At 67.6% G+C, this 55,346-nt stretch carries 54 protein-coding genes and 3 tRNA genes (2 of these 57 running past the window's edge); 28 read left to right on the top strand and 29 right to left on the bottom strand.

All coding sequences use genetic code 11. The features are described from left to right. Window positions 1–381, top strand: partial view of a UDP-glucose dehydrogenase family protein gene (locus tag J2852_RS02690; RefSeq protein WP_209870485.1) — the 3' end only. It extends 945 nt beyond the left edge of the window; only the last 381 of its 1,326 coding nucleotides appear in the window; its start codon lies beyond the left edge, outside the window; it ends in the stop codon at window positions 379–381. 16 nt (window positions 382–397) lie between these two features. Further along, window positions 398–1,798, top strand: coding sequence for a phosphoglucomutase/phosphomannomutase PgmG (gene pgmG / locus J2852_RS02685; protein WP_209870482.1), 1,401 nt, complete (start codon window positions 398–400; stop codon window positions 1,796–1,798). A 73-nt stretch (window positions 1,799–1,871) separates the two neighbouring features. Here the strand turns inward: pgmG and J2852_RS02680 are convergent, their stop codons facing one another. Further along, entirely contained in the window at window positions 1,872–2,489 is a 618-nt protein-coding gene (locus tag J2852_RS02680; RefSeq protein WP_209870479.1) for a hypothetical protein, read from the bottom strand. After that, window positions 2,486–3,058 (bottom strand): hypothetical protein, encoded by a 573-nt coding sequence (locus tag J2852_RS02675; protein WP_209870477.1) that lies wholly within the window; start codon window positions 3,056–3,058, stop codon window positions 2,486–2,488. Before J2852_RS02675 ends, J2852_RS02680 begins: the two co-directional genes overlap by 4 nt. A gap of 300 nt (window positions 3,059–3,358) precedes the next feature. Between J2852_RS02675 and J2852_RS02670 the strand changes: the two genes are divergently transcribed. From J2852_RS02670 to J2852_RS02660, 3 genes are all read left to right on the top strand, one after another. Beyond that, window positions 3,359–4,093, top strand: a complete 735-nt coding sequence (locus J2852_RS02670; RefSeq protein WP_209870474.1) for an isochorismatase family protein — start codon at window positions 3,359–3,361, stop codon at window positions 4,091–4,093. A 123-nt stretch (window positions 4,094–4,216) separates the two neighbouring features. After that, a complete protein-coding gene (locus tag J2852_RS02665; RefSeq protein WP_209870471.1) occupies window positions 4,217–5,404 on the top strand; it encodes a pentapeptide repeat-containing protein in 1,188 nt (395 codons plus the stop codon). A gap of 111 nt (window positions 5,405–5,515) precedes the next feature. After that, complete coding sequence (locus tag J2852_RS02660; protein ID WP_209870459.1) at window positions 5,516–6,076, top strand: DUF2726 domain-containing protein; 561 nt, start codon at window positions 5,516–5,518, stop codon at window positions 6,074–6,076. Between the two features lie 83 nt (window positions 6,077–6,159). On the opposite strand, the gene J2852_RS02655 is transcribed toward J2852_RS02660, so the two are convergent. Together J2852_RS02655 and J2852_RS02650 are read right to left on the bottom strand one after the other, a co-directional pair. After that, window positions 6,160–7,158, bottom strand: a complete 999-nt coding sequence (locus J2852_RS02655) for a BMP family lipoprotein (protein WP_209870457.1) — start codon at window positions 7,156–7,158, stop codon at window positions 6,160–6,162. Beyond that, a complete protein-coding gene (locus J2852_RS02650) occupies window positions 7,155–7,910 on the bottom strand; it encodes a hypothetical protein (RefSeq protein WP_343206667.1) in 756 nt (251 codons plus the stop codon). The genes J2852_RS02655 and J2852_RS02650 overlap by 4 nt, the downstream gene beginning before the upstream one ends. Before the next feature lie 178 nt (window positions 7,911–8,088). Here J2852_RS02650 and J2852_RS02645 point away from each other — a divergent pair, with 178 nt between their 5' ends. Next, window positions 8,089–8,916 (top strand): SDR family oxidoreductase, encoded by an 828-nt coding sequence (locus J2852_RS02645; protein WP_209870454.1) that lies wholly within the window; start codon window positions 8,089–8,091, stop codon window positions 8,914–8,916. A 34-nt stretch (window positions 8,917–8,950) separates the two neighbouring features. Here the strand turns inward: J2852_RS02645 and polA are convergent, their stop codons facing one another. From polA to J2852_RS02630, 3 genes are all read right to left on the bottom strand, one after another. After that, on the bottom strand, window positions 8,951–11,869 hold the full coding sequence (polA, locus tag J2852_RS02640) for a DNA polymerase I (RefSeq protein ID WP_209870451.1): 2,919 nt from the start codon (window positions 11,867–11,869) through the stop codon (window positions 8,951–8,953). 142 nt (window positions 11,870–12,011) lie between these two features. Next, window positions 12,012–14,072: an EAL domain-containing protein gene (locus J2852_RS02635; RefSeq protein WP_209870449.1), complete on the bottom strand. Its 2,061-nt coding sequence runs from the start codon at window positions 14,070–14,072 to the stop codon at window positions 12,012–12,014. A gap of 303 nt (window positions 14,073–14,375) precedes the next feature. After that, on the bottom strand, window positions 14,376–14,564 hold the full coding sequence (locus J2852_RS02630) for a zinc-finger domain-containing protein (RefSeq protein WP_343206666.1): 189 nt from the start codon (window positions 14,562–14,564) through the stop codon (window positions 14,376–14,378). Window positions 14,565–14,699: 135 nt separating this feature from the next. Between J2852_RS02630 and J2852_RS02625 the strand changes: the two genes are divergently transcribed. Together J2852_RS02625 and J2852_RS02620 are read left to right on the top strand one after the other, a co-directional pair. Then, entirely contained in the window at window positions 14,700–15,695 is a 996-nt protein-coding gene (locus J2852_RS02625; RefSeq protein ID WP_209870435.1) for an ABC transporter ATP-binding protein, read from the top strand. 58 nt (window positions 15,696–15,753) lie between these two features. After that, a complete protein-coding gene (locus J2852_RS02620) occupies window positions 15,754–16,707 on the top strand; it encodes an alpha/beta hydrolase (RefSeq protein ID WP_246499248.1) in 954 nt (317 codons plus the stop codon). Window positions 16,708–16,779: 72 nt separating this feature from the next. Here J2852_RS02620 and J2852_RS02615 read toward each other — a convergent pair whose 3' ends face one another. Continuing rightward, complete coding sequence (locus tag J2852_RS02615; protein ID WP_209870430.1) at window positions 16,780–18,018, bottom strand: YeeE/YedE family protein; 1,239 nt, start codon at window positions 18,016–18,018, stop codon at window positions 16,780–16,782. A 251-nt stretch (window positions 18,019–18,269) separates the two neighbouring features. On the opposite strand from J2852_RS02615, the gene J2852_RS02610 reads away from it, so the two are divergent. The 5 genes from J2852_RS02610 to J2852_RS02590 all read left to right on the top strand — a co-directional run bounded on the left by J2852_RS02610 (window position 18,270) and on the right by J2852_RS02590 (window position 20,659). Beyond that, a tRNA-Arg gene (locus tag J2852_RS02610) sits at window positions 18,270–18,346 on the top strand. Between the two features lie 171 nt (window positions 18,347–18,517). Beyond that, window positions 18,518–18,604, top strand: a tRNA-Leu gene (locus tag J2852_RS02605). A gap of 38 nt (window positions 18,605–18,642) precedes the next feature. Then, window positions 18,643–18,718, top strand: a tRNA-Ala gene (locus J2852_RS02600). A gap of 166 nt (window positions 18,719–18,884) precedes the next feature. Continuing rightward, window positions 18,885–19,289 (top strand): hypothetical protein, encoded by a 405-nt coding sequence (locus J2852_RS02595; protein ID WP_209870427.1) that lies wholly within the window; start codon window positions 18,885–18,887, stop codon window positions 19,287–19,289. 188 nt (window positions 19,290–19,477) lie between these two features. Continuing rightward, window positions 19,478–20,659 (top strand): glutathionylspermidine synthase family protein, encoded by a 1,182-nt coding sequence (locus J2852_RS02590; RefSeq protein WP_209870424.1) that lies wholly within the window; start codon window positions 19,478–19,480, stop codon window positions 20,657–20,659. A gap of 112 nt (window positions 20,660–20,771) precedes the next feature. On the opposite strand, the gene J2852_RS02585 is transcribed toward J2852_RS02590, so the two are convergent. Both J2852_RS02585 and phaR read right to left on the bottom strand, forming a co-directional pair. After that, window positions 20,772–20,993, bottom strand: coding sequence for a hypothetical protein (locus J2852_RS02585; protein WP_209870421.1), 222 nt, complete (start codon window positions 20,991–20,993; stop codon window positions 20,772–20,774). Between the two features lie 133 nt (window positions 20,994–21,126). Next, window positions 21,127–21,756, bottom strand: coding sequence for a polyhydroxyalkanoate synthesis repressor PhaR (phaR, locus tag J2852_RS02580; protein ID WP_209870418.1), 630 nt, complete (start codon window positions 21,754–21,756; stop codon window positions 21,127–21,129). Window positions 21,757–22,326: 570 nt separating this feature from the next. On the opposite strand from phaR, the gene J2852_RS02575 reads away from it, so the two are divergent. The 3 genes from J2852_RS02575 to phbB all read left to right on the top strand — a co-directional run bounded on the left by J2852_RS02575 (window position 22,327) and on the right by phbB (window position 25,685). Continuing rightward, complete coding sequence (locus J2852_RS02575) at window positions 22,327–23,577, top strand: alpha/beta fold hydrolase (RefSeq protein ID WP_209870416.1); 1,251 nt, start codon at window positions 22,327–22,329, stop codon at window positions 23,575–23,577. A 111-nt stretch (window positions 23,578–23,688) separates the two neighbouring features. After that, complete coding sequence (locus tag J2852_RS02570) at window positions 23,689–24,864, top strand: acetyl-CoA C-acetyltransferase (RefSeq protein WP_209870414.1); 1,176 nt, start codon at window positions 23,689–23,691, stop codon at window positions 24,862–24,864. Window positions 24,865–24,962: 98 nt separating this feature from the next. Beyond that, a complete protein-coding gene (gene phbB / locus J2852_RS02565; protein ID WP_209870411.1) occupies window positions 24,963–25,685 on the top strand; it encodes an acetoacetyl-CoA reductase in 723 nt (240 codons plus the stop codon). A 498-nt stretch (window positions 25,686–26,183) separates the two neighbouring features. Here the strand turns inward: phbB and J2852_RS02560 are convergent, their stop codons facing one another. From J2852_RS02560 to J2852_RS02550, 3 genes are all read right to left on the bottom strand, one after another. Further along, window positions 26,184–26,582 carry a hypothetical protein gene (locus J2852_RS02560; protein ID WP_209870408.1) on the bottom strand — a complete coding sequence of 133 codons (399 nt, stop codon included), beginning with the start codon at window positions 26,580–26,582 and terminating at the stop codon, window positions 26,184–26,186. A gap of 18 nt (window positions 26,583–26,600) precedes the next feature. Further along, the gene (locus tag J2852_RS02555) at window positions 26,601–27,857 is read right to left on the bottom strand and encodes an MFS transporter (RefSeq protein ID WP_209870405.1); all 1,257 of its coding nucleotides are present in this window, start codon (window positions 27,855–27,857) and stop codon (window positions 26,601–26,603) included. A gap of 114 nt (window positions 27,858–27,971) precedes the next feature. Next, window positions 27,972–28,901, bottom strand: a complete 930-nt coding sequence (locus J2852_RS02550; RefSeq protein WP_209870395.1) for a LysR family transcriptional regulator — start codon at window positions 28,899–28,901, stop codon at window positions 27,972–27,974. A 97-nt stretch (window positions 28,902–28,998) separates the two neighbouring features. On the opposite strand from J2852_RS02550, the gene J2852_RS02545 reads away from it, so the two are divergent. Further along, window positions 28,999–29,472 (top strand): NUDIX hydrolase, encoded by a 474-nt coding sequence (locus tag J2852_RS02545; protein ID WP_209870391.1) that lies wholly within the window; start codon window positions 28,999–29,001, stop codon window positions 29,470–29,472. Here J2852_RS02545 and J2852_RS02540 read toward each other — a convergent pair. Further along, complete coding sequence (locus J2852_RS02540; RefSeq protein ID WP_209870388.1) at window positions 29,435–30,286, bottom strand: EAL domain-containing protein; 852 nt, start codon at window positions 30,284–30,286, stop codon at window positions 29,435–29,437. The genes J2852_RS02545 and J2852_RS02540 overlap by 38 nt on opposite strands. A gap of 189 nt (window positions 30,287–30,475) precedes the next feature. Beyond that, window positions 30,476–31,576 (bottom strand): redox-regulated ATPase YchF, encoded by a 1,101-nt coding sequence (gene ychF / locus J2852_RS02535; RefSeq protein WP_209870385.1) that lies wholly within the window; start codon window positions 31,574–31,576, stop codon window positions 30,476–30,478. A gap of 284 nt (window positions 31,577–31,860) precedes the next feature. Here ychF and J2852_RS02530 point away from each other — a divergent pair, with 284 nt between their 5' ends. Beyond that, entirely contained in the window at window positions 31,861–32,487 is a 627-nt protein-coding gene (locus tag J2852_RS02530) for a class I SAM-dependent methyltransferase (protein WP_209870374.1), read from the top strand. Between the two features lie 102 nt (window positions 32,488–32,589). Here the strand turns inward: J2852_RS02530 and pth are convergent, their stop codons facing one another. The 12 genes from pth to J2852_RS02470 form a co-directional block, all read right to left on the bottom strand. Further along, entirely contained in the window at window positions 32,590–33,165 is a 576-nt protein-coding gene (gene pth, locus J2852_RS02525; RefSeq protein ID WP_209870371.1) for an aminoacyl-tRNA hydrolase, read from the bottom strand. Between the two features lie 69 nt (window positions 33,166–33,234). Then, entirely contained in the window at window positions 33,235–33,840 is a 606-nt protein-coding gene (locus J2852_RS02520; RefSeq protein WP_209870369.1) for a 50S ribosomal protein L25/general stress protein Ctc, read from the bottom strand. 157 nt (window positions 33,841–33,997) lie between these two features. After that, window positions 33,998–34,933 carry a ribose-phosphate pyrophosphokinase gene (locus J2852_RS02515; protein ID WP_209870366.1) on the bottom strand — a complete coding sequence of 312 codons (936 nt, stop codon included), beginning with the start codon at window positions 34,931–34,933 and terminating at the stop codon, window positions 33,998–34,000. A gap of 193 nt (window positions 34,934–35,126) precedes the next feature. Next, entirely contained in the window at window positions 35,127–35,546 is a 420-nt protein-coding gene (locus tag J2852_RS02510; protein WP_209870363.1) for a bacteriohemerythrin, read from the bottom strand. Between the two features lie 145 nt (window positions 35,547–35,691). Further along, on the bottom strand, window positions 35,692–36,462 hold the full coding sequence (pgeF, locus tag J2852_RS02505; RefSeq protein ID WP_209870360.1) for a peptidoglycan editing factor PgeF: 771 nt from the start codon (window positions 36,460–36,462) through the stop codon (window positions 35,692–35,694). 146 nt (window positions 36,463–36,608) lie between these two features. Beyond that, a complete protein-coding gene (locus J2852_RS02500; RefSeq protein WP_209870357.1) occupies window positions 36,609–37,724 on the bottom strand; it encodes a class I SAM-dependent methyltransferase in 1,116 nt (371 codons plus the stop codon). Continuing rightward, window positions 37,721–38,524 carry a prolipoprotein diacylglyceryl transferase gene (lgt, locus tag J2852_RS02495; RefSeq protein WP_209870355.1) on the bottom strand — a complete coding sequence of 268 codons (804 nt, stop codon included), beginning with the start codon at window positions 38,522–38,524 and terminating at the stop codon, window positions 37,721–37,723. Before lgt ends, J2852_RS02500 begins: the two co-directional genes overlap by 4 nt. Window positions 38,525–38,556: 32 nt before the next feature. Then, entirely contained in the window at window positions 38,557–39,543 is a 987-nt protein-coding gene (gene rfaD, locus J2852_RS02490) for an ADP-glyceromanno-heptose 6-epimerase (protein WP_209870352.1), read from the bottom strand. A 270-nt stretch (window positions 39,544–39,813) separates the two neighbouring features. Next, complete coding sequence (gene leuA / locus J2852_RS02485) at window positions 39,814–41,517, bottom strand: 2-isopropylmalate synthase (RefSeq protein WP_209870349.1); 1,704 nt, start codon at window positions 41,515–41,517, stop codon at window positions 39,814–39,816. 322 nt (window positions 41,518–41,839) lie between these two features. Then, complete coding sequence (locus J2852_RS02480; RefSeq protein ID WP_209870346.1) at window positions 41,840–42,562, bottom strand: LrgB family protein; 723 nt, start codon at window positions 42,560–42,562, stop codon at window positions 41,840–41,842. Continuing rightward, window positions 42,559–42,921 carry a CidA/LrgA family protein gene (locus J2852_RS02475; protein ID WP_209870343.1) on the bottom strand — a complete coding sequence of 121 codons (363 nt, stop codon included), beginning with the start codon at window positions 42,919–42,921 and terminating at the stop codon, window positions 42,559–42,561. Before J2852_RS02475 ends, J2852_RS02480 begins: the two co-directional genes overlap by 4 nt. Before the next feature lie 80 nt (window positions 42,922–43,001). After that, window positions 43,002–43,646 carry an alpha/beta hydrolase gene (locus J2852_RS02470; RefSeq protein WP_209870341.1) on the bottom strand — a complete coding sequence of 215 codons (645 nt, stop codon included), beginning with the start codon at window positions 43,644–43,646 and terminating at the stop codon, window positions 43,002–43,004. Window positions 43,647–43,838: 192 nt separating this feature from the next. Here J2852_RS02470 and J2852_RS02465 point away from each other — a divergent pair, with 192 nt between their 5' ends. From J2852_RS02465 to J2852_RS02445, 5 genes are all read left to right on the top strand, one after another. Continuing rightward, on the top strand, window positions 43,839–44,045 hold the full coding sequence (locus J2852_RS02465; protein WP_209870338.1) for a hypothetical protein: 207 nt from the start codon (window positions 43,839–43,841) through the stop codon (window positions 44,043–44,045). A gap of 103 nt (window positions 44,046–44,148) precedes the next feature. Further along, the gene (locus J2852_RS02460; RefSeq protein ID WP_209870336.1) at window positions 44,149–44,577 is read left to right on the top strand and encodes a DUF3775 domain-containing protein; all 429 of its coding nucleotides are present in this window, start codon (window positions 44,149–44,151) and stop codon (window positions 44,575–44,577) included. Continuing rightward, window positions 44,577–45,332: an SRPBCC family protein gene (locus J2852_RS02455; RefSeq protein WP_209870334.1), complete on the top strand. Its 756-nt coding sequence runs from the start codon at window positions 44,577–44,579 to the stop codon at window positions 45,330–45,332. The genes J2852_RS02460 and J2852_RS02455 overlap by 1 nt, the downstream gene beginning before the upstream one ends. Then, complete coding sequence (locus J2852_RS02450; RefSeq protein WP_209870331.1) at window positions 45,329–46,504, top strand: zinc-dependent alcohol dehydrogenase; 1,176 nt, start codon at window positions 45,329–45,331, stop codon at window positions 46,502–46,504. Before J2852_RS02455 ends, J2852_RS02450 begins: the two co-directional genes overlap by 4 nt. Before the next feature lie 27 nt (window positions 46,505–46,531). After that, window positions 46,532–46,786: a hypothetical protein gene (locus J2852_RS02445; protein WP_209870327.1), complete on the top strand. Its 255-nt coding sequence runs from the start codon at window positions 46,532–46,534 to the stop codon at window positions 46,784–46,786. A gap of 42 nt (window positions 46,787–46,828) precedes the next feature. Here J2852_RS02445 and J2852_RS02440 read toward each other — a convergent pair whose 3' ends face one another. Beyond that, the gene (locus J2852_RS02440) at window positions 46,829–47,566 is read right to left on the bottom strand and encodes a ThuA domain-containing protein (RefSeq protein ID WP_209870324.1); all 738 of its coding nucleotides are present in this window, start codon (window positions 47,564–47,566) and stop codon (window positions 46,829–46,831) included. A gap of 126 nt (window positions 47,567–47,692) precedes the next feature. Here J2852_RS02440 and treZ point away from each other — a divergent pair, with 126 nt between their 5' ends. The 5 genes from treZ to J2852_RS02415 all read left to right on the top strand — a co-directional run bounded on the left by treZ (window position 47,693) and on the right by J2852_RS02415 (window position 54,672). Next, window positions 47,693–49,630, top strand: a complete 1,938-nt coding sequence (gene treZ / locus J2852_RS02435; protein ID WP_209870322.1) for a malto-oligosyltrehalose trehalohydrolase — start codon at window positions 47,693–47,695, stop codon at window positions 49,628–49,630. 8 nt (window positions 49,631–49,638) lie between these two features. Beyond that, window positions 49,639–51,696: an amylo-alpha-1,6-glucosidase gene (locus J2852_RS02430; RefSeq protein ID WP_209870319.1), complete on the top strand. Its 2,058-nt coding sequence runs from the start codon at window positions 49,639–49,641 to the stop codon at window positions 51,694–51,696. Window positions 51,697–52,036: 340 nt separating this feature from the next. After that, a complete protein-coding gene (locus J2852_RS02425; RefSeq protein ID WP_209870316.1) occupies window positions 52,037–53,164 on the top strand; it encodes a PAS domain-containing sensor histidine kinase in 1,128 nt (375 codons plus the stop codon). A gap of 725 nt (window positions 53,165–53,889) precedes the next feature. Further along, window positions 53,890–54,207, top strand: coding sequence for a hypothetical protein (locus J2852_RS02420; RefSeq protein ID WP_209870313.1), 318 nt, complete (start codon window positions 53,890–53,892; stop codon window positions 54,205–54,207). A 102-nt stretch (window positions 54,208–54,309) separates the two neighbouring features. Continuing rightward, window positions 54,310–54,672, top strand: a complete 363-nt coding sequence (locus J2852_RS02415) for a hypothetical protein (protein WP_209870311.1) — start codon at window positions 54,310–54,312, stop codon at window positions 54,670–54,672. 31 nt (window positions 54,673–54,703) lie between these two features. On the opposite strand, the gene J2852_RS02410 is transcribed toward J2852_RS02415, so the two are convergent. Beyond that, window positions 54,704–55,346: the 3' portion of a polysaccharide deacetylase family protein gene (locus J2852_RS02410; RefSeq protein WP_246499247.1), read on the bottom strand. Its footprint extends 578 nt past the window's final position; 643 of the gene's 1,221 nt are visible here — the last part of the coding sequence; the start codon falls outside the window, past its right edge; its stop codon occupies window positions 54,704–54,706.

Raw genomic sequence — 55,346 nt, 5'->3', positions numbered from 1 at the left:
ATCGGCGTGCTGGGCGTGACGTTCAAGCCGAACACCGACGACATGCGCGACAGCCCCTCGCTCGACATCATCCCGGCGTTGCAGAAGGCGGGCGCCACGGTGCGCGCCTTCGACCCGGCGGGCATGCACGAGGCGCAAAAGCTGCTGCCCGGCGTGGAGTGGGCCGACGACGCCTACGGCGCGCTGGACGGGGCCGATTGCGTGGCGATCCTGACGGAGTGGAACGAGTTCCGGGCGCTGGATCTGAAGCGGGTCAAGTCGCTGCTGAAGCGGCCGGTCATGATCGACCTGCGCAACATCTACAATCCCGAGGACATGGCCCAGGCCGGCTTCACCTACAGCTCCATCGGCCGGCCGGTGGCGCCGGTCGCCGCGGTTTGAGGAGGAAAACAAGAACATGAGCGAAGCCCATAATTTCCACCCGACCGTGCTGCGCGAGTACGACATCCGCGGCATCGTCGGCAAGACGCTGAACCCCGCCGACGCCCGCGCCGTCGGACGCGCCTTCGGCACCGTGGTCGTGCGTGGCGGCGGCAAGACGGTCTGCGTCGGCTACGACGGCCGCCTGTCCTCGCCGGAGCTGGAAGCCGCCCTGGTCGAAGGTCTGGTCGCCTGCGGCCTGCACGTTCTGCGCATCGGCCTCGGCCCGACGCCGATGCTGTATTTCGCCACCCGCGACCGCGAGGCGGCGGCCGGCATCATGATCACCGGCTCGCACAACCCGCCGGACTACAACGGCATCAAGATGATGCTGGGCAAGGGCCCGGTGTACGGCCAGCAGATCCTCGACCTCGGCACCATCGCGGCCAAGGCCGACTACGTGTCGGGCCAGGGCTCCAGCGAGCAGGTCGACGTGAAGGACGAGTATGTCGCGCGCCTGCTGAAGGATTACGACGGCGTGCGCGACCTGAAGGTGGCCTGGGACGCCGGCAACGGCGCGTCGGGCGAGATCCTGCGCCGCCTGACCGCCAAGCTGCCGGGCGAGCACATCCTTCTGTTCGATGAGATCGACGGCAATTTCCCGAACCACCACCCCGATCCGACGGTCGAGAAGAACCTCGTCGATCTGAAGAAGGCGGTCGCCGACAACGGCTGCGACCTCGGCATCGGCTTCGACGGCGACGGCGACCGCATCGGCGCCATCGACCACAAGGGGCGCGTGGTGTGGGGCGACCAGCTGGTCGCGATCTACGCCGCCGACGTGCTGAAGAGCCATCCGGGCGCGACCATCATCGCCGACGTGAAGGCCAGCCAGACGCTGTTCGACGAGATCGCCAAGAACGGCGGCAAGCCGTTGATGTGGAAGACCGGCCATTCGCTGCTGAAGGCGAAGATGGCGGAGACGGGCTCGCCGCTGGCCGGCGAGATGTCGGGCCACATCTTCTTCGCCGACAAGTGGTACGGCTTCGACGACGCGCTGTATTGCGCCGTGCGCCTGATCGGGCTGGTCAGCAAGCTCGGCGTGTCGCTGGCCGACCTGCGCGACCGTCTGCCGGACGTGGTCAACACCCCGGAGACCCGCTTCCAGATCGACGAGGAGCGCAAGTTCAAGGTCGTGGACGAGGTGAAGGAGCGCCTGAAGGCCGAGGGTGCCAACGTCAACGACATCGACGGCGTTCGCGTCACGACTCCGGACGGCTGGTGGCTGCTGCGCGCGTCCAACACCCAGGACGTGCTGGTTGCCCGCGCCGAGGCCTTCAGCCCCGAGGGTCTGGAGCGCCTGAAGGCCGCGCTGATCGAGCAGCTGGAGAAGTCGGGCATGAACGCCCCGTCCTTCGACGGCAGCGGCGGTCACTGAGAGCACTGGGTTCCAAGGGCCGACCGGCCCTTGGCGGAGAGCGCGAGAGGCAGGGCCTCTCGCGTTTTTCGTTTCAGCCTCCCGCCCTTGCCGCGCGCCGCGCCGGCTTGGCGTCCTCCTCCGCCGCGCCCGGCTTGCGGAAGGTGCTGAATTCGGCGATGCGGTTCACGGCAAGGCCGTTCAGGCGGCAGGGCGCCACCTCCACCAGTTCGAACCCCGCTTTGCGGGGAAAGCGCGCGGCGATGCGTTCGCGGACGTCGCGTTCGGCCTCCGCGATCATCACGTAGCGGCGGATGCCGGTCCAGGTGCGCTGGCCCTGGCGGTCGGTGGCGAGCGTGTTGGCGGGGTTGTAGCGGACCGCGGCCTCCCAGAAGCGGCCCTGGCGCGGTTCCTGCCGGTCGAGGACGTAGTAGCGGTTGACCGGCGCTTCCTTCTTGGCGTCCAGCTCGATCAGGGCGGCTTGCAGATCCTGTTCGGCCTTGGCGACTCGCTTTTCGGCTTCGCTCTGCTGGTTGGTGAGTTGGGCGTAGGCGGCGGCCACGTCGGCGACCTCCTTGGTCAACTCCTCCATCTTCTCCCTGGTCTTGGCCTGGGATTCCCGGACCGAGACCAGCTGCCGGCGCCAGTAGCGGCTGGACAGCACCGTCAGGATCATCAGCCCGAGGCTGAAATAGAGCATCATCCCGGTCATGCGGAGAGGGCCTTTGAACCGATCCCGGCGCCGATGTCCGGGGCCATGGACAGCGGCACGATCTGCGACGGCAGCACGCCGTTCTTGGCGGTGAAGGCGGTGCGCAGGAGAGCGGTCGCCTGGTCGGGCGCCGGCGCGAAGACGTGGGCCACGTTGCGGTATTCCCAGATCTGGCGGGAAAAGATGACGTCGCGCCGCTCGATGGTGGCGACGTTGTCCTGAACGTTCAGCTGCGCCCAGAAGCCGGTCGTTTCGTCACTGTCGCCCAGTTCATGGACCAGCTCGACCTTGGCGAACTCCAGGGCCTTGATCTCGGTCAGCGCCTTGTGGCGGCGCCCGGTAAATTCCGTGTGGCGGGCCTGGAGCCCGGTCAACTCGCCGCGCGTCTGTTCTGTCTTGCGCTTCCATTCGGTCAGCGCGGCCTTCTTCTTCTCGTGCTGGCGCTGCATCATCGTTTCGCGCGCCTTTTCGGCGCTGACCCGCCCGACATCCATGACGATCGACAGGCCGAGCGCGGCGGCGCTGGTCACCAGCAGCAGCAAGCCCAGAAACTCGGCCGATATGACCATTCGTGCACCTTCGGTTGCGGCGGCAGCGCCCTCGTTATCATCAGGGCCAACTTAAAGGCGCTTGGCACCGCGACATCGCGTCGCAATCCCACGCTCCGATGGTTCAAAACCGCCTTCGCGGTTGCAACAATCGTTCGAAACGCTGGACGAATCATGCCGACGCCCGATCCCGGCGCCGGTGGTAATGCCAATTTGTCGCAGTCCTATGCATGCAACGCCGGGCGGGGCAGGGGAAGCTGGACATGACGCCGGGTTGCCTGTTGGGTATGGTGGGTGATCCGCTGCCTGACCGGAGGAACCATGCTCGATCTGCTGGTCCGCGATGACGCGCTGGACACGCTCCGCCGCACCTTTCCGGTGGCCGTGGGCGCCTACGAGATGCCGGCCGGGCTGACCGGGCTGGTGATCATCGACGAGGTGAACGGCTTCGCTGGCGTCGGCTGCGGCCCGCTCGCCCCGCCGGCCCCGAACGCGCAGATCGCCCGCATGATCGACGAGACCGACCGGCTCGCCCGCCGTTTCGTGGAGGCCGGCTGGCCGATTTGCGCTTCGCTGGACAGCCACGATCCGGGCAAGCCGGAGCCGCCGTACCCGCCGCACTGCATCGCCGGCACGGGCCACGACGAACTGGTGCCGGAGCTGAAATGGCTGGAGACCGCGCCCAACACGACCCTGATCGCCAAGGACTGCATCAACTTCTTTGTCGGCGCGACCGGGAAGGACGGTAAGAACCGGCTGGTGGACTGGATCAACAGGCACCGGCTGGAATCGGTGGTGACGGTCGGCATCTGCACGGACATCTGCGTCATGGATTTCGTGCTGACGCTGCTGTCGGCGCGCAACCACGGCATGGTGCCGACGCTGAAGGACGTGGTGGTGCACGAGCCGGGCTGCGCCACCTACGACCTTCCGATGGAGGCGGTGCGGGAGCTTGGTCTGCCGGAGACGGCGGCGCACCCGCAGGGGCCGGCCCACCATATGGGACTGTACATGATGGCCTCGCGGGGGGCGCTACTTTCCGACGCAGTTCGGTGAGGCGTTCGCCCCTGTCGTTTTAGGTTGCTTCCCTGTAACATCCCTGCGTGGCGCGAACCCGAACCTTTCAATCGGGGGGCGTGCGGGAGAGGGGCCGGGTCGAAACCGGCGCGGAAACGTCGCATGACCGAAGAGCGATACCTGCGGGCGATCCGCAACGCGCTGGTCAAGCACCAGCAATGGCTGACCCGCGATCCCAGCGGGCAGGGGCGCTGCGCCGACCTCAGCTTCCACAACCTGTCCCGTCTGGGGCTGAACCGCATCAACCTGAGCAACGCCAAGCTGGCCGGGGCGAACCTGAACTCCGCGCGGATGGTGGGCGCCGTCCTGACCAAGACGGACCTGTTCGGCGCCGACCTGTCCAAGGCCGACCTGACCGGGGCGACGCTGGAATCCGCCGACCTGCGCGGCGCGCGGGTGGAAGGGGCCAAGCTGCACGAGGCGAACCTGCGCGGCGCCGACCTGCGCAAGGGCATGATGATGGGCGCCGACGACCGGCGTCCGGCCGGTAACGCGGACGGCAGCACGACCTTCGTGGGATCGAAGCTGACCAGGGCGGTTCTGGCCGAGGCGCGCATGGCGCAGTGCGACTTTTCCGGCTGCGACATGGCCGGGGCGGACTTCACGGGCGGCGATCTGTCGGGCGCCATCCTGATCGGGGCCAATCTGGTCGATGCGGTGATGCGCACCGCCACGCTGGAAGGCGCCCTGATGTGCGGTGCCCGGCTGGATGAGGAGTTGCGCCGGACGCTGGAGCGGCGCGGCATCGACGTGGACGGCACCGGCCTGACGAGCCTCGCCGAACGGATCGCCGACGCCATCTCCGCGCACCAGCTGTGGGTGGACCACGGCGGCAAGGCGGGCACGCGGCTGGAACTGCAACGGGCGGATTTGCGCGGCTACGGCTTTGCCAACCAGCTGCTGGCCGGCTGCGCGATGCGTTTCTGCGGCTTGCGCGGGGCGGATTTCTCGGGCGCCAAGCTGGTCATGGCGGACCTGTCCTATTGCGACCTGCGCGAGGCGGACTTCACCAGCGCCGACCTGTCGGGCTGCAACCTGCGCGGCGCCAATCTGGCCGGGGCGAAGCTGTGGCGGGCGCGGATGCGCTCGGTGGATCTGGCAGGGGACGGCAGCCGCATGTGGCCGACCAACCTCGCGGAGGCCAGCCTGACCGGTGCGGACCTGCGGGACGTTAGTCTGGCGGGAACGATCCTGCACGGCGCGGATCTGTCGTTGATTAAGGCGACCTCGGCGACGCTGCGGGGGGCGGACGTGTCGTTCGCGGTCGGGATGGAAGCAGCGTCGGCGTGAGATAACGCTCCTGGTTTTCTCTTCTGGGTGGTGATTGGCGCCTTGACAGGTGCGGCTGGTGGTGTCACTGACGCGCGCCACCCTTGCCATTTCTGATGTCCGGAGAATGCGTTGGAAACGTTTGTGATCGGCGTGCTGGTCGGCATGGCCATCTTTCATATTGTCACCCGTGGCGAGGCCCAGCGCAGGCGCGCGGATGAGGCCAAGTTCAGCACGAAGTTTTCGGACAACCAGATCCGTTTCGTGACACAGGCCGATTTCCGAAAGAAGAACCTCATGAATAAGGCGGAATACCGTGTGTTTCGCGTGATTGAAGACCTTATCAAGACCTCCAACAGAGGAGTTCGCCTTTTCGCCCAAACCAGCCTTGGCGAAGTCATCGGGTCGGATGACCAGAAGGCGTTCGAGTGCGTCAACAGCAAGCGCGTGGATTTCCTGATCATCGACCCGTACGGCCAGCCGTTGGTCGCCATCGAATATCAGGGCAGCGGTCATTACCGGGGCAACGCGGTGACGCGCGATGCGGTCAAGAAGGAAGCCCTGAGGCGGGCCAGCGTCGCCTATCTCGAAATTCCGGACGGTGACGACGACGAGAGCATACGGCGCAAGGTGCGCGACGCGCTTCGGTGGAACGACGTCGCCGAGCGCGCCGCCAAGGTCGGCAACGGGTAGAGGCTATGCCATCTCCATGGCCGGAATACGCCGCGTCAGGTCGTCGACGACTGTGCGCGGCACTTCCGGCGCTACGGTGGCGGTCAGGGCGCCCCTGTCCCATCGAAGACGCGGATGCGGCCTGCGACGATGTCGCGGCGAGCCGCCTCCACCCGCTCCAGCATGGCGGGGGTGAGGAGGGGGCGGTTGTTGTCGTCCAGGGCGTAGTCGACCCCGCCCTCGGCCAAGCCCAGCGCGCGGAGGCCGGGTGTCCAGGTGCTGGCGCGTCCGGCCTGGAAGGCGGTTTCCACGGCCAGATCGACGCGCTTCAGCATCGAGGTCAAAATGGTGCCGGGGTAGAGGTGGTTCTGGTTGCTGTCCACCCCGATGGCGAGGCGGCCGACGTCCTTCGCCGCCGCGAAGATCCCGAAGTTGGACACGCCGGCCCCGGCGAAGACCACGTCGGCGCCGCGCTGGAACTGGGCCTTTGCCACCTCCGCCCCGGTGGTCGGGTCGTTGAAGGCGGCCGGCGTGGTGCCGACGAAGTTGACGACGGTGGTGCAGTCGGGGCGGGCGTGTCTGGCGCCTTGCTCGAAACCGGTAATGAACTTGCGGATCAGGGGGATGTCGAGCGCGCCGATGAAACCGACCGTCCCCGTTTTCGACGCCATCGCCGCCAGCATGCCGACGAGGAAGGAGCCTTCCTGTTCCTTGAAGGTCACGGACTGGACGTTGGCGGCCTCGACCACCGCATCGACGATGGTGAAGCGCACGCCCGGATGCTTCGGCGCCAGCGCGGCGAGCGGAGCGGCGTAGTAGAAGCCGATGGTCGCGAGGTCGGTCACGCCACGGCGCAGCAGGGCGGCCACGGCCTGCTCGAACTGCGCGGCGCTGGCGGGGAGGTATTCGAGGTAGGGGACGCCGGTGGCGGCCTTGAATCGTTCGGCCCCGGCCAGGGCGCCCTCGTTGAAGCTCTTGTCGAACTTCTGGCCCACCGCGTAGACGAGGCCCGGCGCGAAGCCCTGCGCGCGCGCCGGAAAGGTCAGCGCGGCGAGTCCGGCGGTGCCCAGCGTCAGGAATTTGCGGCGGCGGATCGGGGTCATCGTGCGGGCTCGGGTGTGAAGGTTTCGGCGATGAGGGCGGCGTGGCGCGCCCGCAGGGGGATCAGGGCCGGATTGTCGTTGGCCGGAGGCGGGGTGACAAGCCGCGCGTCGGCCAAGCCGGTTTCGGTCAGGGTGGTGGTGGGGAACCCCGCGACGGCTATGCGGAGCGCGCTTGTAAAGTCGGCGTCGGAAAGGCCGCTGTAGGGTTGCCCGTCAGGCCCGCGCAGGTTGAGGAACAGCAGCGTGTCGCCGAAGGCGGTGTAGCCGCCGCCGAGGCCGTCATGGATCGTCGTGGCGGCTTCGAAGAATCGTTGCGCCGTGGCCGGCGTCAGTGTGCCCTCGGGGAAGCGGACCAGGGCGTAGCCGGTGGTGCCGTCGCCGCCCCCGAAATCGGCTACGAGGACGCTGTCCTGGCTGAAGGTCCAGGCGATGGCGGCGGCCAGCCGGTCGGCGGGTGCGTCGGCCAGCGGCGCGGCGGTGTGCAGCGACGGGTTGGTGTGCAGGCGGTAGCCGCCCATGCGCAGTTCGGTCGCCGCCGATTGCTGGTCAAGGCCCATGACGCTCAGAATGGCCGGGACCAGTTCGTCGCGGGCGCGTTCGGTCAGGCGCTGGCGCGCTTCGTAGGACGCGTCGGCGGGAACGTCGGCGGACACGACCTCGTAGAAGAGATGCTGCGCCGTGCCTTGGGCGAGGGCGGGAATGGCGGTCCCGAGTGCTGCAAGCGCCACCAGCAGGCGGACCAGTCTGGTCACGGGACGTTCTCTCCGAAGGGCGGGTGATCGACGTTTTAAACGCAGGGGCGGTGTTGACGCATAGGTTATTCGCATGACGCATGCGTCTGGACGCCGTGCCGGGTATCTGTGATAGGATGCCGATCAACAGGCCGGCTCGGCGAACGGGCGCGGCACCACGGGGTAGGGAGGAAGGGCCATGACCGAGACCCGGTCGCTGAAGGGAAAGACTCTGTTCATCACCGGCGCCAGCCGGGGCATCGGCAAGGCGATCGCCCTGCGCGCGGCCCGCGACGGCGCCAACGTTGCCGTCGCCGCTAAGACCACCGAGCCGCACCCGAAGCTGCCCGGCACCATCTATTCCGCCGCCGAGGAGATCGAGGCGGCGGGCGGCAAGGCTCTGCCGATCCTCTGCGACATCCGGGACGACGCGCAGGTGGCCGACGCAGTGGCGAAGACGGCCGAGGCGTTCGGTGGCATCGACATTCTGGTCAACAACGCCAGCGCCATCAGCCTGACCGGCACGCTGGAAACCCCGCTGAAGCGCTGGGACCTGATGATGGGGGTCAACGGGCGGGGGACCTTCGCCTGCTCGCAGGCCTGCCTGCCGCATCTGCTGAAGGCGGAAAACCCGCACATCCTGACCCTGTCGCCGCCGCTGAACCTGAACCCGCGCTGGTTCCAGCACCACACCGCCTACACCATCGCCAAGTACGCGATGAGCCTGTGCACGCTGGGCATGGCCGAGGAGTTCCGGGGCAAGGTGGCCGTCAACTCCCTGTGGCCGCGCACGATCATCGGCACGGCGGCCATCGCCATGCTGAAGGGTGCCGCCGAGTTCGACAACTGCCGCAAGCCGGAGATCCTGGCCGACGCGGCGCACGCCATCCTGACGCGGGACGCGAAGATGGTGACCGGCAATTTCTTCATCGACGACGAGGTGCTGGCGGAGGAGGGCGTGACCGACCTCGACCAGTATGCGGTGAAGCCGGGGGCGCCGCTGGCGCCGGACATTTTCCTGGATTGAGGAGAGGGGGCGCCGCCCCCTCAACGCTCGCCCCTCAATGCGCCTCTTCCCAGTTGTCGCCGATGCCGGCTTCGGCAACGAGGGGGACGCCGAGTTGGGCGGCACCCTCCATCACTTCCTTGATCAGCTTGGCGGCGGAGTCGGCCTCCGCCTCCGGGACCTCGAACAGAAGTTCGTCGTGCACCTGCAACAGCATGCGGGCCTGGGAGCCGGCGGCCTCCAGGGCGGCGGGGACGCGGGCCATGGCCCGCTTCATGATGTCGGCGGCGGTGCCCTGGATGGGGGCGTTGATGGCCTGACGCTCGGCAAAGGCGCGGCGGGCGGCGTTCTTGTCGTGGATGCCCGGCATGTAGCAGCGCCGGCCGAACAGGGTCACCACATAGCCGTGCTGGCGGGCAAAGGCCTTGGTTTCCTCCATCCAGGCCTTCAGCTCGTGGAAGCGCTCGAAATAGGCCTTGATGAAGGCGTTGGCTTCACCCGGCATGATGCCGAGCTGCCGGCCCAGGCCGAAGCCCGAGATGCCGTAGATGATGCCGAAGTTGATGGCCTTGGCCTTGCGCCGGATCTCCGACGTCATCTGGTCGAGCGGCACGCCGAAGACCTGGGACGCCGTCGCGGCGTGAATGTCGATGCCTTGGCGGAAGGCCTCCTTCAGGGCGCCGATGTTGGCCATTTCGGCGACCAGCCGCAGCTCGATCTGCGAATAGTCCACGGACAGCAGCTTGTGGCCGGGCATCGCCACGAAGGCGCGGCGGATCTTGCGGCCTTCCTCGGTGCGGACGGGGATGTTCTGCAGGTTCGGGTCGGTCGAGGACAGGCGGCCCGTGTTGGTCACCGCCATGGCGAAGGCGGTGTGCACGCGGCCCGTGGACTCGGCGATCTGGGCTTGGAGCGCGTCGGTGTACGTGCTCTTCAGCTTCGCCAACTGGCGCCAGTCGAGCACGCGCTGGGCGATGGTGTGCCCCTGCTCCGACAGTTCCTCAAGGACGCTTGAGTCGGTGGAGTAGGCGCCGGTCTTGCCCTTCTTGCCGGTGCCGAGCTTCAGCTCATCGAACAGGATTTCGCCGAGCTGCTTGGGCGAACCGATGTTGAAGCTGCGGTTGGCGAGGATGTGGACTTCCTTTTCGATCTCCGTCAGACGGACGGCGAGGTCCTGGGACAGGCGGGCCAGCGCCGCGCGGTCCACGCGCACGCCGCAGGTTTCCATGCCGGCGATGATGGGGACCAGCGGGCGCTCCAGTGTTTCGTAGACGGTGACCATGCGGTCGTCCACGAGGCGCGGCTTCAGCAGCGTCCACAGGCGCAGCGTGATGTCGGCGTCTTCGGCGGCGTAGTCGAGCGCCTTGTCCAGGGGCACGCGGTCGAAGGTGATCTTGGCCTTGCCGGTGCCGCAGACCTCCGCATAGGAGATCGGGGTGTAGGCGAGGTGCAGTTCGGCCAGCTCGTCCATGCCGTGGCCGTGGCCGCCGCCCTCCAGCACGTATGAGATCAGCATGCTGTCATCGACGGGGCCGACATGGACCCCGTGGCGGGCGAACAGCTGGTAATCGAACTTGAAGTTGTGGCCGACCTTGAGGATCGCCGGGTCTTCCAGCACGCCCTTCAGCGTTTCGATCACGTCGGCGGTGGGGATCTGCTTCGGGGCCTCCGGCGCGTCGAAGGCCAGTTCGCCGTTGGCCGCCGTGCCCGGCGCCTTGTGCGCCAGCGGGATGTAGCAGGCCAGACCCGGTTCCGTGGCGAGGGAAATGCCGACCAGCGTCGCGGTGGAGGGCGTCAGCGAATCCGTTTCCGTGTCCACGGCCAGGACGCCGGTGGTCCGGGCGCGCTCGACCCAGACGGCCAGGGCGTCGAGATCCTGGATCAGTTCGTAGCGCTTGGCGATGTCGGTCGCCGGGGCGGGGCGGCTGCGCGGGGTGGCCGGGGCTTCGGCGGCGGCTGGGGAGGGGGCCGGGCTGCCGGCGCTGGCTGCTGCCGGAGCGGGCGCGCTGGTGGCGCCGTCGGCGATGGTGCCGTCCTTGCGCATCTCCGCCTCGACGCGGGCGACGATGGTGCGGAAACCTTGGGCGCGCAGGAAGTCGATCAGCTTCTGGTGGTCGGGCTCGCGGACGCGCAACTCCTCCAGCGGCTTCGGCACCGGGGCGTGGTCGTCCAGCAGGACGAGGCGGCGGGAGACGCGTGCCTGCTCCGCGAACTCGGTCAGCTTCTGGCGGCGGGCCGGCTGCTTGATCTCGCCCGCGCGGGCCAGCAGGGATTCGAGGTCGCCGTATTCCGTGATGAGCTGCGCCGCCGTCTTCACGCCGATGCCCGGCACGCCCGGCACGTTGTCCACGCTGTCGCCGGCCAGAGCCTGCACGTCCACCACCTTGTCCGGGGGAACGCCGAACTTCTCGAACACCTCGTCGGGGCCGATGGGCTTGTTCTTCAGCGGGTCGAGCATCCGCACGCCGGGGCGGACCAGTTGCATCATGTCCTTGTCGGACGACACGATGGTCACCTCGCGCCCAGCCTCGTTCGCGAGGCGCGCGTAGGTGGCGATCAGGTCGTCGGCCTCGTAGCCCTCCAGCTCCAGGCAGGGCAGGCAGAAGGCCTCCGTCGCCTCGCGGATCAGGGCGAACTGGGGCTTCAGTTCCTCCGGCGGTTCGGGGCGGTGGGCCTTGTAGTCGGGGTAGAAGTCGTTGCGGAAGTTCAGCCGCTTCGAATCGAAGACCACCGCCACGGCCGACGCCTTCAGGTCGGCCAGCAGCTTCAGCAGCATGTTCGAGAAGCCCAGCACCGCGTTGACCGGCGTGCCGTCCGGCCGGTTCAGCATCGGCAGCGCGTGGAAGGCCCGGAAGATGAACCCCGACCCGTCCACGAGATACAGCCCGCTGCCGTCCCCGGCGGGGGCGGGGGCCTTGGTTTCGGTGCCCTGGGCGTCGGCGATCTTCTGGTCTTCGGCGGTCTTATCGGACATGGCGCGGTCTCAATCCCTTTGGGGGCGCTACCATGGCCGAACCGGGCCGGAGAGTCGAGGGGCGGCCACACTTGCCCCCACCCTCCCCACGGCTACGCCGCGGGTCCCCTCCCTCCCGGAGGGGAGAGGGAATTAAGGGCGCTCACACCCCCACGTTGCTCTCCGCCACGAACCTCTCGAACGCCACCACGTCCAGGGGGCGGCTGATGAGGAAGCCCTGGATTCTTGTGCAGCGCTGCTGGCGGAGCATTTCGGCTTGTTCCTCGGTTTCCACGCCTTCGGCGATGGTGTCGAAGCCCAGGCTATCGGCGAGGTTCACGATGGTGCCGACGATGGCCGGGTCGGTCGCGGACTTTACGATGTCGCGGACGAAGCTGCGGTCGATTTTCAGCGTGTCGATGGGGAAACGCTTCAGGTAGGCCAGCGACGAATAGCCGGTGCCGAAGTCGTCGATGGACAGGCGCACGCCGATGTCCTTCAGTTCGTTCAGGATCGTCACGGCCTTTTCGATGTCGCCGATCATGGCGCCCTCGGTCAGCTCCAGCTCCAGCCGGCCGGGGGGGATGTTGGTGGACTCGACCACGTTGCGCACGAAGCTGACGAGGCGGGCGTCCTGGAACTGGCGGGGCGACAGGTTCACCGACACCGACGCCAGATCCAGGCCGGAGGCCAGCCAGCCGGACAGGCGGCCGCAGGCCTCGCGCAGGGTCCAGGCGCCGATCTCCCAGATCAGGCCGGTTTCCTCGGCCAGCGGGATGAACTCCGCCGGGCTGACGAGGCCGCGCGCGGGGTGGCGCCAGCGGATCAGGGCCTCGGCGCCGATCACGCGGCGCGGATTCGTGTCCACCTTGGGCTGGAAATGAAGCTCGAACTCCTCGCCGTTCGAGGCGGCGCGGCGCAGGTCGCTTTCCAGCCCCAAGGTGAAGCCGGACCGCTCGCGCATGCCGGTCTCGTAGAAGACGTACTTCTGCTCCGGGTTCCGCTTGGCGTGGTACATGGCCAGGTCGGCGTTGCGGAGAAGCTGGTCGGCCGTCTCGCCGTCGTCGGGGTAGAAGGCGAGGCCGATGGAGGCGCCGCAGAAAAGCTCCTGATTGTGGACGGCGAAGGGCTCGCCCATCGAATAGAGGACCTTCTCGACGAGGCGGGCGCCGGAGGCGCGGTCGGCGGCATCGGGGGCAACGATCAGGAACTCGTCGCCGCCAAGACGGCCCACCGTGTCCGCCACCCGCGTGCAGTTGCGCAGGCGCTTGGCGACCAGCTTCAGCAGGTCGTCGCCGGCGTGGTGGCCCAGCGTGTCGTTCACCTGCTTGAAGCGGTTCAGGTCCAGGAAGGCCACCGCCACCTTGGTGCGGGTGCGCTGGGCTCGCAGGATGGCTTCCTCCAAGCGCTCGCAGACCAGCCAGCGGTTGGGCAGGTCGGTCAGCCGGTCGAAGCTGGCCTGATAACGGATCTGGTGTTCCTGGTACTTGCGCTGGCTGATGTCGGCGAGCGTCAGGACGTAATGTTCCAGCGTCCCGCCGGGGGAGCGCACGGCGTTGACCGACAGGGAGGCCGCGAAGGCGTCGCCGGAATGGCGGAAGCTGGTCACCTCGCCCTGCCAGCGGCCGTCGCTGCGGGCGGTGCGCCAGATGTCCTCGATGAAGATGCGCTCGTGCGAGCCGGGGGCGAAGAGGACCAGCGGGCGGTTCAGCAGCTCGTCCCGGCGGAAGTTGGTCATCACCTCGTAGGCCGGGTTGACCGCCTGCACGGTCAGGTCCGGGTCCACGATCAGGATGCCGTCGGCCACGCTTTCGAACACGGTGGCGAGAAGGCGGATCTTCTCCTCGTGCCGCTTGCGCTCGGTGATGTCCTGGACGGTGCCTTCGTAATAGCGGATGCGGCCACCGGCGTCGCGGACGCAGCGCGCGTTCTCGGTGATCCAGATGATGGAGCCGTCGCGGCGGAAAACGCGCGCCTCGAAATTCTGCACCACGTCCCGTTCGGCCATGGCGCGGGCGAAGGCCTCGCGCTTGCCGGGATCGACGTAGAGCTGGCCGGCGATGTCCGTCAGGTTGTCGGTCAGGTCGGCTGGCGAATCGTAACCATAGATCCGCGCCAGCGCCGGATTGACGCGAAGATAACGGCCATCGACCGTGGTCTGGTAAATACCTTCGACCGCGTTCTCAAAAATACTCCGGTACTGCTCTTCCGTTTCCTGGCTCATCGAGCGCGCCTCTTCCGACGCAAGGGCCGCACCGTTGGGGAAAAGCATGTTTGGAACTCGACGTGATGTCTCTGTCTTTAGCCCTTTTGCGTCGCACAAAAGTAGATGCCAGGAAGGCGGCGCACGTCAAGGCAGATCACTTTATGTTTTTCTCAATTGTAATGAAAGGGGGGTTATAGAACGTGCGTCATAGGAGCGCGGAATGGCGGGCGCGCGGGCAAAAAGAAAGGGCCGGACGATTCCGGCCCCTGCTTTTTGGGAATAACCCTTGTCTTTTAAAGGGGTTGGCCCGGTCTGAGAGACTCAGTGGCCGTGGCCGACCTTGGCGCCTTCCTTCAGGACGTAACGGCGTGAGCAGTAGGGGCACTCGGTGCGGCCCTCGGCGCTCAGCGTCAGATAGACCAGCGGGTGGCCCAGCGCACCGCCGCCGCCGTCACACCCGACGGTCAGGGTTTCCACTTCAATCGTCTCGGTCGGCTGCATGGCAGACATCCTCCTCTTTGACACACTCGCGCGACAGCGTCATGGTTAAGATGCCCACCGAATGAGGCACGCGCGCGCGGCCGGATGATACCCAACGCGCCGCGCGGATCAAGGTGATACCGGAAAGGCCAAGCTTCGAAGCCCATGGTTGCGCACACCTCACTCAATCCCGTCAACCTGCCGGCGCACGCCGTCGAGGTCCGCGACCTCACCAAGATTTACCGCTCCGCCGGGAAGGCCGGGCCGAAACACGCGCTGAAGGGGATCGATCTGGCGATTCCCCGCGGCTCGCTGTTCGGGCTGCTGGGTCCCAACGGCGCGGGGAAATCGACCCTCATCAACATCCTCGCCGGGCTGGTCAACAAGACCGACGGCGCCGTGGCGATCTGGGGCACCGACATCGACGACCACCCGCGCCAGGCGCGGGCGTCCATCGGCGTGGTGCCGCAGGAACTGAACATGGACCCCTTCTTCACGCCCCGCGAGATGCTGGAGCTTCAGGCGGGGCTCTATGGGGTTCCGAAGAAGGAACGCCGGACGGAGGAACTGCTGGAGGCCGTGGGCCTGCGCGACAAGGCCGACGCCTACGCGCGGTCGCTGTCCGGCGGCATGAAGCGCCGCCTGATGGTCGCCAAGGCGATGGTGCACACGCCGCCCGTGCTGGTGCTGGACGAGCCCACGGCGGGCGTCGATGTCGAGCTGCGCATCCAGCTGTGGGAGCATGTGCGCAAGCTCAACCGTGAAGGGACGACGGTCCTGCTTACCACGCATTACCTCCAGGAAGCGGAGGAGTTGTGCGATACCATCGCGATCATCAACCATGGGGCGGTGGTCGCCTGCGAGCCGACCGCGCAGCTGCTGCGCCGGGTGGACGCCAAGGCGCTGACCGTGGTGGTCGATCGGGATTTGGACGGCGTGCCGGCGGAGCTGGGCGGCTTCAAGGCGGAACTGGTCGAGCCGCGCCGGCTGGTCGTGCGCTACGAGCCCAGCCGCCAGCGGGTCGACGCCATCCTGGCCGCGCTGGCGGGCGGGGGGCTTGGGGTTGTGGATCTGAGCACGGAGGAATCAGACTTGGAGGACATCTTCCTCCAGCTGACCGCCGGGGCGCATGCGCGAGGGAACGTCAACGATGCTGCGTGATGCGGTCCGGCGCCGCCCTTTGAAGGTTGTTGCTGGATTGGTTTTGGGGGTGGGTCTGATGCTGTCGGGCTGCACCGCCACGTTTCAGCCCATGGGCGCGCCGGTCGCGCAGCCGAGGCTGACCGACAATGCCCTCTACGCCGCCGACGGGTTCGAGCTGCCGTTGCGCCGCTGGCTGCCGGAAAACGGCGCCCCGGTGCGGGCGGTGGTGGTGGCTCTGCACGGCTACAACGACTATTCGAATGCTTTCGACGGGGCCGGGCGCAGCTTCGCCACGCGCGGCATCGCGACCTACGCCTACGATCAGAGGGGCTTCGGCGCGACGCGCGACCGGGGCATCTGGCCGGGCACGCCGACGCTGGTCGCCGACCTGAACACGGCGGTCGAACAGGTGCGCGCCCGCCACCCCGGCGTGCCGGTCTACCTGATGGGCGAGAGCATGGGTGGGGCCGTGGTGCTGACCGCCATGACGCAGCGGAACGCGCCGACCGTGGACGGCACCATCCTGGTCGCCCCGGCCGTTTGGGGGCGGGAGGTCATGGGCTTCTTCCCACGAGCAATGCTGTGGCTCAGCTACAACCTCGTGCCCGGGATCGTGGTGCACCCGCCGAAGGATTTGAAGATCCAGGCCTCCGACAACATCGAGATGCTGCGCGCGCTGGGCCGCGACCCGATGGTCATCAAGGGCTCGCGCGTCGACGCGCTGGACGGGCTGACCGACCTGATGGGCTCGGCGCTGGCCGCCTGCGGACGGCTGGAGGTGCCGTCGCTGGTGCTGTACGGCGCGCACGAGCAGGTGCTGCCGCCGAAGCCCGTGAAGCGGGCTTTACAGGACTTCGGCGCCGGCGGGCGGCATGTGGTCGCCGTCTATCCGGACGGCTGGCACATGCTGCTGCGCGATCTGAAAGGGCAGGTGGTGATGGACGACATCGTCGCCTGGATCCAAGACCCCAAGAACCCGCTGGCGAGCGGGGCGGACAAGGGACCGCGCGAGCTGGTCGCCGCGAAGTAAGGTCCGGGAAGGTCTGGAAAAGGAAAGAGCCCCGCGGGATCGCGGGGCTCTTTTCACGTCAGCAGCCGGAGGTCAGCAGCCGGAGAGGCGCGGGGTGCGCTCGACCGCCAGCCCGAAGGCCGGTCGCAGGGCGGTGCCGACCCAGTTGCCGGCCAGCGCCGCGACGATCCACACCCAGCCGTGCAGGCTGCCCGAGGCGATGCCGCTGAAATAGGCGCCGATGTTGCAGCCGAAGGCCAGACGCGAGCCGTAGCCCAGCAGCAACCCGCCGACCACCGCCGCGACGAAGGACTTCAGCGGCAGCTTCCAACCCGGCGCGAAGCGGCCCGCCAGACCGGCGGCGAACAGCGCCCCCAGGATGATGCCGAAATCCATCACCGAGGTGACGTCGGCGGCGACGCTGCCGCGCAGCATGGCGGCGTTGGCCGGCGTCTGCCAGAAGGGCCAGGAGGCCACGTCCACCCCGGCAGCCGCCAGCCCCTTCGACCCCCACAGCGCGAAGGCTGAGGTGATGCCCCAGGGGCGGCCGGCCAGCGCCAGCGTGGCGAAGTTCATCACCGCCAGTGCCACCGCGCCCCACACCAGCGGCCAGGGGCCGCGCAGGAACCGGCCGAGGCCAGCGGTGGTGGGCGTGGCGCCGTCCGTCACCAGACGGCCGTGCCGGCGCTTTTCCAACACGACGCTCAGGCCCGCGACGGCGGCGAAGACGGCGAGGTTCAGCGCCAGCGCGGCCGGCCAGCCGAAGCTGTCGATCACCGACACCGGCCCCACGGAGGGCAGGGCTTGCCACCAGGGCAGGTGATAGGCGCCCAGCACCGAACCGGCGATGAAGGCGGCCAGCGTGACCAGCATGCGGGTGTTGCCGCCGCCCACGGTGAAGAGCGTGCCCGAGGCGCAGCCGCCGCCCAGCTGCATGCCGACGCCAAAGACGAAGGCGCCGACCACGACCGACACGCCGACCGGGGCGACCAGCCCCTTCACCGGCGCGCCGAACAGGCTGCCGGCCGCCAGCACCGGGAAGAACAGGGCGCAGGCGAGGGCGAGCATCAGCATTTGCGCCCGCAGCCCGGCCCCGCGCCGGTCCGCGATCAGAACCCGGAAGGCCGAGGTGAAGCCGAAGGAGGCGTGGTAGAGCGCCAACCCGAGGGCACTGCCCAGCAGGAACAGCGCCGCCTGGGTCGCGCTGACCGCGTCGGCCAGCCACAGCGCGCCGACCACCAGCAAAGCGGCGGCAACGCCCGCCGCGCCGTTGTTGCGGCCCCGGTCGCCGACCGATCCGGCGGAAGGCCGGGAAAGGGAAAGGTCCGTCATGCCGATCCTTAAAGAACGAAAATGATGTGGTAAATTAGGATTTCGGAGTGAGGATACAGATGTGAAAAGCGCGCGCTTTGGAAAAGGGCGGCGGTTCTGCCATGCGTTTTTTACAAGGGAAGCTGATCGTATGTCGGGTGCCGGTGTGAAATGGGCGAGGGCTGCGCCCGGATGAATTTTCGGCGAGATGCCCTCATTTAAGGGTTTGCTCTCCGTGAAAGCTTCGGCTATGGTGCGCGTCCGCTGTCGCTGGACCCGTAGCTCAGCTGGATAGAGCGCTGCCCTCCGAAGGCAGAGGTCATGAGTTCGAATCTCGTCGGGTCCGCCACAACGCTGAATTTTCTCAAGGGCTTAGCCACCGCCGTGGCTGGGCCCTTTTGCTTTTCGGCCCTCTCCGAACGGTTTTGCAAAAAAGTGACGGACCTATGTCGATTTTGCTTGAGCGCCTATGCCAGCCCGGCTATACGAACGGCCCGCGCCACCCAGAACGACGCGGGACGCGCTTGTGGCGGAATTGGTAGACGCGCTAGGTTCAGGTCCTAGTGGCTGAAAGGCCGTGGGGGTTCGAGTCCCTCCAAGCGCACCAACACCTTACCAGTGTTGGGGCTGTATAGAGATGAACGTGGGGCCATAGCTCAGCTGGGAGAGCGCTACAATGGCATTGTAGAGGTCAGGAGTTCGATCCTCCTTGGCTCCACCATCTCTCCTCCCTCCGGCGTGATGCCGGAACCATTTTCCGAAAATTTGATCCAAAATTCCCGGCGATTTCGAAATCGAAGGGATTAACCCCTTGGATCCTGTGGTCTCCGAGCGGTGACCGACGGATAATTGACCGTCGAAACAAAAAATCCCCCGGAGCGCGTGCCATGTCCAGACGAATGGAAGTCGGGTTGAGGACGCTTGTCCTCGCGATCCATGAAGAGGCGACGATCACCGCGGCGGCCAAGGGGCTGACCGGTGCGCTGGCGCAGCTGGCCGCCTTGCGGGAAACCGCCAGCCTCGCGTCGGGGCAGGCCGGGCGCGCGGTCGGCGAGGAAGAGGTGATGCGCATCGTCCTGAACGCCCGCCGCGTTCGCCAGACGCGCGCCGAGGCCCAGGCAACGACTGCGGGGGCGCTGACCAAGGCGGCGACCAAGGCGGCGGTGGCGACGGCAAAGGCCGGGACGGCGCAGGAGGCGTCCGATAACCCCGTGCCCGTGCGGGTGAGGCGGCGGCTGGCGCCACTGGCGGTGCGGTCGCTGACCCGGAACTTGCCTGCAATCGTGCGTTGATGATCCGCCCCGTGGTGTGAAGATGGGGCGGTGGAGGGGCGCGTCGTGTGAGATCATCCTTATGAAATCACAGGGCCGCCCCCGGAACGGGCTTGTGCTGAAGCGATTGCGCCGCAATGATCGCGCCCCACCGGCGGTCCCATCGCCGGCCTCCCTCAAGGACTGATCCCGGCGGCCCGGAATCCGAAATGCGCAGAGTGACGACGAAACCTCGGGCGGACTGGCGTCCGGGGCTCCGCAAGTATCCCTTCGGCGTGCGCGCGATGAACGCCGGCGCGCCGTGGCGCGAGGATGTCCGCTATGAATTTTCCGCTTCCCAGATCGACCTGATCGAAAGCGTCGCCGACGAGCTGCACGCGATGATCCACGAGGCCGTGCGCGCCGCCGTGGAGGGCAAGCTGTTCGCCCAGTTGGGCATTCGCGGCGAGGTCGCGCGCCTGCTGGAAGCCTCCTGGTCCGACTATTGGGCCGGCGGGCGGCTGAACGAGCGCGCGGGCGCTCTCGTCGGGCGGCTGTCGCTGGCCTATGACGGGCGCGATTCCGTCAAGCTGCTGGGCTGCAACTACGACACGAGCGAGGGGTTGTTTGCCGCCTCCATCGTCCAGCGCAACTGGCGCGAGGCGCTGGCCGCCGACGCCGACCAGTTCAACGGCCTGCATGAGGGGCTGGTGGAACGTTGGGAAGAGCTGGCCACCGGCCTGCACAGCCGCGCCCGCGTCCATCTGGCCTGCGCCACCCCCGACCCGATGCGCGAGGGCGAGCTGGTCTATCTGGCCGCCACAGCGGCGGAGGCCGGCATCGACACGCATCTGCTGCCCTTGCAGAGCCTGGGCTGGGACGGCCGCCGCTTCCTCGACGACGAGGGGCAGACGGTGGCGTGGCTGGCGAAGATCTACCCGTGGCAGGGCTTGGCCGAGGATGCCTTCGTGCACAAGCTGCGCTCCGGCGGAATGAGCGTGCTGTCGCCGCTGTGGTGCTGGCTGATGTCGAACCATGGGCTGCTGGCGCTGCTGTGGCACCTCTACCCGCAGCACCCGAACCTGTGCCGCGCCGCCTTCGATCCGGCCGACCTGGGCGGGTGCGATTCGGTGACGGTGCGCAGCCTGTTCGGGTTGGACGACGCGGCCCAGTGCATGACCGTGCAGGGGCAGGTGGTGTCGGACACCGGGGCGGCGGACAGCCTGAATGGGAGCGGTTTGGGCGGCAGCGTGTGGCTGGAAACGCCGCCGATCTTCGAGGACGAGGGCATGCACGCGGTGCTGCACGCCTGGATCGTCGGGGACAAGTGCCTGGGCATGTCGGTGCGCGAATCGGAAGACCCGCGCGTCGGCCCGGACGCGGCGATGGTGCCGCATCTGTTCAGGGGGTAGGGGAGTATTGCCCCCTCCCTAACCCTCCCCCGCTTCGCAGGGGAGGGGACTGTCGCTGTCTTTCCCTTCACCGCAGGAAGTGGCAGAGGGAGGGGGCAAGCGCCTTCGGGAGCTACTGGCCGCGTCCCGGCGCGAAGGGGTTGGGCAGGCGGGGGCCGAAGGCTTCCTTGCGGGCTTCGCGCCACGCGATGTCGTTGCCGCCGCTGGCGGAGGTGGACACGTCCACCACCTGGCTCTGGTGCCGCAGCCAGCCGCGCAGCTTCTCCTCGAAGCGGCTGGCCTCCTGGGCGTCGGCGACCTCCAGCTGCATCGTCACGCACAATTCCGTCTTCATGGCTGATCCTCCCGGTTGACCGTGGGTGCCTGTCAAACAGCCGAAGCGGAGAGTGGTCGCGCGCAAAGGAAAAGGGCGGGGAAATCCCCGCCCTTCAGGAAACGTCCTTTGGAACCGTGACGGCCGGATGGGCTCACTTGCCCTCGGGCTTGGTCGGCTTGGCAGTCGGCTTGGCGATGCTGGCGATCTGCTTCTGCAACTCGTCAATCTGCTTCTGCAACTCGTCGAAGGTGTGCTCGCCGGCGGCCGGAGCGGGCGGCTTGACGAAGGGCTGCGGCTGCTCCTGGCCTTCCTCGCCGGGGCCGAAGGGGGAGAACATGCGCATGGCCCGCTCGAACATCGCCATGTTCTGCTTGCCCACCTCTTCCAGCCGGCCGAATGGGAACATGCCGCCCAGCGTGTTCTGGAAATAGTCGCGCATCTGCTCCTGGTTCCGCGCGAAGGACTGCATGGAGTATTCCAGGTAGCTCGGCACCATCCACTGCATGTTGTTGCCGTAGAAGCCGATCAGCTGGCGCAGGAAGCTGATGGGGAGCAGGTTCTGGCCCTTGCTCTCCTCTTCCACGATGATCTGGGTGAGGACGGAACGGGTGATGTCCTCGCCGGTCTTCGCGTCGTAAACCACGAAATCCAGGCCGTCCTTGACCATCTGGCAGAGGTGGTCAAGCGTCACGTAGCTGCTGGTCGCGGTGTTGTAGAGCCGCCGGTTGGCGTACTTCTTGATCGTGATCGGAGCGGACTTCTGGTCTTCCTTGTCGGCCATCGCGGTTTCTTTCAAGAAAGGACGTTCGGCGGAAATGATTCAGATATAAGCATCTACTCGAACGTTTGCACGGTGTCCAGTGCCGTACCGCCGCAGAGCGACGACGGCCCGGGGCGCGCCCGGTTTTGCAGTTTTGTGGACATTTCCGAACGGGGTAACACGATGCTGGTCAAGGCGGCGGCGCACCACCTATACTGATGGTCATGGCCGATTCGTCCGACCCCGACATTCCTTCCCTGGAAACGCTTGCGCAACGGTACCTCGACCTGTGGCAGGAACAATGGGCGGCAACCGCCGCCGATCCCGAAACGGCGGACGCGTTGGCGCGGCTTTTCCAGATGATGGGGCAGGGGGCCGCGGCGGTCGCGCCCTTCATGTTCGGTCCGGGCGGGTTCGCCTTCGCGAGCACGCCGGGCACCGGCTGGAACCCGAATCCGCCCCCCGATCCGTCGCCGTACCATACATGGCCGCAACACACCGGGCCGCAACACACCGGACCGCAACACCCAAGGCCGCAGCCTTCCACGACGCCGAAGCCGCCGGACGCGCCGCCGCCCGCGGGAGGGGCGCATGAGCCCGGCCGCACAGAGGGCACGGCCCCGGCTGGGCCCGCGTCCGCTGGCGCTGCATCTGGCGACGGTGATCCCCACGTTGCTCAGCTCCTCCGCAGGATTGCCGCACTTGAGGAACGGCTCGCTGCCGTGGAGGGCGGAACTGAAGGGCCGGGCCGCGGAACTGCGGGCACTGGTCGGCCGAACCGACGCCGACGGATTCGGTAAGGCGGTCGACCGCGAGGTTCGGCGCCAGCTCGACCTGTTCCTGACCGGGCTGGAACGGTACCGGCACCATCCCTACCGGCGCGACCTGCCGGACCCGCCCGTGCTGTGGGCGGAGGGTGCGACGCGCGTTCTGGATTATGGCGGCCCCGATCTTGGAGGCGGTCCGGGGGGCTCCGGTGTGCCGGTGCTGTTCGTGCCGTCGCTGGTCAACCGGCATTACATATTGGATCTGTCTGAGCGCAAAAGCCTGATGCGCTGGCTGGCGGGGCAGGGGCTGCGGCCTTTTCTGGTGGATTGGGGAACGCCCGGCCCGCTGGAGCGGCGGTTCACCCTGACCGACTACATCGCCGGGCGGCTGGAGCGCGCGCTGCTGGCCGTCGTGGAGGCGACCGGGCGGCCGGTCCCGGTGGTCGGCTATTGCATGGGCGGGCTGCTCGCCACCGCGCTGACGCTGCGCCGGCCGAAGGAGGTTGCGGCGCTGGGGCTGATGGCGACGCCCTGGGACTTCCACGCCGAGGACGCCGGGCTGGCGCGCCGGGCGGCATCCTTCTTCCAGCCCTACGGCCCGCTGGTGGAGGCCTGGGGGGAGTTTCCGGTGGACGCGCTGCAGGCGCTGTTCGCCCAGCTGGACCCCATGATGGCGCTGAAGAAGTTCAGCCAGTTCGCCCGCATGGACCCGGACAGCCGCGCCGCGTTGTCCTTCGTGGCGCTGGAAGATTGGCTGAACGACGGGGTGCCTTTGGTGGCCGCCGTGGCCCGCGACACTTTGGCCGGGTGGTACGGGCGCAACGACACGGCGCGCGGCAACTGGCTGGTCGCCGGCCTGTCCGTCGATCCGGCCCGCGTCACCGTGCCCACTTTGGCAATGATTCCCGAGCGCGACCGCATTGTTCCGCCGTCTTCGGCAATAGCGTTGGCAAGAACAATACCTAGAGCTCAAATGATCAGGCCCGCCTTGGGCCATATTGGCATGGTGGTAAGCGCTGGGGCAGAGACCGGCATATGGCGCCCCCTGGCCGATTGGCTTATTGCCGCAGGATAACCCCAGCCTGTCAGGTGTCTTGCATTGGGCGAAAGGCGCGCCTAAGGTCAATCCGACTCCCAGCGTCACTCTAACTCGATAATAAAACTGTCAAATCCGAGGAGCGTCAACATGACCGAAGTTGTCATCGCCGGTGCTGCGCGTACTCCCATCGGCAGCTTCAACGGGGCGCTCAGCTCCGTCCCCGCCCATTACCTGGGCGAGGTGGCGATCCGTGAAGCGCTCTCCCGCGCCAAGACCGAAGCCGGCGAGGTGAACGAGGTGATCCTGGGCCAGATCCTGACCGCCGGTCAGGGCCAGAACCCGGCTCGCCAGGCCGCCGTCAACGCGGGCATCCCGGCCGAGGCGACCGCCTTCGGCATCAACCAGCTCTGCGGTTCGGGCCTGCGTTCGGTCGCGCTCGGCTATCAGGCGATCCGCAACGGCGACGCCGACATCATGGTCGTCGGCGGCCAGGAGAGCATGAGCCAGGCCCCGCACGTCATGCACCTGCGCAACGGCGTGAAGATGGGCTCGGCCGAGATGCTCGATACCATGCTGAAGGACGGCCTGTGGGACGCCTTCCATGGCTATCACATGGGCAACACCGCCGAGAACGTCGCCCAGAAGTGGCAGCTGACCCGCGACGAGCAGGACGCCTTCGCCGCCGCGTCGCAGCAGAAGGCCGAGGCCGCCCAGAAGGCCGGCCGCTTCAAGGACGAGATCATCCCGGTCACCATCAAGGGCCGCAAGGGTGACATCATCGTCGCCGACGACGAATACCCGAAGCACGGCACCACGGTGGAATCGCTGGCCAAGCTGCGCGCGGCCTTCGCCAAGGACGGCACGGTGACCGCCGGCAACGCGTCGGGCATCAACGACGGCGCCGCCGCGCTGGTGCTGATGACCGCCGACAACGCCGCCAAGCGCGGCGTCGCTCCGCTGGCCCGCATCGTGTCGTGGGCGACCGCCGGCGTCGATCCGGCGATCATGGGCACCGGCCCGATCCCGGCCTCCCGCCTCGCCCTGCAGAAGGCGGGCTGGAAGCACGAGGATCTGGACCTGATCGAGGCGAACGAGGCTTTCGCCGCGCAGGCTCTGGCCGTCAACAAGGACCTGGGCTGGGACACCAGCAAGGTGAACGTCAACGGCGGCGCCATCGCGCTCGGCCATCCGGTCGGCGCCTCGGGTGCCCGCGTCCTGACGACGCTGCTGTTCGAAATGCAGAAGCGCGACGCCAAGAAGGGCCTCGCCACCCTGTGCATCGGCGGCGGCATGGGCATCGCCCTCTGCGTCGAGCGGGGCTGATGTGAAAAGCGGGCCGCTTCCCTCACGGGAGCGGCCCGCTTCGTAAGAGCACGTAGAAGACTACAAACAAGTCCACACACACTTTGGGGGAGGAGCCAATGGCTCGGGTTGCAGTTGTCACCGGTGGTACGCGCGGCATCGGCGAGGCGATCTCGGTCGCGCTGAAGAACGCCGGCTATCTTGTCGCCGCGAACTACGCGGGCAACGATGAGAAGGCCAAGGAATTTTCGGCCCGCACCGGCATCGCCGTCTACAAGTTCGACGTGTCCGATTTCAACGCCGTCAAGGAAGGCATCGCCCAGATCACGGCCGATCTCGGCCCGGTCGACGTGGTGGTCAACAACGCCGGCATCACCCGTGACGGCGTGCTGCAGCGCATGACGCCCGAGCAGTGGAACGACGTCATCGCGACGAACCTCACCTCCTGCTTCAACCTGTGCCGCAATGTCATCGACGGCATGCGCGAGCGCGGGTTCGGCCGCATCGTCAACATCGGCTCGGTGAACGGTCAGGCCGGCCAGTACGGTCAGGTGAACTACGCCGCCGCCAAGTCGGGCATCCACGGCTTCACCAAAGCGCTGGCCCAGGAGGGTGCGGCCAAGGGCATCACCGTGAACGCCATCGCGCCGGGCTACATCGACACCGACATGGTGCGCGCGGTGCCGCCGAACGTGCTGGAGAAGATCGTCGCCCGCATTCCGGTCGGCCGTCTCGGCAAGGCGGAAGAGATCGCCCGTGGCGTGCTGTTCCTGGTTGGCGACGACGCCGGCTTCATCACCGGCTCGACCCTGTCGATCAACGGCGGTCAGCACATGTACTGATCGGCGCACGCTGATCGGTCTTTGGGGAACGTTCGCGAAGCCCCTCTCCGGGAGACCGGGGAGGGGTTTTGTTTTGCCCCCTCCCTAACCCTCCCCCGCCCTTGGCGGTGGAGGGGGTTGCGGCGGAGTTCCCTCTCCCGCGTAGCGGGGGAGGGCTAGGGAGGGGGCTTCACGCTCAAAAAGCGAAACCCCCGCTCGGTTGGCGGGGGTTTCAGCGGGCGATCTTAGGAGCCCGCAATTGCAATGCCGTTTTCACGGCGAAATCTCAGAGATGTCTGGCCGAATAGGTCGGCTTCCTCAAGTAAGCGCCGGTGGACTCATGAGCTTCTCACCCTCCTGTCTACGGGAACACTTGCCTTGCAGTGCAGCTGGCTTTTGCCAACCTGAAGCGGAGCTTTCCGCGTCTTCACCTCAACCAGTTTTGCTCTGAGAGGTAGCGTGCTCCTACTTGAGGGGGCTGTCAAGACCTTCTTCGCGGGGTATTCGCGTCGGTCACATTCAGTTGCGGAACTGGAAGGCGACCGGGCGCTTGTCGTCCAGGGAGACCACCGCGCAGCCGCCGAGCGCCGGGCCGATGGGAAGCTCGCCAAGCGCGGTGACCGCGCCGGCTTCCTTGAGACGGCCGACAAAGCCGGAACCGTCCGCCTTGGCGACCCAGGCGAAGGGGATCCAGGTCTGGCGCACCGGCTCGCCGCCGGCTTGCACCACGGCGGCGAAGGCGGTGGCGCTGGGCGTGCCCGGCGGGAAGACGGCCAGCACGGTGCCGGCGTCCTCCTCGTTCAGGGCGGCCTGATTCAGCGTCACGCCCATCACCGCCAGCCAGACCGCGACCACCGCCGCGCCCAGCGCGAGGGCGAAGCCGTGTCCGATGATGGGGGTGTTGGGCGTGTCGCTCATGGCACGGTATCCTGAGGGTCAGGCCTTGGCTTCGGAGGTTGCCAGGGACGGCGCGGGCTTCTCGTCGATCGGCCAGTTGACGGCGGCCGAGGCGAGGGCGAGCGCCACGCTGGCCCACCAGACGATGTCGTAGGAGCCGGTGCGCTCGTACAGCACGCCGCCCAGCCACACGCCGAGGAAGCCGCCGACCTGATGGCTGAGGAAAGCGAAGCCGTAGAGCATGCCGAGGTAGCGCGTGCCGAACATCAGCGCGACGAGGCCGGAGGTCGGCGGCACTGTGGACAGCCACAGCAGGCCCATGGCGGCGGCGTAGAGGATCACCGTCACCGGCGAGATCGGCACCAGGATGAAGGCCGCCGTGCACAGGCCGCGCAGGGTGTAGTTGGCGCACAGCAGGTAGCGCTTGCTGACCTTGCCGCCCAACACGCCGGAGCTGTAGGAGCCGATGACGTTGAACAGGCCGATCAGGGCCAGCGCCCAGGAGGCGAGGCTGGGGCTGATGCCGGCGGCGGTCAGGTAGGGCGGCAGGTGCGTGGTGATGAAGGCCAGCTGGAAGCCGCAGACGAAGAAGCCGGCGACCAGCAGGACGTAGCTGGGATGCTTGAAGGCCTGCCGCACGGTGGCGGCGAAGCCGATGTCGGCGCCGGTGACCGTGGGCGCGTTCTTGCCGCCGCCGGTTCCGATGAAGGACGAGGCCAGCAGCGGGATCATCAGCATCGAGGCGCCGAGCAGCACCAGGGCCGTCTGCCAGCCGTAGGCGGAGATGAAGGCCTGCCCCATCGGCGCGAACAGGAACTGCCCCATGGAGCCCGCCGCCGTGGCGATGCCCATGGACCAGGACCGCTTGTCCGCTGGGACGATGCGGGCGAAGCCGGCGATGACGATGCCGAAGGAGGCGCCCGCCAGCCCGAGGCCGATCAGCAGGCCGGCGCTGAAATGCAGCATCAGGTGCGTGTCGGCCACCGACATCAGGGCGAGGCCCAGCGCGTAGAGAATGCCGCCGCCGGCCAGCACCGGGGCCGGGCCGTAGCGGTCGGCCAGCGCGCCGGCGAAGGGCGTGCCGATGCCCCACAGCAGGTTCTGGATGGCGATGGACAGGGCGAACACGTCGCGGCCCCAGCCGTGCGCGGTGGGCAGCGGACCGGTGAACAGGCCCATGCTGGAGCGCGGCCCGAAGGCGAGCATCGCGATCAGGCAACCACAGGCGATGACGAATCCCGGTGTCTGCCAGGAACGCTTTGCGGCGGCTCGGCCCGCCGGGGTGCTGGTGCTCAAGGTTTCCTCCTGTATGGCCCGTCCATTATGGCTCGCTGTTGCCGAGCGGCGGAGCGGGTTTTGGCACGATAGGGCCGGTCGGGGCGCCCATCAAATTCATAATGGGAAATCGTATTATTCCGCTGCGGAATGGAACGGCATGGGGGAGGGGACCGGCGTGGCGAGCTGGTCGCGCAGGCTGCTCTCCAGCCGGTCGAACACGGGGCCGATCCGGCCGGTGAAGCGGGCGCGGACCAGCCAGACCGACACGGTCAGCGAAAATTCCGGGATGTCCACCGTCCGGACCTGTGCCGCGTGCGGGGTGGAGGCGATCAGGCGCATGGGCGCCAAGCCGAAGCCGACGCCGCGCGCCACAAGCGAGATCAGCAGGGTCTGGTCGAACGCCTCGATGGTGACGTTCAGCGGCAGGCCGTGGCGGGCCAGCGCGTGCGTCATGGCGTGGCGGTACTTGCAGCCGTCCGGTTGCAGGACCCAGCCGACGGCGTTCATGGCGGGCAGGGTCAGCGGCTCCGGCCCGCAGGCTTCCCTGGACGCGATGATGTGCACCGGTTCCTGGGACACGCGGATGCCGACGAGATCGTCCGGCGGAAGCTGCCCGTCGACCAGCAGAACCAGCGCGCCGTCCAGCGTGCCGTTGCGGACCTGCTCCATCAGCGGCGTGCTCCAGTCCGAATGCAGGCGGACGGCCAGGTCGGGAAAGGTCGCGCGCAACGTGTCCAGCGGCCGGTGCGCGGCCAGCGAGGTCAGCACATGGGCGACGCCGAGGCGCAGCATGCCCCTGGGCGCCGCCGCGCCGGCGAAGGCGTCGGACAGATCGTCGGAGGCCTTCAGCACCCGCCGCGCGTGGGCCAGCGCCAGTTCGCCGTCGCGGGTCAGGGCGAGCGGCTTGGTCTGGCGGTCGAACAGGGTGACGCCCAGCTCGGCTTCCAGGCGCTGGATCAGGCGCGACACCGCCGATTGCGTCAGGCCCAGCCGGTTGCCGGCCTCCTGCACCGATTGCGCCTCCGCCACCGCGACGAAGGTGCGGATCTCGTTGAGCTTCATGGCGCCGGTCCGATCATCTGTCCGTCCGATCATCTGTCCTCTGGCGCCCGACTCTCCGCCTGGGTTAGCGTCGGGTCAAGCGCAACGAGGGATTCCCATGACCGCCCAGTCCGATGCCGAACCCGTCGTCGACCGGTCCAGCCGCGAGTATCCAGACCGCCCCTGGGTGGGGGTGGGCGTCATCGTGTGGCGGGGGGAACGGGTGCTGCTGGTTCGGCGCGGCCGGGCGCCCCGGCTGGGGCAATGGAGTCTGCCGGGCGGGGCGCAGCACGTCGGCGAGACGGTGTTCGAAACGGCGGTGCGCGAGGTGCTGGAGGAAACCGGCCTGCATGTGGTGCCGACCGAGGTCGTCACCGTGGTGGACGCCATCACGCCGGACGCGGCGGGGCAGGTGCATTTCCACTACACCATCGTGGAGGTGGCGGCGGAGTGTCCGGAGGGCGAGGCGGTCTGCGCCGACGACGCGCTGGAGGCCTGCTGGGCGACGGTGGAGGAGGTGGCGGAGCTGACGGAGTGGGACGAGACCCAGCGCGTCATCCGCCTGTCCGCCGCTCGGCGAGCCGCTGGATGAAGTCCGGGATCTCGGCGTCCGGCAGCGGCCGGGACAGCAGATAGCCCTGGATGCGGTCGCAACGGTAGGCGCGCAGGAACAGCAACTGATCCTTGGTCTCCACGCCTTCCGCGATGACCTGAAGGCCGAGCGCGTGAGCCAGCGCGATGATGGCGTGCACGATGGCCGCCGCGTCGCGGTCCTCGACCATGGCCTGGGTGAAGTGCTTGTCGATTTTCAGCGCCTCCACCGGCACCCGGCGCAGCAGCGACAGCGAGGAATAGCCGGTGCCGAAATCGTCCAGGACGAGGCGCACCCCGGCGCCGCGCAGCTGGGTCAGCACCTCGCGCGACGAGCCGCTGTGTTCGAACAGGGCGGTTTCGGTCAGTTCCAGCTTCAGGTTGGCGGCGGGCAAGCCGGTTTCCGCCAGAATGCCCAGCACCCGGCGGGCAAGGCCCGGATCGTCGAGCTGGCGGGCGGAGACGTTCACCGCCACCGGCACGTCGGCGATGCCGTCGCGCATCCAGCCGGCCGCCGTCTCGCAGGCGCGGCGCAGTGACCATTCGCCCAACAGATGGATGGCGTCGCTGGTTTCGGCCATGGGGATGAAGACGTCGGGCGGGATGACCGTTCCATCGTCCAGACGCCAGCGCGACAGCGCCTCGAAGCCGGACAGGCGGCCGGTGTGCGCGTCGGCCTGCGGCTGGTAGGCGAGCCGCAATTCGTTGCGGTCGATGGCCTCGCGGATGCGATCGGAGAAGGCGCCCGGAATCTCGCTCGATTCCAGCGGGCCGAACAAGCCGGCCTCGGTGATGGCCTTGTGGTTCGCCGCCATAGCCCCCTCCAATCCCCTACCAAGGCGACAACAGCCGAGTCAGGGTTTTGTTAACCATATTTCAGGGGTAGTTAAGCGGTTTTGTCGTGATTGCGAAAGAGTTAACGATCTATGCCCTGGTGATAAGAATGGGGCGCACTCCCCCTTTCTGGAGGGAATGCGCCCCAAAAGAACCGAGGCCTTGCGGACTCAGACGTTGAAGCGGAAGTGGAAGATGTCGCCGTCCTGGACGACGTATTCCTTGCCTTCCTGCCGCATCTTGCCGGCGTCCTTCGCACCCTGCTCGCCGCCGAGAGTCGTGTAGCTCTCGAAGTCGATGGTCTCGGCGCGGATGAAGCCGCGCTCGAAGTCGGTGTGGATGACGCCCGCCGCTTCCGGGGCCTTGGCGCCACGGCGCACGGTCCAGGCGCGGGCCTCCTTCGGGCCGACGGTGAAGAAGGTGATGAGGTCGAGAAGCTGGAAGCCGGCGCGGATCAGCTTGTTCAGGCCGGTCTCCTCAAGGCCGAGGGACTCCAGGAACTCCTTCTTCTCCTCGGGATCGGAGAGCTGGGCGACCTCGGACTCGATGGCGGCGGAGATGATGACCATGCCGGCCTTTTCGGCCTTGGCCTTCTCCGCGACCTTTTCCGTCAGGCTGTTGCCGGTGGCGGCCGAGGCCTCCTCGACGTTGCAGACGTACAGCACGGGCTTGGCCGTCAGCAGCATGAACTGCTTGAAGACCGGCTTCTCCTCCTCGCTGACCTCGACGACGCGGGCCGGCTTGCCGTCCTGAAGGACCTTCAGGGCGCGCTCCATCAGGTCGGCCTTGATCTTGGAATCCTTGTCGCCGCCCTTGGCCTTCTTCTGGAGGCTGGTGAGCTGGCGCTCCAGGCTTTCCATGTCGGCCAGCATCAGCTCGGTCTCGACCACCTCGGCGTCGCGCAACGGATCGACGTTGCCTTCCACGTGGGTGACGTCGTCGTCCTCGAAGCAGCGCAGGACGTGGACGATGGCGTCCACCTCGCGGATGTTCGCCAGGAACTGGTTGCCGAGGCCTTCGCCCTTGGACGCACCCCGGATCAGGCCGGCGATGTCCACGAACTCCAGCTGGGTCGGGATGATTTTCTGCGACTTGGCGATTTCCGCCAGCTTGTCCAGGCGCGGGTCAGGCACGCCGACGCGGCCGACGTTCGGCTCCTTGGTGCAGAAGGGGAAGTTGGCCGCCTCGGCCGCCTGGGTGGCGGTCAGCGCGTTGAACAGGGTCGACTTGCCGACGTTCGGCAGGCCGACGATGCCGCAATTGAAGCCCATGGGTTCGGTTGCTCGCCGTCGGAATTTCGGGATTTGCGGCGCTTTATCCTACGCATGGGCGCAAAGAGCAAACGGGAAGTGGGGGAGGTGCCCCCGCGACGCCCCGTTGCGCGGGGGAATAAGCCGGAATCCGAGTGCGATGCGCGCCGGTTCAATCATGACGCGTTCTGGGCGGAAGCCTTTTGCCGGGTTGAGGTGGCGTTCCACGACCGCTGCTGGCGGCGTAAGTCGGGCAGCACGCAAAACTGGTGGTCGGCCTCCATCCAAGTTGATATAGAAAACCCATGAGGTTCGATGACGTCTACCGCCCGTTCCAACGGTACTTTCGCAACAAGCGAATGCGCCAGTTCTGCGACTTGTTCGGCATCAAGGATGCGGACCGCATCGTTGATGTCGGCGGGGGCATCTACAATTGGACGCTGATCGAGCAGAGGCCCGCGGTTCTCATCGTCAACATCAATGTGGAGACGCGCCAGGTCGGCCGTTTCCCGATCATGAAGGGGGATGGCCGGAACCTGACCTTTCCGGATAACAGCTTCGACATCGCCTATTCGAACTCGGTGATTGAGCATGTCGGCGGCTGGAGCGATCAGAAGCGCTTCGCCGAGGAAATCCGGCGGGTGGCGCCCCGCTATTACGTGCAGACGCCGAACCGCCGCTTTTTCATCGAACCGCATCTGTTCGCCCCGTTTCTTCATTTCCTTCCCCGCCGTCTGACGCGCCGCCTGGTGCGATGGTGCAGCGTGTGGGGATGGACGGAGCGGCCGGATCAGGCGCGCGTCGACCGTGAACTGGACGGGACGGTGCTTCTGGAAGAACGGCAGATGCGGGAACTGTTCCCGGACGCAGTCATCCTGCACGAGCGGGTCGCCGGATTCAGCAAATCCATCATCGCCGTGAAGTGTGACTGAAGGGCAGCGGGTCGGTGTCGGCCGCGTCCCTCCGGATGTCGATAGGCGTCGGCGCAGCCTCGGCTGCTCAAGCGCCGATCATGCAAAAGCCAGTCTGCGCGCTTACTTGGCGGGCTGGGTCGCCAGCGTGACCTTGTTCATGAAGTTTTCGGGCTGACCCTGCGCCATCAGGGGGAAGGCGTCGGCGACCGCATCGATCAGTGGGTCGAGCCAGCTCTGGTCGGCCTTGGCGAAGTCGTGCAGCACGTAGCCGCTGACCTGATTCTTGTCGCCGGGATGGCCGATGCCCAGGCGGATGCGCCAGTATTCCTTGCCGATGTGCGAATCGATGGAGCGCAGGCCGTTGTGCCCGCCGTGCCCGCCGCCCTTTTTGACGCGGATCTTGCCGGGGGGCAGGTCCAGTTCGTCATGGATGACGACGATGTTCTCGGGCTTCAGCTTGAAGAACTGAAGGGCGGCCACGACCGATTGGCCGGACACGTTCATGTAGGTCAACGGCTCCAGCGCCAGAACCTTGTCGCCGCCGACGGTGCCCTCGGCGGTCTGGCCCTGAAAGCGCTTGCGCCAGGGGCTGAAGCCGTGGCGGCGCGCGATCTCCTCGACCGCCATGAAGCCGATGTTGTGCCGGTTGCGCGCGTACTCCGCGCCGGGGTTGCCCAATCCCACCAGCAGCAGCATGTCCCAGATCTCCGCAAAAATGAAACAGGGGGCCGAAGCCCCCTGCTTTAAACGTCGGCGTACCCCGGATTAGGAGGCGGCCGCACCCTCGGCTTCCTCGGACTTCAGGCCCGACGGAGCGACGATGGTGGCGATCGTGAAATCGCGGTCGGTGATGGTCGAGGTCACGCCTTCCGGCAGGGTCACCGCCGAAATGTGGATCGACTCGCCGACGTCGAAACCCTCGCACGAAATGGTGATCTGCTCGGGGATGTTGTCGGCCGCGCAGGTCACGTCCAGCTCGTGGCGGACGATGTTCAGCACGCCGCCGCGCTTCAGGCCCGGCGACTTCTCCTGGTTGACGAACTCGACCGGAACCTGGACGTGGATGCGGGTGTCGGCCGACACGCGCAGGAAGTCCACGTGCAGCGGCACGTCGGTGACCGGGTGGAACTGAACGTCGCGCGGCAGGACGCGGTGCGTCTGGCCGTCAACGGTCACGTCGAACAGGTGCGTGAAGAAGCCCGGCGCGTGCAGGACGCGGTCGAACGCGAACTTCTCGAGCGAAATGGTGAGGGGAGCCTGCTTGCCGCCGTAGATGACGGCCGGAACGCGGCCCTCACGACGAGTCTGGCGGGCGGTCCCCTTGCCGGCCCGAGCGCGCGCTTCGGCGCTGAGCGGAACGATCTGAGTCATGGAATGCTCCTCAAACGGAAAAAAGCGCCAGCCTCCAGGGGTGCTGACGCGTGGGCGCGGTCATTAAGCCAATCGGGGCGCCGCGTCAAGGGGAGTCCAAACGAAAACGGAGCGGCCGAAGCCGCTCCGCTCGTTTCTCGTGCTGGAACCTGTCGTTTTACGAGAACAGGCTCGACACCGAACGCTCTTCGCTGATGCGCATGATGGCTTCGGCGATCAGCGGGGCGATGGTCAGCTGGCGGGTGTTGCGGGACACGCGCACGGCCTCGGTCGCCTGGATGCTGTCGGTGGTGACCAGCTGCTCCAGCGGGGAGACGGCCACGCGGGCGACGGCACCGCCGGACAGAACGCCGTGCGTGCAGTAGGCGTGCACCGACTTGGCACCCGCGTCCATCAGCGCGACCGCGGCGTTGCACAGGGTGCCGCCCGAGTCCACGATGTCATCCAGCAGGATGCAGCGGCGGTTCTTCACGTCACCAATGATGTTCATCACCTCCGACACGCCGGCGCGCTCGCGCCGCTTGTCGATGATGGCGAGATCGGCGTCCAGGCGCTTGGCCAGCGAGCGGGCGCGCACCACGCCGCCGACGTCCGGCGACACCATGGTCACTTCACCGACGTCGCTGAAGGTCGCGCGGATGTCCTTCTCGAACACCGGGGCGGCCATCAGGTTGTCCGTCGGGATGTCGAAGAAGCCTTGGATCTGGCCCGCGTGCAGGTCCATCGTCAGCACGCGGTTGGCGCCGGCCTGGGTGATCAGGTTGGCGACCAGCTTGGCCGAGATCGGCGTGCGGGGACCGGTCTTGCGGTCCTGACGCGCGTAGCCGTAGTAGGGGATGACCGCCGTGATGCGCCGGGCCGACCCGCGACGCAGCGCGTCGATGGTGACCAGCAGCTCCATCAGGTTGTCGTTGGCCGGGAACGACGTCGACTGGATGACGAACACGTCCTCGCCGCGCACGTTCTCCAGGATTTCGACGAACACCTCCATGTCCGAAAAACGGCGGATGCTCGCTTTGGTCAGCGGCACGCCGAGACAGGTGGAGATGGCCTCGGCCAGCGGACGGTTGCTGTTGCCGGCAAGCACCTTCATCGCAGTCGGCTCTCTCTGCAGGGAAACGGTTTCAGGGCAACCATCGGCCCTATGCCGACGCCGCCCCTTGAAAACGGGCCGGACCATAACAAAGGGTCGTGGCCGTGTAAACGTTCCATGACAAGCCGTTCAACAGGCCATGGAAGCCCGGCGTTGCGTTCCCCGCATACCGCCCGTCCGCATACCAACGGTCTCACCGCACGCCGAATTTCGCGAGGTGCGTCTTCAGGCGCAGGTCGGCCTTCGCGAAATGGTCGAAGAACCAGAATTGCAGCAGCTCGTCCGCCTTGCTCTTCGTGTAGGCGAAGGTGAAGGCCGACTCGCGGGCCTCCACCTGCATGATGATCTCGCCGAGAATCTCGGCCAGACGGCGGTGCTGGGCACGGTGTTCGGCCAGATGCGGGTATTTGATGGAGGCCAGCACCCGCTCCTCCCGCGCGAAATGGCGGGTGGAGACGGTGCGCAGTTCCTCCAGGATGGACAGGGCCTCGTCGCGTTGCTCCTCCTCGCCGGGAAGGTCCACGAAGCGGCGAATCAGATCGTGCTGATCCCGGTGGTCGGTGTCGAGGCCCCCATGGTCGAGGACCATCTCGTCGCGCCAATCGAGCAACATGCCGGTCCTCCTCCGAAATGCGCCTGCCCCGGTAATGCTTGCGGCGGACGTATTCTTACCCGAATTGCGTTCGAGTGCAATCAATCCGCTCAACAAACATTGCCCGGAGGAGCGATGTCGGCCGAAGGGGCTTAGCCTTGAAGGCTCATTGCCCCTGCAAAAGGATGGCGGAAAGGCCGCGGCCGTAATCCTTCTCGCCGCGCAGGCAGGAGCGGCGGTAGCTGAAGAAGCGGTCCTCCTCGGCCAGCGTGTCGTTGGGGCAGCGTTGGACCACCTCCACGCCCGCGTTGCCGAGGCGCCGGGTGACGTAGCCGGGCAGGTCGAACAGGAAATGCCCCTCCTTGCGCGACGGCGCGAAGAAGTCGCGGTTTTCCGGCGATTCCTCCAGGAAGGGGGTGGGGAACTCCGGCCCGACCTCGTAGGAGCGCTGGGCGATGCAGGGGCCGATCGCGGCGACGATGCGCGACGGCTTGGCGCCGAGCGCCGCCATCGCCTTGACGGTGGCCTCCAGCACGCCGCCCTTCGCACCCTTCCAGCCGGCGTGGGCGGCGCCGATCACCTTCGCCTTGGCGTCGGCGAACAGCACGGGCGCACAGTCGGCGGTCAGGATGCCCAGCGCGATGCCCGGCACCTTGGTGACCATGGCGTCGGCCTGCGGGGCCTTGTCCTGGGTCCAGGGCTCGGTCACCGTGATGCAGGTCGGGCTGTGCACCTGGTAGCAGCTGATGAGCCGCTCGGGCGGCAGGTCGAGCCGAGCGGCGGCGCGCGCCCGGTTTTCCGCGACGGCGGCCGGGGCGTCGCCCGACCCGAAGCCGACGTTCAGCGAGGCGTACAGCCCCGTGGACACCCCGCCCGCGCGTGTGAAGAAGGCGTGGCGGATGTGGGTGATTTCGTTCAGCGCGCCAAGCGTGATCACAACCCTGTCCCTTTATTGACCCTGTCTCTTTTCTTAAAGCGGATTTTCATCCGCTTTGGACCGCGATGGCGGTCCCGGCCGCACGTGCGGCCGAAGCCCGGCCGGCACATGAGGCCATATGAATCTAAAGCGAATGCAAATTCGCTTTAGAGGGCCTCGAAGCCGGCCGGCGCCCCCCGGCCGGGGGAGGTCAGCGCGAGGACCTTGAACAGGGTGCCCATTTGATCGGGTGCGATCAAGCGGTTGAGCGCGGAGTCGATGTCGGCGGCCTGCTTCCGCGTGGCGGTGCGCTTCAGCGCGTCGGCGCGCGGGCCGATGCCGAGGCTGGTCAGCCACGCGCCTTGGTCCACAGGGCCGAAGGCGTCGGCGCCGCCCTCGCGCGCGGCGGCGGCGATGGAGGCGAAGTCTACATGGGCGGTCAGGTCGGCCTCGCCGGGCGAGTCGAGCACCGGGGCGAAGGCGTGCTTCCGGAGCGCCTGAAGCGTGTCGCCGACGGCGGGGCCTTGGGGGTAGCCGTAATCGATGATGATGGCCGTGCCGGGAGCGGTCGCGATGCGCTGGCCGATCAGGCGGGCGACGGATTGGGACGCCGGGGAGACCTCGACCACGCTGCCCTCCGGCGCGTCGCGGAGCGAGTCGGGGACGAGTCGCGAACCGGAGCTGCCGAAGGCTTCCAGCACGAAGCGGAAGCGGGGGGCATCGGGGGGCGATTCGGGATCGACGTCGATCAGCCGCTCGAACCAGCCGTGGTTGGTCTTCTGGATCTGGCGGATGGGAAGGGCGTCGAAGAACTCGTTGGCGATGAGGAGGGTCGGGCCGTCCGGCACGTCCTCCAGCCGGTTGTGCCACGTCACCGGGGTGTCGCCCAGGGTGGCGCGCTGGCGGGCGCGGAGCGTCGGGCTGGTCTCGACGAGGTGGACCTGGGCGGCGTCGCGGAAGGCGGGGACGAGCGCGGCGGCGCGCAGCGCGTCCTGCATCAGCGTGCCGCGACCGGGGCCGAGTTCCACGAGATGGAAGGGCGCGGGCCCGCCGAGGCGCGCCCAGCTGTCCACGCACCACAGGCCTACCAGTTCGCCGAACATCTGGCTGATTTCCGGCGCGGTGGTGAAGTCGCCGGACACGCCGAACGGGTCCTGGCGCATGTAGTAGCCGAAGCGGGGGTGACCCAGCGCCTCGCCCATGAAGGCGGCGACGGACAGCGGGCCGTCCAGCAGGATCCGGGCGGCGAGATGGTGGGCGAGGGTGTCCGCGCCGTCGCTCATGCCACGACCGTCCGGCGGGCGCGGGCGACCAGCCACAGGCCGAACAGGACCATCGGCAGCGACAGCAGCTGGCCCATGGTGGCCCCGGCGAACAGGAAGCCAAGCTGCGGGTCGGGCTCGCGGAAGAACTCCACGATGATGCGCGACAGGCCGTAGCCGATGAAGAAGAGGCCGGCGACCGTGCCCGGCCGCTCGCGCACGGCGGGAAGGCGCACGGCGATGGCGAGCACGACGAACAGCACGGCGCCCTCCAGAGCGGCCTCGTAGAGCTGGCTCGGGTGGCGGGGCACCTGCATCGGATCGCGCGGGAAGACGATTGCCCACGGCACGTCGGGCGCCGCCCGGCCGTAGAGTTCGCCGTTGATGAAGTTGGCGATACGGCCGAAGAACAGCCCGATGGGTGCGGCGGCGGCGATCAGGTCGCCGAACGCGAAGGGCGAGATGCCCCGTCGCAGGGAAAACAGCAGGATCGCCAGGATGACGCCGAGCAGGCCGCCGTGGAACGACATGCCGCCGTGCCAGACCATCAGCGCGTCCAGCGGGTTCTGGAGGTAGAAGGGCAGGTTGTAGAACAGCACGTAGCCGATGCGCCCGCCCAGGATCACGCCGATGACCGCCCAGGTCAGGAAGTCGTCGAAATCCTCCGCCGAGGGGCGGCCGGGGTTGGTGCGCGCCAGATGCAGGCAGTAGCGCCAGCCCAGCACGAAGCCGGCCAGATAGGCCAGCGCGTACCAGCGGATGACGATCGGCCCCAGTTCGAAGGCGACCGGGTCGAGGGCGGGAAAGGCTAGGGCGAGCATGCGGGCTCCCGGCGCTTATTTTTGGGGTGTGGTTAGCGGTACGGGTCGGGTTGGGTGAGGAAGTCCTGGACGTAGCGGCGCACACCCTCTTCCAGCGTCGTGAAGGGCTGGGTGAAGCCGGCGGCGCGCAGGCGTTCGGTCCTGGCCTCGGTGAAATACTGGTACTTGCCGCGCAAGACCTCCGGCATGTCGAAATACTCGATGCGCGGAGGCTGGCCGAGGGCGGCGAAGGTGGCGAGCGCCAGATCCTTGAAGCTGCGCGCCTGCCCGGTGCCGACGTTGAACAGGCCGTTGACCTCCGGGTTGTCGAGCAGCCACAGCATCACGGCGACGCAGTCGTCCACGTAAATGAAGTCGCGCAGCTGCCCGCCGTCATCGAACTCCGGGCGGTGCGATTTGAACAGGCGCGCCGGTTCCCCGGCCTGGAGCTTGGGCGTCAGCTTGGCGACGACGCTCATCATGTCGCCCTTGTGCTGCTCGTTCGGGCCGTAGACGTTGAAGAACTTCAGCCCGGCCCACTGCGGCGGGGCCATGTCGCCCTCGGCCAGCACGCGGGCGACGCGGCGGTCCACCAGATGCTTGGACCAGCCATAGGCGTTCAGCGGGCGGAGATTGGCCAGGGCTTCGGGAGAGCCGTCGTCGTCGAAGCCGGCCGAGCCGTCGCCGTAGGTCGCGGCGGAGGACGCGTAGATCAGCCGGGCGCCGCGCCACGCGCACCACTTCCACAGGTCCAGCGTCAGGGCGACGTTGTTGGCGACGATCTTGTCCACGTCGCGCTCGGTCGTGGCGGACACGGCGCCGAGGTGGAAGACCACGTCGATTTCGGCCGCGTTCTGATCGAGGAAGGCCAGCGTGTTTTCGGGCGGGACGAGGGTCGCGACCTCGCGCTTGGCAAGGTTCTGCCATTTCTCGCCATCGCGGAAACGGTCGATCACCGCGACGTTGGTGATGCCGCGCGCCGCCAGGGCTGCCACGAGGTTGGAGCCGATGAAGCCGGCGCCGCCGGTGACCACGATCATGCAGGGCTATCCTTACCGCCGGTCGGACATGAAGGGCGTCAGGCCCTTATAGGGGGCGGGAAGGGGCGCCGCAAGGTGGGGTGGGGAAGTTGATGCGGCGGGCCCCCATCCCGGCCTTCCCCCACCTTTGGCGGGGGAAGGAGATAAAAGCCCTCCCCGCCTCTCGCGGGAACTTCGTTCCCGCTGACGGCGTCAGGCGAATGCCGTGGCATTCGCTGAGAGCCGAAGGTGGGGGAGGGTTGGGTGGGGGCTCGTTTGCCGGCGCTTTTCTTACTTCGCGGCGCGGTTCGCGGCGCTGACCAGGGCGCGCAAGGACGCCGTCACGATGTCCGGGTCGATGCCGACGCCGAACAGAGTGCGGTCGTCCGCCGTCTTCACCTCGACATAGGCCGCCGCCTGGGCGTCCTCGCCTTCGCCGACGGCGTGTTCGCGGTAGTCCACCACGTGCAGGTCCAGCTTGCAGTCCTGGCGCAGCGCGTCCAGGAAGGCGTCGATGGGACCGTTGCCCTTGCCCTTGATGGTCGCTGCCTTGCCGTCGCGCTTGACCACGGCGGTCAGGGTGCGCGGGCCGGAGTTGGGGCCGCGCGGCTCGGTGCCGTGCTCGATCAGGGCCAGCGGGGCCTCGGCGTCCAGATACTCGGCCTTGAAGGCGGCGTGGATGTCGGCGGGCGACAGCTCCTTGCCGGTCTCGTCGGCGATGCGCTGCACGATCTTGGAGAACTCGATCTGCAGGCGGCGCGGGATCTGGAAGCCGTAGTCCTTCTCCAGCACGTAGGCGATGCCGCCCTTGCCGGACTGGCTGTTGATGCGGATCACCGCCTCGTAGGAACGGCCCAGGTCCTGCGGGTCGATGGGCAGGTACGGGACCTCCCATTTGCCGTGGTTGGACTTGGACAGCGCCTTCAGGCCCTTGTTGATGGCGTCCTGGTGCGAGCCGGAGAAGGCCGTGAAGACCAGCTCGCCGGCATAGGGGTGGCGCGGGTGCACGGGCAGCTGCGTGCAGTATTCCGACACGCGCACGACCTCGTTGATATCGTCGATGGACAGGCCCGGATCGACGCCCTGGGTCAGCAGGTTCAGCGCCAGCGTGACCACGTCCACGTTGCCGGTGCGCTCGCCGTTGCCGAACAGCGTGCCCTCGACGCGGTCGGCGCCAGCCAGCATGCCCAGCTCCGCCGCCGCGACGCCGGTGCCACGGTCGTTGTGCGGATGCAGCGAAATGATCGCGCAGTCGCGGTTCTTCAGGTTGCGGCAGAACCACTCGATCTGGTCGGCGTGGATGTTCGGGGTGGACATCTCCACCGTCGCCGGCAGGTTCAGGATGACGCGGTTCTGCGGGGTCGGCTCCCAGACCTCCATCACCGCCTCGCAGATCTCCAGGGCGAAGTCCAGCTCCGTCCCGGTGAAGCTCTCCGGCGAATATTGCAGGACGATCTCGGTCTCCGGATGCTCGGCGGCCAGCTGCTTGACCAGCTTGGTGCCGGCGACGGCGATGTCGATGATGCCCTGGCGGTCCATGCCGAAGACGACGCGGCGCTGCAGCTCCGAGGTCGAGTTGTACAGGTGCACGATGGCGCGCTTGGCGCCCTTGATGCCCTCGAAGGTGCGGCGGATCAGCTCCTCGCGCGACTGGGTCAGCACCTGGATGGTGACGCCGTCGGGGATGCGGCCCTGCTCGATCACTTCACGGCAGAAGTCGAAATCGGTCTGCGAGGCGGCGGGGAAGCCGACCTCGATCTCCTTGAAGCCCATGCGCAGCAGCAGGTCGAACATGGCGCGCTTGCGGTCGGCGCCCATCGGCTCGATCAGCGCCTGGTTGCCGTCGCGCAGGTCCACCGAGCACCACATCGGCGCCTTGTCCAGCGTGCGGTTCGGCCACTGGCGGTCGGTCAGCTTGACGGGGGCGAAGGGGACGTACTTCTCGTGCTTGCCGGCGTTCTGGGCGGCGGCGGTGTTCGGGGCAACGTGGTTCATGGCGCTTCTCGATTTCCCTTGGGGCGTGTCTCGTGTCGTGAGTGACCGGCGCGGATACGGTCGCGGAGCTGCCGGGCGGGCTCAGCGACCGTTGCTAAGTCGCAGCCCCGGCCCCGGCCGGGAGACACGCATCCGGGAGACACGCTGTGTGCAGTGGGCGCTCATGGGAAAAATACACTTCGACCGGAAAAAGGGTAGGCGAACGCAGACGACCCGGACGCTCAAAGCGCCGGGTTGATAAGTCGCAGAAGGGCGTTCGTGTGGTCGAAGTGGATCATGGCGCGTACTCTGCGCAGGCAGAGACCGTGTGTCAAGGTAGGATTCACCCAAAAATCAGCCGGTAGAGGATCGGCAGGAGGATGGCGGTCGCCAGGCCGTTCAGGCCCATGCCGAGGCCCGCGAAGGCCCCGGCCACCTCGTTGACCTGAAGGGCGCGGGCGGTGCCGATGCCGTGCGCGGCCACGCCCATGCCGAATCCGCGCGCCCGCCAGTCCTTCACCCGAATCAGGTTCAGCACCCAGGTGCCCAGCGTCGCGGCGATGATGCCCGTCAGGATGACGAACACGGCGGTCAGGGACGGCAGGCCGCCGATCTGTTCCGACACGCCCATGGCGATGGGGGAGGTGACGGACTTCGGCGCCAGCGAGAGCAGGGTGGGCATGGAACCGCCGAAGGCCCAGGCGATGGCGACGGCGGTCAGGGCCGACGCGGCGGAGCCGACCAGCAGCGCCACGATCATGGCAAGGGCCGAGCGGCGCACCTGATGGAACTGGTTGTAGAGCGGAACGGCCAGCGCCACGGTCGCCGGGCCGAGCAGGAAATGGACGAACTGCGCGCCCTCGAAATAGGTGCGGTACTCGACGCCGGTGACGCTGAGCACGGCGGCGAGGAGAAGCACGGCGATCAGGACCGGGTTCAGCACCGGGCGGCGGCCGAACCGTTCGAAGATCCACAGGCCGATCTGGTAGGCGACCAGCGTCAGGGTCAGGCCGGCGAGCGGGCTGGCCGACAGGTAGACCCAGATTTCGCGGAAATCGGCGCTCATCGCGTTCCCTCCCCGTCGGTTTTGGAGCGGCGCAGCAGCGCATTCATCACCCAGGCGGTGATCGCCACGCCGAACAGCGTGCTGCCGAACAGGGCGGCGGCGATGGGCAGCGCCTCGGTGCCCAGCCGCTCCGCGTGGGTCATCACGCCGACGCCGGCCGGCACGAACAGCAGCGACAGGTGGCGCAGGATGCCGCCCGCCGTTTCCTGAATCGGGGCCGGAACGCCGCCGCGGATCAGCAGGCCGATGAACAGGAACACCATGCCGATGACCGGCCCCGGCACCGGCAGATGCAGCAGGCGCGCGAGCAGCTCGCCCGCCAGTTGGCAGAGGAGAAGGATGGTGAGGGTGCCGAGCATGGGCGGGGACTCCGGAGGTGGTCGCCGAGGGCCGTCACCCTAACCCTCCCTTCGCGAGCGGGGGAGGGGAGAGCTATGCGTCAGACGGCCAGCAGCTTTCCCCTTACCCAGTCGCGCACCTCGCGGCAGACGGCCTCGGCGGTTTCGTCCAGGCAATGGCTGGCGCCGGGCATCAGGACCAGCCTCTTGGGCTCGTTGGCGAGGCGGTGGACGTGGATGGAGCACATCGGGGCCAGCACCTCGTCGGCCTCGCCGTGCACCAGCAGGACCGGGCAGCTGAGGTCCCGCACCGGGTCGGTGCCGTAGCCCTGGGTCGCCAGCGTCACCACCGTGCAGACCGCGCCCCGGTTGGAGGCGGCGGCCTGGATCACCGCCGCTCCGCCGAAGGAATGGCCGATCAGCGCAACATGGTGGATGCCCTGCCGGCCGAGGAAGGTGAGGCCGACGAGGATGTCGTGCACCGCCTCCTCCAGGTCGCGCGGGTTGCGGAAGCGCAGGCGCAGCGAGGCGATGCCCTCCTTCGTCAGATCCTCGGCCAGGCGGGGGTAGAGTCCGCGTGCCGGCGTGTCGAAACCACCGCCCACGCCGCCGACCCAGATGGCGCCCAGCGCCGAGCCTGGAGATGCGTAGTAGCGCGCCTCGACCGCGCCCCGGTCGGTGTCCAGGCGGACGGGTTGGTAGCCCTCCTCCGAGCGCTCGCCGATGTCGGCGGTCAGAAGCGGCATGAAGCTCCTCCTGTTGACGACTCTCGACATCGGTAACACGGGATGCCGGGTCGGAGTTGCCGCCGCGTCCCGGTTGGAGGGTGAGGCGGGATTCCTCGGCGCCGATCAGGACGCTCCCGTCGCTTGCCTGTTGTCCCTGACGCGGCCGGCGCCGGAAGGGCCGGTCGCCGCAACTAAGACTGGAGGATTCCCATGACCCGCAGCAACCGCGACACCGAACAGGAGAAGCACCAGACCGGCGGTCCCGGCAAGGCGGCGAAGGCCGGGCACGTCGATCCGGACAAGGCCACCGGCAACAAGCCCGGCCAGAACCAGTCCGGTTCGCAAGGGCGGGAGCGCGGCTCGGGCTCCGGCGGTTCGCGCGGCGCGTCGAAGGAACAGCGCGACCGGAACAACTAGGCGCCCCGCGCTCCCTCGCCCCGGAGGGAGCGCGGGACAACGCCGCCGCCCGGCTGTTGCAGTCAGGCAGACCCGAACAACCGATCAAAGAAGTGCGACACCCATGCTCAAGCAGATCTCGGTCGATACCGTGAAGCAGGCCGCCGACCTCGCGTACGAGGCCGTGGCCGACCGCCAGCGCTTCCTCGCCGGCATGCGCAACATCGACCTGGGCGAACAGAATGCCGAGCGCGGCTCGCGCAATCCGACCGACCTCGACGCGCTGAACATCATGTCCACCGACGCGAGCGAGGCGCTCGACCAGCTGACCCGGATGCTGGAAGGGCTGTCGCCCGAACAGCGGATGGAACTGCGCGCCGTCATGATGGTCGGACGCGGCGACTTCGCCGGCAACCAGTGGGACCGCGCGCTGGACGAGGCGGGCCGCGCGCCCGACGCCTCGCACTACACCGACATCTCCGAACGCATCGACCTGCACGACTACCTGATGAAGGGACTTTATGAGCTGAACCTGCTCAGGAAGGAGGGGTGATGGCGCTGGACACCCTGACGGACGGGCCGGAGGCCGGGACGACCGAGCGCTGGGTCGCCATCATGGGCGGCACGGCGCTGGGGCTGGCCGGCCTGCGCCGGGGAAGCTGGGCGCTGGCCGCGCTGGGCGGCGGGCTGTTCCTGGCCGGGGCGGCCGGGGTGCCGCTGGCCGAGCCGGTCGCCCGGCGGGTGCGGGAAGGCGGCCTGCCGGCCATGAGAAGAATGGATGTGGCGGGTCTGCTCCCCACCATGGACCGGGACCCGACGACGACCCAGGCCAACGTCACCATCGCGACGGAACCCGAGAAGCTGTTCCGCTTCTGGCGCAACTTCGGCAACCTGACGAAGCTGTTCCCCCATCTCGACGCGGTGGAGGTGCAGTCGGACACGGAAAGCTGCTGGAAGGCGCACGGCCCCGGCGGCATGCGGGTCGTCTGGCACAGCCGGCTCGACAAGGTGCGCGAAAACGAGCTGATCACCTGGCACACGCTGGTGGACGCGGAACTACCGCACCGGGGTTCGGTCATGTTCCACCCCGCCCCCGGTGGGCGCGGGACGGAGGTGCGGCTGACCCTGGTCTACCGGCCGCCGGGCGGGCAAGGCGGGCGCGTCGTCTCCCGCCTGTTCGGATCGGCGCCCGAGCAGCAGGCGCGCGAGGCGTTGCGCCGCCTGAAGCGGATCATGGAGGCGGGCGAGCTTCCGACCATCGACGGGCAGCCCAGAGGGCGCAGAGGCATGCGGGAGATCGTGGAATGAGGGCGCTCTGCTGGAACGGCGTCAACGACCTGCGGGTGGAGCGGGTGCCGGACCCGCGCATCCTCGGCCCCCGCGACGCCATCATCAAGGTCAACCTGTCCTCCGTCTGCGGGTCGGACCTGCACCTGATCGACGGCTATGTCCCGACCATGAAGCCCGGCGACATCATCGGCCACGAGTTCATGGGCGAGGTGGTGGAGAAGGGGCCGGAGGTGCTGCGGCTGAACCGGGGCGACCGGGTCATCACCGTGTCGATCATCGGCTGCGGCAAATGCTGGCACTGCGAGCACGAGGAATACTCGCTGTGCGACAACTCCAACCCGCAGCCGGCCTATGAGGAAGCGGCCTACGGGCATTGCACGGCGGGCATCTTCGGCTACAGCCACGCCTTCGGCGGCTACGCCGGCAGCCACGCCGAATACATCCGCGTCCCCTTCGCCGACACCAACTGCTTCCGCGTGCCGGACGGCGTGCGGGACGAGCAGGCGGTCTTCGTGTCGGACGCCGTGCCGACCGGCTACATGGCCGCCGACATGGCCGGCATCAAGCCGGGCGACGTGGTGGCCGTGTGGGGCTGCGGCGGCGTCGGCCAGATGGCGATGCGCAGCGCCCTTCTGATGGGGGCGGAAAAGGTCATCGGCATCGACCGCTACCCGGACCGGCTTAAGGCCGCGCAGATGAAGGCCGGGGCGGAGCCGTTGGACTACACGCGGGTGGACGTCTACGACGCGCTGCTGGCGATGACCGGCGGGCGCGGGCCGGACGTGTGCATCGACGCGGTGGGCATGGAGGCGGACGGCTTCGACACCGGGGTGGAGTACTGGTACGACCGCACCAAGCAGGCCCTGGGGCTGGAGAACGACCGGTCGGGCGTGCTGCGCCAGATGATCCAGTGCTGCCGCAAGGGCGGCACGCTGTCCATCGTCGGCGTCTACGGCGGCTTCATCGACAAGTTCCCCATGGGAGCGGCGATGAACAAGGGCCTGACCTTCCGCATGGGCCAGCAGCATGGTCAGCGCTACGTCAAGCGCCTGTTCGAGCACATCGAGAAGGGCGAACTCGACCCCTCCTACCTGTTGACCCACAAGTGGTCGCTGGACGATGGCCCGCGCGGCTACCGGATGTTCAAGGAGAAGAACGACGACTGCATGCGGGTCGTCTTCGCTCCGTAAGGGAGGGGATCCAGGGGAGGGGATGCCATGAAGCTCGTGTATGCCTATCCCGCCGAGAAGGGCCGGGGCGTGGAGGCCGAGATCATCGGCGCGCTCCGCGACCGTTTCGGCAACGTCGCCCAGACCGACCGCGAGGAGCGCGATGCGGAGCGGGGCGGGGCGACCGACGTGTTCGTGACGCTGGAGGTCGGCGACGAGCGGTACGACGCCGCGCTGAACGCGCTGCGCGCCCACCCGGCGGTGATCGACGCCGCCGCGCGGAGCTTCGGCGAGAGGGTGTAGGGCGCCCAAGTTCCCTCTCCCGCCAGGGGCGGGAGAGGGGATTCACTCCAGATCCTCCAACGGCGACTCGCGGCGTCCGCGAACGGGCGCCGTTAGCCCCTCCGGCCTCGCGGCCCAGCGCACCGCGTTCAGGATCACGCGCTGGATTTGCGGGTGGTGGTAGGTGGGGTAGGTCTCGTGGCCGGGGCGGAAGTAGAAGACGCGCCCCATCCCCCGCCGCCAGCCGGAGCCGCTGCGGAAGACCTCGCCGCCCTTGAACCAGCTGATGAAGACCAGATCGTCGGGCGGGGGCACGTCGAAGGGCTCGCCGTACATCTCCTCGTGGTCGAGGTCGATGTGGTCCTCGATGCCCGCCGCCACGGGGTGGCCGGGATCGACGACCCACAGCCGCTCCCGCTCGCCGGCGACGCGGTACTTCAGGAAACAGCCGGTGCCCATCAGCGCCATGAAGGGCTTGGAGAAGTGGCTGGAATGCAGCGCCACCAGCCCCATTCCATGCTCGGTCACGCGCGTCTTCACCCGCTCCGCGACGGCGTCGGAGACCTCGGCGTGGGCCTTGTGCCCCCACCAGACCAGCACGTCGGTGGCGGCCAGACGTGCCTCGGTCAGGCCGTGTTCGGGTTCGTCCAGGGTGGCGGTCGCGACCTCCAGCCCGGCGGCGCGCAAGGGGGCGGCCAGCGCCTCGTGGATGCCCTGCGGGTAATGGGCGGCCACGGCCTCGTTCGTGCGCTCGTGGCGGAACTCATTCCAAATGACGACGCGGGGTGCTCTTTGGGTCATGAGCGGATGGTTTCCGGCGTGGCGGTGTTGGTCCGAAGAGAAAACACCCAAACGGCTTGGCCGATCCTGTCCTTTGGGATCAATCCGGCGGGATCGATTCGGCCGGCCGCCTGTTGTGGGGAACCGATGGTCCAAGCAATCCTGTCCGAAGATCAAGAGCCACTGAACGCCCCCCGCCGCTATCCGGTCGGGGTGGAGGCGTTACCGGGCGACTGCGTGCACGCGCGCGTCTGGGCACCGAAGTGCCGCCGCGTCTCCCTGGTGATCGAGCCTGCCAGCTTGTCCGACCAGAAAGGCCGGTCGGTGGAGATGGAGGCGGAGGGCGGCGGCTATTTCTCCGCGCTCGTCGAGAATGTGCCGGTCGGCAGCCTGTACGGGTTCCGCCTGGATGATGACGAGAAGCTCTACCCCGACCCGGTGTCGCGCTTCCAGCCGGACGGTCCGCACGGTCCCTCGCAGGTCGTCGATCCGTTCCGCTTCGACTGGACCGATCGCGGTTGGAAGGGGCGGTCGATCAAGGGCCAGGTCATCTATGAAATGCACGTCGGCACCTTCACGCCGGAGGGCACCTGGGAAGCGGCGATGCGGGAGTTGCCGCAACTCGCCGACCTCGGCGTCACGGTGCTGGAACTGATGCCGGTGGCGGAGTTTCCCGGCCGGTTCGGCTGGGGCTATGACGGGGTGGACCTGTTCGCGCCGACGCGGCTCTACGGCGGTCCCGACGACATGCGGCGCTTCGTGGACCGGGCGCACGCGCTGGGCCTCGCGGTGATTCTGGACGTGGTCTACAACCACCTGGGTCCCAGCGGGAATTACCTGAAATGCTTCGCCGACGGCTATTTCACCGACCGCTATGAGAATGAGTGGGGCGAGGCCATCAACTTCGACGGTCCCGACGCTGGCCCGGCGCGGGAGTTCTTCCTGACCAACGCCGCCTACTGGATCGACGAGTATCATCTGGACGGCCTGCGGCTGGACGCCACGCAGCAGATCTTTGATGCCAGCAAGACGCACATCCTCTCGGAAATGAGCCGGGCGGTGCGCAAGGCGGCGCGCGGCCGGGCCACCATCCTGGTCGGCGAGAACGAGCCGCAGCACGCCACCATGGTCCGCCCGGTGGAGCAGGGCGGCTGCGGGCTGGACGCCATTTGGAACGACGACTTCCACCATTCGGCCATGGTCGCGCTGACCGGCCGGAACGAGGCCTACTACACCGACTACAAGGGGACGCCGCAGGAGTTCGTCTCCGCCATGAAGCACGGCTTCCTCTATCAGGGGCAGTGGTACCGCTGGCAGGGCAAGCGCCGGGGCATGCCGGCCTTCGGGCTGCCGCGCCCGGCCTTCGTGACCTTCATCCAGAACCACGACCAGATCGCCAATTCCGGCAAGGGGCTGCGCGCCCACGCGCTGACCTCGCCGGGGCGCTACAAGGCGATGACCGCGCTGACGCTGCTCGGCCCCGGCACGCCGATGCTGTTCCAGGGGCAGGAGTTCGCGGCGAGCAGCCCCTTCTACTATTTCGCCGACCATGAACCCTGGCTGGCCGAGAAGGTGGAGGAGGGGCGGGCCGAGTTCCTGTCCCAGTTCCCCAGCCTCGCCACGCCGGAGATGCGCGCCTGTTTGATGAAGCCGCAGGACGAGGACACCTTCCGGCGGTCGAAGCTGAACCACGCGGAACGGGAGACGCACGCGGAGACTTGGAACCTGCATCGCGACCTGCTGCGCCTGCGCCGGGAGGATCCGGTGTTCAGCGCGCAGAAGGTCGGCGGGCTGGACGGGGCCGTGCTGGCCGAGGAGGCGTTCGTCCTGCGTTTCTTCGGGGAGGATGGCGACGACCGGCTGCTGCTGGTCAATCTGGGCCGCGACCTGAACCTGGACGTGGTGCCGGAACCGCTGCTCGCCCCGCCGCCGGGCATGGAGTGGGAGCTGCTGTGGTCCAGCGAATCGACACGGTACGGGGGATGCGGCACGGCGCCGGTGGAGGTGCGGGACACATGGCGCATCCCCGGCCACGCCGCGCTGGTGCTGGCACCGAAACTTCAGACGGACACCAAGACCACGTAAGGAGGCCCATGGCTGACTTCGTCCGCAAGATCGGGCGCGACGTCCTGCGATCCTCGCACGACGCCGCCCTCACCCGTGAATGGCTGGTCGCGAATGGGCTGGGCGGCTACGCGTCCTCGTCCATTTCGGGGGCGGTGACGCGGCGCTATCACGGGCTGCTGGTGGCGGCGCTGCCGGCCCCGCTGGGGCGCGTTGTGATGCTGAGCCAGGTGAACGACGTGCTGATCCAGGCGGACGGCACCGAATGCCGGCTGAGCAGCCACAACCCCGACACCGACCCCAGGAATGACGGCTGGGTCGGCAACCTCGCCGAATTCCGCATGGAATCGGGCCTGCCGGTGTGGCGGTTCGAGATCGGGGACGTGGTGATCGAAAAGCAGGTGGTGCTGCCGCATCGGCAGAACATCGTGCACGTAACCTACCGCATTCTGAAGGCGCCGCAGCCGGTCCGTTTGCGGCTGCGGCCGGTGCTGGCCGTGCGCAAGCTGGAGGCGGCGGTGGACCAGCCGCTGGCCCGCGACTACAGCATCACCGCGCGCGGCCACGAGTACGAGGTGCAGGCCGGGCCGGGCCTGCCGGTGCTGCGCATGGCGATCGAGGGGGCGGAACTGCCCATGACGCTGGACGGCGGCGCCCGGCGCGACGTCTTTTATCAGGTGGAGGCTGACCGGGGGTATGAGTCGCGCGGCTCCCTTTGGACGCCCGGCTATTTCAGCGGGCACCTGTCGCAGGGGCAGACCGTCACCTTCGTCGCGGCGACCGAATCCTGGCAGCGCATCTGGGCCTTGCCGCCGAACGACGTGCTGCGCTTCGAGGCGGAGCGGCGGCGGCGGCTGGTCCACACCGCTCATCCTTCGCTGCGGACGGGGGCGATGGCGGAGCTGGTGCTGTCGGCCGACAGCTTCATCTTCGTGCCGGCGGGCCGCGTCGCGGATCAGATGCGCGCGCGGGCTGAGGGCGACGAGGTGCGCACGGTGATCGCCGGCTATCACTGGTTCACCGACTGGGGCCGCGACACCATGATCAGCCTGGAGGGGCTGACCCTGACCACCGGGCGGCATGTCGAGGCGGGGTGGATCCTGCGCACCTTCGCGCACTACATCCGCCAGGGCCTGATCCCCAACATGTTCCCCGACGGCAAGGACGAGGGGCTGTACCACACCGCCGACGCGACGCTGTGGTTCTTCCACGCGCTGAACCGCTACCTGCGCGCCACCGGCGACCGGCACACGCTGCAGCTGCTGCTGCCCAAGCTGGTCGGGGTCATCGACCACCACCGGCGCGGCACCCGCTTCGGCATCGGGGTGGACCACGATGACGGCCTGCTGCGCCAGGGGCAGGAGGGCTATCAGCTGACCTGGATGGACGCCAAGGTCGAGGACTGGGTGGTCACGCCCCGCCGGGGCAAGGCGGTGGAGATCAACGCCCTGTGGTACAACGCGCTGCGCCTGACCGCCTCGTGGCTGGTGGAGGAGGGCGAGGCCGCCGCCGCCCGGCCGCTGGAGGAACTGGCCGAGCAGGCGCGGGTCTCCTTCAACCGGCGCTTCTGGTGCGAGCACGCCGGCTACCTCTACGACGTGGTGGACGGGGAGCAGGGGGACGACGCCGCCTGCCGGCCGAACCAGATATTCGCCATCTCGCTCGACAACCCGGTGCTGGACCGCGCCCGGTGGGAGCCGGTGGTGGAGACGGTGCGCACTCGCCTGCTGACCCCGGTCGGGCTGCGGTCGCTGGCGCCGGGCAGCCGCGACTACAAGCCGAAATACTTCGGCGACCTGCGGGCGCGCGACGCCGCCTATCACCAGGGAACGGTGTGGGGCTGGCTGATCGGCCCCTACGTCGATGCTTGGCTGAAGGTGCACCCGGAGGACCGCGAGGGCGCCCGCCGGCTGCTGGAGGACTTTTTGCCGCACCTCGACGAGGCGGGGATTGGTACCATCGCGGAAATATTTGACGCCGAACCGCCGTTCCGGCCGCGCGGCTGCATTTCCCAGGCGTGGAGCGTGGCGGAGGTGTTGCGCTGTTGGGCGGCCACCGCGCCGCAGCCGGATGTCACAAAAACGTAAGGCGACGGGAAAGGTTTAGAGTCTATATCAAGGCGGCGACTTTGGTCCTCGCCAGGGTCGCCGCGCCATTTTGTTTGGGTGGTCTTCCCGCGCGTGCCAGTTATCGGAATGAATATTGAATCAACTGTGGTGAGGTTTGCGATGGCGTGAGCAAGAAATGTTGCCGGTTTGAAAGATAAAATTTTATTGGCCCTCAAACGGCTCTTTAATTCTTCACGAAACTGAAAAATCCCTACTGTTGATCGACGGCGATGGCTGTGCCTACTATTTGGTGTCGGCCAGACGGAAGACGCTCGCGCAATAAGGGTGCCCTGGGGGCCGGACGGAGCAGGAGGGAGCCATGTTGACGTTGTTGCCGAAAGCCGCGCGAAAAACTTCGGGCTGGGACAATCTCGACCGCACGGTTCTGGAGCACACGTCCGAAGGCTGCTGGGTCGTGGACCGCGACCTCGTCACCGTCTACGTCAACCCGGCGCTCTGCGCGATGCTGGGCTATCGGGAGGGGGAGCTGGTCGGCACCCACATGCTCAGCTACGTGGCGGCGGAATGCCGGCCCATCCTGGAGCGGCAGGTGGTGATGCGGGACCTCGTCCCCCACCGCACCTACGACATCGCGCTGCTGCGGGCGGACGGGCAGCCGCTCTACACGATCTTCAACGACTCCCGCCTGGACGACGAGCACGGCATCGCCATGGGGGCCTGCATCTTCATCACCGACATCTCGCGCCGCCACGAGCAGGAGGTGCAGCGCGAGGCGCAGCGGGAACAGCTGGCCGACTCCGTGTCGCGCATGAACCGCTTCCTCGGCCAGATCTGCCAGGATCTGAAGGACCCGCTCAGCGCCATCCTCGGCGCCACGCAGATGATTTCGACCGACCAGAAGGCCGAGGGGGTGCGCGAATACGCCGACCTGTGTTCCGACGCCGGCCGGCAGATCATGCGCACCATCGAGAACCTGTCGCTGTGGTCGCGCCTGCAGCTGAACCAGATTCCCATGGAACTGCGGGTCTACGAGGTCGGCGGTATGCTCCAAGACGTGCTGGAGGAGCTGGAGCCGCGTGCCCGCGCGCGCGACATCCTGATCGTCAACCGCATCTTCGCCACGTCCGTGCTGGCCGACCTGACCGGTTTGACGGCGGTGTTGCGGCACCTGATCGAGAATGCGGTGCGCTTCTCGCCGTCGGGCAGCATCGTCATGCTGTCGGCGGCGGTGGTGGACGGGCAGGTGACCATCCGGGTGCAGGACAACGGGATGGGCATTCCGGACGATGTTCAGCCCAACCTGTTCCGCATCGACCACCATCACGCCAACCCCGGCGCCGATGGCGAGATCGGCAGCGGCCTTGGCCTGCTGATCTCCAAGGCGCTGGTCGAGCGCATGGGCGGCACCATCCGCGTGTACAGCAAGCCCGGCGGGGGTACCGCCGTGACCGTCACGCTGACCGAGGGCGTTCCGGCCATCGGGTGATCGGCCATCGGGTGATCGGTCGGCGGGTGACGGCGCGTCGGCCGGCAAATCTGCTTTGGGTATAGGGAAAGCAATCCGTCAGGAACGAAAGCGGAAAACGCCGTGGGGACGGGGTTCGGGGATTGACTGGCCAAGGCCGCGCGACCCCGCCCGTTCTTCGGCGCCTTTTGCGTTCCGCCTGCCGATATGGCGCGGACCGAGGCCTGTTCTTGCCGGCTGCAAGGCTTCGGCCGCCCTCAGGGAAGGGCTTACCTCGATCTGTACAAAAGACATAGGGGGTGCCCCTTGCGGGGACGCCGAACATTCAGTTGTCAACAGGGCACAGACCTCCGCGAAATCGTGACGCAGGAGGTGGTCGGCGAAATTCCGGTTGACACGTACGGACGGGTTCGGGTCGGCCTCTTGCGATATTGTTCTGCAATTTCAAAGGCTTGGCTGTTTTGCCCAAAATTCAGGCAAACCGGGTGAGGGCCTTGTGGCGCCTGTGGCGAATCGGAGTATGCGCATCCTTGTCAACATAGTTATCCACAGACTCTGTGGAGAGCTACGTCGGAGGTGTGATCCTCCCTTTTCGCCATGACCTTTGGTTGCCGGGCCGGTCGATGGGGGTAAATACTTCAGATGCGAGGCATTGCGGCGTTTCACCGTTATAGTGGTGGTTGCTCGCCCCCGGCGCATTAGGGCGGCAAGACGGTGACAAAGGGTGCGGCGACAGGGGAATGCCCATGCTGGATGTCTTTGGGCCGGAAGCCTTCGAAACCTCATCCCGCGCGCGTCGGCGCCGCTGGGTGAAGCCGGTCGGCGTGAGCCGGGCGCGGAAAGTCCGCCTGCCGTCCTACGCGTCTCCCGCCTTTTCGGCGACCGCATTGACCGCGCTGATTCTTCACCTGATGGTTGATCTGGCCTCCCGTCTGACGCTGTCCGACCCGGCCGGAACGCTGTCCGCGCTGGTCGGCATGGGCGCCGTGCTGGTCATCCTGCTGCCCTTCGCCGTTCTATGCGCCAAACGCGCGCACGCCGCCTGGACGCGGGCCGGGGACTGACGCCGCGACATTCGATCTCACGGAAGTGGTTGCCCCTTAAGGGTGCTCCGCGCTTAAATCGCGCGTCCGAAGGGCGGGCGGCATGGCAGCGGGAGCTTGAGAATGGGCGTCTTCGATTTTCTGAAGATCACGGTGTTCGAAAAGAAGAAGCCGGCCGCGCCCGCACGCCGCAAGGTCACCAGCGGCAGCTTCATCGAGGTGGACAGCAAGAGCTTCCCGCTGGCCGCCCTCACCACCAAGGGTTTCGTCGCAACGAAGTTCGACGATTCGCTGATCAAGGGGCAGACCGCCCGGATCACCGTCCGGGTGGACGACGACTGCGGGAAGTTCACCTTCCCGGCGACCATCGGCGTCAACGAGATCAAGGACGGCAAGCTGGTCGGCGAATGGAACATGCTGGCCCCGGAGATCGAGGCCACCATCCGCAAATACGCCCAGAACCGCAAGCAGAAGACCGGACGGTAACCGCCCGTTCCGCCCCTTCGGTTCCGCCCCGTCAGTTGCGGGTCGTCGGGACCGGGGCGCTGGCGTTCAGCATCGGCTCGCTGGCGTTGACCAGATGCGGGTGGGCCAGCAGGCGCATCCGCTCGATCCATTCCGACAGGGTGACGAACTCGCAGCCCTTGGCACGCATCTCGTCGATCACGCGGGGCAGAGCGTTCAGCGTCGACGGGTAGGTGGAGTGCAGCAGCAGCACGCTGCCCGTTCCGGCCGCCGTCTTGACGTGCTGCACGATCTTGTCGGGATCGCGCGACTGCCAGTCGCGGGTGTCCACGGTCCACAGCACGGGCGCCATCTTCTCTTCGCGGGCGATGGCCAGAAGGTCCAGCGTGTAGCGCCCGTAGGGCGGGCGGAACAGCACCGGGTTGGCCCCTAAGCTACGCAGGATGCGGTTAGATTCCGCGATCTCGAAGCGCTGGGAGTCCGGCGGCAGGGCGCGCAGATCGGAATGGCTCAGGCTGTGGTTGCCGATCTCATGCCCGGCGGCGAGGAAGTCGCGGATCACGTCGCCCTGGTTGGCGGCGACCTTGGCCACGGGGAAGTAGGTGGCGCGGATCTTCTCGCGGTTCAGCACGTCGAGAATCTGCCGCGTCACCACCCGGTGCGGGCCGTCGTCGAAGGTGAGCGCGCAGAGGTTC

It is taken from the genome of Azospirillum soli, from assembly GCF_017876165.1.
GTDB classification, from domain to species: Bacteria; Pseudomonadota; Alphaproteobacteria; order Azospirillales; family Azospirillaceae; genus Azospirillum; species Azospirillum soli.
Note: the sequence above shows the minus strand (reverse complement) of the source record. Positions and strands in the feature narration are given on the sequence as shown.

Excerpts from the sequence above, each read along its gene's own strand:
- pgmG (WP_209870482.1), top strand. The coding sequence starts at position 398 with ATGAGCGAAGCCCATAATTTCCACCCGACCGTGCTGCGCGAGTACGAC.
- J2852_RS02680 (WP_209870479.1), bottom strand. The coding sequence starts at position 2,489 with ATGACCGGGATGATGCTCTATTTCAGCCTCGGGCTGATGATCCTGACG.
- J2852_RS02675 (WP_209870477.1), bottom strand. The coding sequence starts at position 3,058 with ATGGTCATATCGGCCGAGTTTCTGGGCTTGCTGCTGCTGGTGACCAGC.
- J2852_RS02670 (WP_209870474.1), top strand. The coding sequence starts at position 3,359 with ATGCTCGATCTGCTGGTCCGCGATGACGCGCTGGACACGCTCCGCCGC.
- J2852_RS02665 (WP_209870471.1), top strand. The coding sequence starts at position 4,217 with ATGACCGAAGAGCGATACCTGCGGGCGATCCGCAACGCGCTGGTCAAG.
- J2852_RS02655 (WP_209870457.1), bottom strand. The coding sequence starts at position 7,158 with ATGACCCCGATCCGCCGCCGCAAATTCCTGACGCTGGGCACCGCCGGA.
- J2852_RS02645 (WP_209870454.1), top strand. The coding sequence starts at position 8,089 with ATGACCGAGACCCGGTCGCTGAAGGGAAAGACTCTGTTCATCACCGGC.
- polA (WP_209870451.1), bottom strand. The coding sequence starts at position 11,869 with ATGTCCGATAAGACCGCCGAAGACCAGAAGATCGCCGACGCCCAGGGC.
- J2852_RS02635 (WP_209870449.1), bottom strand. The coding sequence starts at position 14,072 with ATGAGCCAGGAAACGGAAGAGCAGTACCGGAGTATTTTTGAGAACGCG.
- J2852_RS02630 (WP_343206666.1), bottom strand. The coding sequence starts at position 14,564 with ATGTCTGCCATGCAGCCGACCGAGACGATTGAAGTGGAAACCCTGACC.
- J2852_RS02625 (WP_209870435.1), top strand. The coding sequence starts at position 14,700 with ATGGTTGCGCACACCTCACTCAATCCCGTCAACCTGCCGGCGCACGCC.
- J2852_RS02620 (WP_246499248.1), top strand. The coding sequence starts at position 15,754 with ATGCTGTCGGGCTGCACCGCCACGTTTCAGCCCATGGGCGCGCCGGTC.
- J2852_RS02615 (WP_209870430.1), bottom strand. The coding sequence starts at position 18,018 with ATGACGGACCTTTCCCTTTCCCGGCCTTCCGCCGGATCGGTCGGCGAC.
- J2852_RS02595 (WP_209870427.1), top strand. The coding sequence starts at position 18,885 with ATGTCCAGACGAATGGAAGTCGGGTTGAGGACGCTTGTCCTCGCGATC.
- J2852_RS02590 (WP_209870424.1), top strand. The coding sequence starts at position 19,478 with ATGCGCAGAGTGACGACGAAACCTCGGGCGGACTGGCGTCCGGGGCTC.
- J2852_RS02585 (WP_209870421.1), bottom strand. The coding sequence starts at position 20,993 with ATGAAGACGGAATTGTGCGTGACGATGCAGCTGGAGGTCGCCGACGCC.
- phaR (WP_209870418.1), bottom strand. The coding sequence starts at position 21,756 with ATGGCCGACAAGGAAGACCAGAAGTCCGCTCCGATCACGATCAAGAAG.
- J2852_RS02575 (WP_209870416.1), top strand. The coding sequence starts at position 22,327 with ATGAGCCCGGCCGCACAGAGGGCACGGCCCCGGCTGGGCCCGCGTCCG.
- J2852_RS02570 (WP_209870414.1), top strand. The coding sequence starts at position 23,689 with ATGACCGAAGTTGTCATCGCCGGTGCTGCGCGTACTCCCATCGGCAGC.
- phbB (WP_209870411.1), top strand. The coding sequence starts at position 24,963 with ATGGCTCGGGTTGCAGTTGTCACCGGTGGTACGCGCGGCATCGGCGAG.
- J2852_RS02560 (WP_209870408.1), bottom strand. The coding sequence starts at position 26,582 with ATGAGCGACACGCCCAACACCCCCATCATCGGACACGGCTTCGCCCTC.
- J2852_RS02550 (WP_209870395.1), bottom strand. The coding sequence starts at position 28,901 with ATGAAGCTCAACGAGATCCGCACCTTCGTCGCGGTGGCGGAGGCGCAA.
- J2852_RS02545 (WP_209870391.1), top strand. The coding sequence starts at position 28,999 with ATGACCGCCCAGTCCGATGCCGAACCCGTCGTCGACCGGTCCAGCCGC.
- J2852_RS02540 (WP_209870388.1), bottom strand. The coding sequence starts at position 30,286 with ATGGCGGCGAACCACAAGGCCATCACCGAGGCCGGCTTGTTCGGCCCG.
- ychF (WP_209870385.1), bottom strand. The coding sequence starts at position 31,576 with ATGGGCTTCAATTGCGGCATCGTCGGCCTGCCGAACGTCGGCAAGTCG.
- J2852_RS02530 (WP_209870374.1), top strand. The coding sequence starts at position 31,861 with ATGAGGTTCGATGACGTCTACCGCCCGTTCCAACGGTACTTTCGCAAC.
- pth (WP_209870371.1), bottom strand. The coding sequence starts at position 33,165 with ATGCTGCTGCTGGTGGGATTGGGCAACCCCGGCGCGGAGTACGCGCGC.
- J2852_RS02520 (WP_209870369.1), bottom strand. The coding sequence starts at position 33,840 with ATGACTCAGATCGTTCCGCTCAGCGCCGAAGCGCGCGCTCGGGCCGGC.
- J2852_RS02515 (WP_209870366.1), bottom strand. The coding sequence starts at position 34,933 with ATGAAGGTGCTTGCCGGCAACAGCAACCGTCCGCTGGCCGAGGCCATC.
- J2852_RS02510 (WP_209870363.1), bottom strand. The coding sequence starts at position 35,546 with ATGTTGCTCGATTGGCGCGACGAGATGGTCCTCGACCATGGGGGCCTC.
- J2852_RS02500 (WP_209870357.1), bottom strand. The coding sequence starts at position 37,724 with ATGAGCGACGGCGCGGACACCCTCGCCCACCATCTCGCCGCCCGGATC.
- lgt (WP_209870355.1), bottom strand. The coding sequence starts at position 38,524 with ATGCTCGCCCTAGCCTTTCCCGCCCTCGACCCGGTCGCCTTCGAACTG.
- rfaD (WP_209870352.1), bottom strand. The coding sequence starts at position 39,543 with ATGATCGTGGTCACCGGCGGCGCCGGCTTCATCGGCTCCAACCTCGTG.
- leuA (WP_209870349.1), bottom strand. The coding sequence starts at position 41,517 with ATGAACCACGTTGCCCCGAACACCGCCGCCGCCCAGAACGCCGGCAAG.
- J2852_RS02480 (WP_209870346.1), bottom strand. The coding sequence starts at position 42,562 with ATGAGCGCCGATTTCCGCGAAATCTGGGTCTACCTGTCGGCCAGCCCG.
- J2852_RS02475 (WP_209870343.1), bottom strand. The coding sequence starts at position 42,921 with ATGCTCGGCACCCTCACCATCCTTCTCCTCTGCCAACTGGCGGGCGAG.
- J2852_RS02470 (WP_209870341.1), bottom strand. The coding sequence starts at position 43,646 with ATGCCGCTTCTGACCGCCGACATCGGCGAGCGCTCGGAGGAGGGCTAC.
- J2852_RS02465 (WP_209870338.1), top strand. The coding sequence starts at position 43,839 with ATGACCCGCAGCAACCGCGACACCGAACAGGAGAAGCACCAGACCGGC.
- J2852_RS02460 (WP_209870336.1), top strand. The coding sequence starts at position 44,149 with ATGCTCAAGCAGATCTCGGTCGATACCGTGAAGCAGGCCGCCGACCTC.
- J2852_RS02455 (WP_209870334.1), top strand. The coding sequence starts at position 44,577 with ATGGCGCTGGACACCCTGACGGACGGGCCGGAGGCCGGGACGACCGAG.
- J2852_RS02450 (WP_209870331.1), top strand. The coding sequence starts at position 45,329 with ATGAGGGCGCTCTGCTGGAACGGCGTCAACGACCTGCGGGTGGAGCGG.
- J2852_RS02445 (WP_209870327.1), top strand. The coding sequence starts at position 46,532 with ATGAAGCTCGTGTATGCCTATCCCGCCGAGAAGGGCCGGGGCGTGGAG.
- J2852_RS02440 (WP_209870324.1), bottom strand. The coding sequence starts at position 47,566 with ATGACCCAAAGAGCACCCCGCGTCGTCATTTGGAATGAGTTCCGCCAC.
- treZ (WP_209870322.1), top strand. The coding sequence starts at position 47,693 with ATGGTCCAAGCAATCCTGTCCGAAGATCAAGAGCCACTGAACGCCCCC.
- J2852_RS02430 (WP_209870319.1), top strand. The coding sequence starts at position 49,639 with ATGGCTGACTTCGTCCGCAAGATCGGGCGCGACGTCCTGCGATCCTCG.
- J2852_RS02425 (WP_209870316.1), top strand. The coding sequence starts at position 52,037 with ATGTTGACGTTGTTGCCGAAAGCCGCGCGAAAAACTTCGGGCTGGGAC.
- J2852_RS02420 (WP_209870313.1), top strand. The coding sequence starts at position 53,890 with ATGCTGGATGTCTTTGGGCCGGAAGCCTTCGAAACCTCATCCCGCGCG.
- J2852_RS02415 (WP_209870311.1), top strand. The coding sequence starts at position 54,310 with ATGGGCGTCTTCGATTTTCTGAAGATCACGGTGTTCGAAAAGAAGAAG.